The organism is Klebsiella sp. JN_Kp122 (assembly GCF_040062085.1).
Classification (GTDB): Bacteria; Pseudomonadota; Gammaproteobacteria; order Enterobacterales; family Enterobacteriaceae; genus Klebsiella; species Klebsiella aerogenes.
In genome coordinates, this window is the sequence record NZ_JBEAHW010000030.1 from 1 (window position 1) to 40,861 (window position 40,861).

The 40,861-nt window shown below is 56.5% G+C and carries 43 protein-coding genes; 13 read left to right on the forward strand and 30 right to left on the reverse strand.

Going from position 1 to position 40,861, the window contains the following annotated elements; all coding sequences use genetic code 11:
• Nucleotides 1-98 precede the first annotated feature (98 nt).
• Nucleotides 99-470, reverse strand: a complete 372-nt coding sequence (locus ABLU78_RS13130; protein ID WP_015704186.1) for a helix-turn-helix domain-containing protein — start codon at nucleotides 468-470, stop codon at nucleotides 99-101.
• A gap of 89 nt (nucleotides 471-559) precedes the next feature.
• Between ABLU78_RS13130 and ABLU78_RS13135 the strand changes: the two genes are divergently transcribed.
• The 4 genes from ABLU78_RS13135 (at nucleotide 560) to ytfE (ending at nucleotide 4,112) form a co-directional block, all read left to right on the forward strand.
• Nucleotides 560-1,408, forward strand: coding sequence for an SDR family oxidoreductase (locus tag ABLU78_RS13135; RefSeq protein WP_015704185.1), 849 nt, complete (start codon nucleotides 560-562; stop codon nucleotides 1,406-1,408).
• A gap of 80 nt (nucleotides 1,409-1,488) precedes the next feature.
• Nucleotides 1,489-2,313, forward strand: a complete 825-nt coding sequence (locus tag ABLU78_RS13140) for an AraC family transcriptional regulator (protein WP_015368600.1) — start codon at nucleotides 1,489-1,491, stop codon at nucleotides 2,311-2,313.
• Nucleotides 2,314-2,389: 76 nt separating this feature from the next.
• Nucleotides 2,390-3,364: a DMT family transporter gene (locus tag ABLU78_RS13145; protein ID WP_047079376.1), complete on the forward strand. Its 975-nt coding sequence runs from the start codon at nucleotides 2,390-2,392 to the stop codon at nucleotides 3,362-3,364.
• Nucleotides 3,365-3,446: 82 nt separating this feature from the next.
• A complete protein-coding gene (gene ytfE, locus ABLU78_RS13150) occupies nucleotides 3,447-4,112 on the forward strand; it encodes an iron-sulfur cluster repair protein YtfE (RefSeq protein ID WP_015704183.1) in 666 nt (221 codons plus the stop codon).
• A 64-nt stretch (nucleotides 4,113-4,176) separates the two neighbouring features.
• Here the strand turns inward: ytfE and cycA are convergent, their stop codons facing one another.
• Both cycA and fklB read right to left on the reverse strand, forming a co-directional pair.
• Nucleotides 4,177-5,580, reverse strand: a complete 1,404-nt coding sequence (gene cycA / locus ABLU78_RS13155; protein WP_015368603.1) for a D-serine/D-alanine/glycine transporter — start codon at nucleotides 5,578-5,580, stop codon at nucleotides 4,177-4,179.
• A gap of 307 nt (nucleotides 5,581-5,887) precedes the next feature.
• A complete protein-coding gene (gene fklB / locus ABLU78_RS13160; protein WP_002886687.1) occupies nucleotides 5,888-6,508 on the reverse strand; it encodes an FKBP-type peptidyl-prolyl cis-trans isomerase in 621 nt (206 codons plus the stop codon).
• A 209-nt stretch (nucleotides 6,509-6,717) separates the two neighbouring features.
• On the opposite strand from fklB, the gene ABLU78_RS13165 reads away from it, so the two are divergent.
• Entirely contained in the window at nucleotides 6,718-7,389 is a 672-nt protein-coding gene (locus tag ABLU78_RS13165; protein ID WP_048229719.1) for a LysM-like peptidoglycan-binding domain-containing protein, read from the forward strand.
• A gap of 32 nt (nucleotides 7,390-7,421) precedes the next feature.
• On the opposite strand, the gene ABLU78_RS13170 is transcribed toward ABLU78_RS13165, so the two are convergent.
• From ABLU78_RS13170 to rpsF, 5 genes are all read right to left on the reverse strand, one after another.
• Nucleotides 7,422-8,357 carry a DMT family transporter gene (locus ABLU78_RS13170; protein WP_048229720.1) on the reverse strand — a complete coding sequence of 312 codons (936 nt, stop codon included), beginning with the start codon at nucleotides 8,355-8,357 and terminating at the stop codon, nucleotides 7,422-7,424.
• Between the two features lie 145 nt (nucleotides 8,358-8,502).
• A complete protein-coding gene (gene rplI, locus ABLU78_RS13175) occupies nucleotides 8,503-8,952 on the reverse strand; it encodes a 50S ribosomal protein L9 (protein ID WP_015368607.1) in 450 nt (149 codons plus the stop codon).
• A gap of 41 nt (nucleotides 8,953-8,993) precedes the next feature.
• Entirely contained in the window at nucleotides 8,994-9,221 is a 228-nt protein-coding gene (gene rpsR / locus ABLU78_RS13180) for a 30S ribosomal protein S18 (RefSeq protein WP_000135199.1), read from the reverse strand.
• A 4-nt stretch (nucleotides 9,222-9,225) separates the two neighbouring features.
• Nucleotides 9,226-9,540: a primosomal replication protein N gene (gene priB, locus ABLU78_RS13185; RefSeq protein WP_015704181.1), complete on the reverse strand. Its 315-nt coding sequence runs from the start codon at nucleotides 9,538-9,540 to the stop codon at nucleotides 9,226-9,228.
• 5 nt (nucleotides 9,541-9,545) lie between these two features.
• Complete coding sequence (gene rpsF, locus ABLU78_RS13190) at nucleotides 9,546-9,941, reverse strand: 30S ribosomal protein S6 (protein WP_004098001.1); 396 nt, start codon at nucleotides 9,939-9,941, stop codon at nucleotides 9,546-9,548.
• A gap of 339 nt (nucleotides 9,942-10,280) precedes the next feature.
• Here rpsF and ABLU78_RS13195 point away from each other — a divergent pair, with 339 nt between their 5' ends.
• Together ABLU78_RS13195 and ABLU78_RS13200 are read left to right on the forward strand one after the other, a co-directional pair.
• Nucleotides 10,281-10,556 carry a DUF1471 domain-containing protein gene (locus tag ABLU78_RS13195; RefSeq protein ID WP_020079809.1) on the forward strand — a complete coding sequence of 92 codons (276 nt, stop codon included), beginning with the start codon at nucleotides 10,281-10,283 and terminating at the stop codon, nucleotides 10,554-10,556.
• 147 nt (nucleotides 10,557-10,703) lie between these two features.
• Nucleotides 10,704-11,897: an MFS transporter gene (locus ABLU78_RS13200; RefSeq protein WP_048229722.1), complete on the forward strand. Its 1,194-nt coding sequence runs from the start codon at nucleotides 10,704-10,706 to the stop codon at nucleotides 11,895-11,897.
• A 61-nt stretch (nucleotides 11,898-11,958) separates the two neighbouring features.
• Here ABLU78_RS13200 and ABLU78_RS13205 read toward each other — a convergent pair whose 3' ends face one another.
• From ABLU78_RS13205 to ulaA, 6 genes are read right to left on the reverse strand one after another with little or no spacing between them, the layout of a single operon-like run.
• A complete protein-coding gene (locus tag ABLU78_RS13205) occupies nucleotides 11,959-12,645 on the reverse strand; it encodes an L-ribulose-5-phosphate 4-epimerase (protein WP_032713526.1) in 687 nt (228 codons plus the stop codon).
• Nucleotides 12,645-13,499: an L-ribulose-5-phosphate 3-epimerase gene (locus ABLU78_RS13210; RefSeq protein WP_032713524.1), complete on the reverse strand. Its 855-nt coding sequence runs from the start codon at nucleotides 13,497-13,499 to the stop codon at nucleotides 12,645-12,647. The genes ABLU78_RS13205 and ABLU78_RS13210 overlap by 1 nt, the downstream gene beginning before the upstream one ends.
• 9 nt (nucleotides 13,500-13,508) lie before the next feature.
• Nucleotides 13,509-14,162 (reverse strand): 3-keto-L-gulonate-6-phosphate decarboxylase UlaD, encoded by a 654-nt coding sequence (ulaD, locus tag ABLU78_RS13215; protein ID WP_080968072.1) that lies wholly within the window; start codon nucleotides 14,160-14,162, stop codon nucleotides 13,509-13,511.
• Nucleotides 14,163-14,177: 15 nt separating this feature from the next.
• Nucleotides 14,178-14,645 carry a PTS ascorbate transporter subunit IIA gene (gene ulaC / locus ABLU78_RS13220; RefSeq protein WP_048229723.1) on the reverse strand — a complete coding sequence of 156 codons (468 nt, stop codon included), beginning with the start codon at nucleotides 14,643-14,645 and terminating at the stop codon, nucleotides 14,178-14,180.
• Between the two features lie 9 nt (nucleotides 14,646-14,654).
• Complete coding sequence (gene ulaB, locus ABLU78_RS13225; RefSeq protein WP_001577590.1) at nucleotides 14,655-14,960, reverse strand: PTS ascorbate transporter subunit IIB; 306 nt, start codon at nucleotides 14,958-14,960, stop codon at nucleotides 14,655-14,657.
• A gap of 12 nt (nucleotides 14,961-14,972) precedes the next feature.
• Complete coding sequence (ulaA, locus tag ABLU78_RS13230) at nucleotides 14,973-16,373, reverse strand: PTS ascorbate transporter subunit IIC (protein WP_015368616.1); 1,401 nt, start codon at nucleotides 16,371-16,373, stop codon at nucleotides 14,973-14,975.
• Between the two features lie 364 nt (nucleotides 16,374-16,737).
• On the opposite strand from ulaA, the gene ulaG reads away from it, so the two are divergent.
• On the forward strand, nucleotides 16,738-17,802 hold the full coding sequence (gene ulaG, locus ABLU78_RS13235) for an L-ascorbate 6-phosphate lactonase (RefSeq protein WP_348820599.1): 1,065 nt from the start codon (nucleotides 16,738-16,740) through the stop codon (nucleotides 17,800-17,802).
• Between the two features lie 103 nt (nucleotides 17,803-17,905).
• Nucleotides 17,906-18,661: an HTH-type transcriptional regulator UlaR gene (gene ulaR / locus ABLU78_RS13240; RefSeq protein WP_015368619.1), complete on the forward strand. Its 756-nt coding sequence runs from the start codon at nucleotides 17,906-17,908 to the stop codon at nucleotides 18,659-18,661.
• Here the strand turns inward: ulaR and yjfP are convergent.
• Entirely contained in the window at nucleotides 18,658-19,374 is a 717-nt protein-coding gene (gene yjfP / locus ABLU78_RS13245; RefSeq protein ID WP_015368620.1) for an esterase, read from the reverse strand. The genes ulaR and yjfP overlap by 4 nt on opposite strands.
• 209 nt (nucleotides 19,375-19,583) lie before the next feature.
• Between yjfP and bsmA the strand changes: the two genes are divergently transcribed.
• Both bsmA and yjfN read left to right on the forward strand, forming a co-directional pair.
• Entirely contained in the window at nucleotides 19,584-19,892 is a 309-nt protein-coding gene (gene bsmA, locus ABLU78_RS13250) for a biofilm peroxide resistance protein BsmA (protein WP_015368621.1), read from the forward strand.
• A gap of 139 nt (nucleotides 19,893-20,031) precedes the next feature.
• Nucleotides 20,032-20,307, forward strand: coding sequence for a DUF1471 family protease activator YjfN (gene yjfN / locus ABLU78_RS13255; protein ID WP_020079815.1), 276 nt, complete (start codon nucleotides 20,032-20,034; stop codon nucleotides 20,305-20,307).
• On the opposite strand, the gene ABLU78_RS13260 is transcribed toward yjfN, so the two are convergent.
• Nucleotides 20,298-21,935 carry an isovaleryl-CoA dehydrogenase gene (locus ABLU78_RS13260; protein WP_048229725.1) on the reverse strand — a complete coding sequence of 546 codons (1,638 nt, stop codon included), beginning with the start codon at nucleotides 21,933-21,935 and terminating at the stop codon, nucleotides 20,298-20,300. The two genes, yjfN and ABLU78_RS13260, sit on opposite strands and share 10 nt — an antisense overlap.
• A 179-nt stretch (nucleotides 21,936-22,114) precedes the next feature.
• On the opposite strand from ABLU78_RS13260, the gene ABLU78_RS13265 reads away from it, so the two are divergent.
• Nucleotides 22,115-23,410, forward strand: a complete 1,296-nt coding sequence (locus tag ABLU78_RS13265; protein WP_015704175.1) for an MFS transporter — start codon at nucleotides 22,115-22,117, stop codon at nucleotides 23,408-23,410.
• Nucleotides 23,411-23,430: 20 nt separating this feature from the next.
• Here the strand turns inward: ABLU78_RS13265 and rlmB are convergent, their stop codons facing one another.
• The 14 genes from rlmB to nnr form a co-directional block, all read right to left on the reverse strand.
• Complete coding sequence (rlmB, locus tag ABLU78_RS13270) at nucleotides 23,431-24,162, reverse strand: 23S rRNA (guanosine(2251)-2'-O)-methyltransferase RlmB (RefSeq protein ID WP_015704174.1); 732 nt, start codon at nucleotides 24,160-24,162, stop codon at nucleotides 23,431-23,433.
• 76 nt (nucleotides 24,163-24,238) lie between these two features.
• Nucleotides 24,239-26,680 carry a ribonuclease R gene (gene rnr / locus ABLU78_RS13275; RefSeq protein ID WP_015368626.1) on the reverse strand — a complete coding sequence of 814 codons (2,442 nt, stop codon included), beginning with the start codon at nucleotides 26,678-26,680 and terminating at the stop codon, nucleotides 24,239-24,241.
• A 91-nt stretch (nucleotides 26,681-26,771) separates the two neighbouring features.
• Complete coding sequence (gene nsrR, locus ABLU78_RS13280) at nucleotides 26,772-27,206, reverse strand: nitric oxide-sensing transcriptional repressor NsrR (RefSeq protein WP_015368627.1); 435 nt, start codon at nucleotides 27,204-27,206, stop codon at nucleotides 26,772-26,774.
• Between the two features lie 150 nt (nucleotides 27,207-27,356).
• Nucleotides 27,357-28,655 carry an adenylosuccinate synthase gene (locus tag ABLU78_RS13285; protein ID WP_002885665.1) on the reverse strand — a complete coding sequence of 433 codons (1,299 nt, stop codon included), beginning with the start codon at nucleotides 28,653-28,655 and terminating at the stop codon, nucleotides 27,357-27,359.
• A gap of 103 nt (nucleotides 28,656-28,758) precedes the next feature.
• Nucleotides 28,759-28,956, reverse strand: coding sequence for a DUF2065 domain-containing protein (locus ABLU78_RS13290; protein ID WP_015368629.1), 198 nt, complete (start codon nucleotides 28,954-28,956; stop codon nucleotides 28,759-28,761).
• Between the two features lie 198 nt (nucleotides 28,957-29,154).
• A complete protein-coding gene (hflC, locus tag ABLU78_RS13295; RefSeq protein ID WP_015368630.1) occupies nucleotides 29,155-30,159 on the reverse strand; it encodes a protease modulator HflC in 1,005 nt (334 codons plus the stop codon).
• 2 nt (nucleotides 30,160-30,161) lie between these two features.
• The gene (hflK, locus tag ABLU78_RS13300; RefSeq protein ID WP_015368631.1) at nucleotides 30,162-31,424 is read right to left on the reverse strand and encodes an FtsH protease activity modulator HflK; all 1,263 of its coding nucleotides are present in this window, start codon (nucleotides 31,422-31,424) and stop codon (nucleotides 30,162-30,164) included.
• Between the two features lie 58 nt (nucleotides 31,425-31,482).
• A complete protein-coding gene (hflX, locus tag ABLU78_RS13305) occupies nucleotides 31,483-32,763 on the reverse strand; it encodes a ribosome rescue GTPase HflX (protein ID WP_015368632.1) in 1,281 nt (426 codons plus the stop codon).
• A gap of 75 nt (nucleotides 32,764-32,838) precedes the next feature.
• Nucleotides 32,839-33,147: an RNA chaperone Hfq gene (hfq, locus tag ABLU78_RS13310; RefSeq protein ID WP_015368633.1), complete on the reverse strand. Its 309-nt coding sequence runs from the start codon at nucleotides 33,145-33,147 to the stop codon at nucleotides 32,839-32,841.
• A 92-nt stretch (nucleotides 33,148-33,239) separates the two neighbouring features.
• Nucleotides 33,240-34,190 (reverse strand): tRNA (adenosine(37)-N6)-dimethylallyltransferase MiaA, encoded by a 951-nt coding sequence (gene miaA / locus ABLU78_RS13315; protein ID WP_015704169.1) that lies wholly within the window; start codon nucleotides 34,188-34,190, stop codon nucleotides 33,240-33,242.
• Complete coding sequence (gene mutL, locus ABLU78_RS13320; protein WP_047076919.1) at nucleotides 34,183-36,045, reverse strand: DNA mismatch repair endonuclease MutL; 1,863 nt, start codon at nucleotides 36,043-36,045, stop codon at nucleotides 34,183-34,185. The genes miaA and mutL overlap by 8 nt, the downstream gene beginning before the upstream one ends.
• Nucleotides 36,046-36,055: 10 nt before the next feature.
• A complete protein-coding gene (amiB, locus tag ABLU78_RS13325; protein ID WP_015368636.1) occupies nucleotides 36,056-37,405 on the reverse strand; it encodes an N-acetylmuramoyl-L-alanine amidase AmiB in 1,350 nt (449 codons plus the stop codon).
• Nucleotides 37,406-37,421: 16 nt separating this feature from the next.
• The gene (gene tsaE, locus ABLU78_RS13330; RefSeq protein WP_015704166.1) at nucleotides 37,422-37,883 is read right to left on the reverse strand and encodes a tRNA (adenosine(37)-N6)-threonylcarbamoyltransferase complex ATPase subunit type 1 TsaE; all 462 of its coding nucleotides are present in this window, start codon (nucleotides 37,881-37,883) and stop codon (nucleotides 37,422-37,424) included.
• Nucleotides 37,876-39,387, reverse strand: a complete 1,512-nt coding sequence (nnr, locus tag ABLU78_RS13335) for a bifunctional ADP-dependent NAD(P)H-hydrate dehydratase/NAD(P)H-hydrate epimerase (protein ID WP_026612424.1) — start codon at nucleotides 39,385-39,387, stop codon at nucleotides 37,876-37,878. The genes tsaE and nnr overlap by 8 nt, the downstream gene beginning before the upstream one ends.
• Before the next feature lie 13 nt (nucleotides 39,388-39,400).
• Here nnr and queG point away from each other — a divergent pair, with 13 nt between their 5' ends.
• Nucleotides 39,401-40,540 (forward strand): tRNA epoxyqueuosine(34) reductase QueG, encoded by a 1,140-nt coding sequence (queG, locus tag ABLU78_RS13340; RefSeq protein WP_015704164.1) that lies wholly within the window; start codon nucleotides 39,401-39,403, stop codon nucleotides 40,538-40,540.
• Nucleotides 40,541-40,861 lie beyond the last annotated feature (321 nt).

A 40,861-nucleotide genomic window follows, 5' to 3' on the forward strand; every position in this document is an offset into this window, starting at 1 on the left:
CCGGTGGCGCTGCGCTTACCGGGGCTACAAAGCGGAGCTGGCCGGTAGCCCGGATAAGGCGCCAGCCGCTATCCGGGGTTACAGGGAGTGATACATTTTCACTCCCCGTGGTTAGCCAGCACCGCGGGGAGATTCAGCTCGATCCAGTCCGCCAGCGCCGCCACCTTCTCGCTCACCTGCAGGCCGAGCGGCGTCAGGCTATATTCAACATGCGGCGGCACCACCGGATATGAAACACGGTCGATAAAGCCATCCTGTTCCAGCGCCTGTAAGGACTGCGCCAGCATCTTTTCGCTGACGCCGCCCATTTTGCGCCGCAGATCGCTAAAGCGGTGGGTCCCCTCGCGTAGCGCCACCAGAATCAACACGCCCCAGCGGCTGGTCACGTGTTTTAGCACATCACGCGACGGGCACTGTTCAGCAAACAGATTCCCGTTGCGCAGTTTGTCGCTCAGCGTCGGTTCGGCCATTTTATACTTACCTTTTTGTACGTACTTACTAAAAGTTAGTTAAGGTGTTAGCTTACCACAACTGCCAATGAACACGAAGGAGAAGACCTATGATCGCGATTACCGGCGCCACCGGCCAGCTTGGCCAGCACGTACTGCATGATCTGTTAAAAACCGTCCCCGCCAGCCAGATTGTGGCGATTGTCCGCAACCCGGCGAAAGCGCAAGCGCTCAGCCAGCAGGGCGTCACTGTGCGGCAGGCCGAGTACGGCGATGAAGCCGCCCTTACCGCCGCGTTGCAAGGGGTTGATAAACTGCTATTAATCTCCTCCAGCGAAGTCGGCCAGCGCGCCGTCCAGCACCGTAACGTCATTAACGCCGCCAAAGCCGCTGGGGTGAAATTTATCGCCTATACCAGCCTGCTGCATGCCGATACCTCACCGCTGGGCCTGGCCGGTGAACATATCGAAACCGAACAAATGCTGGCTGATTCCGGTATTCCTTACGCGCTGCTGCGTAACGGCTGGTATACCGAAAACTATCTGGCCAGCGCGCCGCCGGCGCTGGAACACGGCGTGTTTATCGGCGCCGCCGGGGAGGGTAAAATCGCCTCCGCCACCCGTGCCGATTATGCCGCCGCCGCCGCTCACGTTATTGCCGGTGAGGGTCATGCCGGGAAAGTTTACGAACTGGCGGGGGACAACGCCTGGACCCTGAGCGAACTGGCTGCAGAGCTGAGCAAGCAAAGCGGGAAAAATGTGGTTTATCAAAACCTCAGCGAAGCCGATTTCGCCGCCGCGCTGAAAAACGTCGGCCTGCCGGCCGGGCTTGCCGATATGCTGGCGGATTCCGATACCGGCGCGTCGAAAGGCGGACTGTTTGACGACAGCCGCACTCTGAGCAAACTGATTGGCCGCCCGACCACGTCGCTTGCCGATAGCGTAAAAGGCATCATTTAACCGCTCCCTGTCAGTTTTTGCGGTTGCGTCCCGGCGCTTCATCTCTAATATTGAAGGGATGAATCGTCGGGAGACACGGCATGCAGGGCGTACCACCACAATTTAGCGATGAAAAAGACCGCGCGCGCTTTCGCCATCTCGAACAACTTCCCGGCGTTGAGCTCTATCACGCCCATATTTCCCGTTATGCCTTTGAACCGCATACCCACGAAGCCTTCGGCATCGGCGTGATTGAACAAGGCGCCGAACGCTTTCGCTATCGTGGCAGCCAGCACGTCGCTTCAGCCAATTCCATCGTCACCATGAATCCGGATGAGCTCCATACCGGCGAGGCGGAAACCGCCGAAGGCTGGCGCTACCGGATGATTTATCTGGAGCCGGATCGGCTGGAAGCCTTCACCGGCGTTCGCCACTGGTGGTTCAGTGAGGTCGTGCGCCAGGAGCCGCAGCGTGCCCGGCAAATCGGCCAACTGATTTACGGCCTGTGGCACGCAGACGATCCGCTGGCGCAGCAGGGGATACTGCTCGACCTGGTTGATACCTTCCGCCCGCTGGCTCACCATGCGCCAATGGCGCCGGAAGCGGCGCACCGCTTCGATCGGGTACGCGACTACCTGCACGATAACTATATGCGCGCCGTCAGCCTTGATGAACTGGCGCAGGTGGCAGCGCTCAGCCCCTATCACTTCCAGCGCCAGTTTAAAGCCCACTTTCACGTTACCCCGCACCAGATGCTGATGGCGATTCGCCTGTGGCGCGCCAAGGCGTTTCTGACCCACGGCATGCCTGCCGCCGAAGTGGCCATTGCCGCCGGGTTAACCGACCAGTCACATTTAACCCGCGCCTTCACCCGTCGCTACGGCATCACACCGGTGCGTTACCAAAAGCAGGTCGCCGGGCGCTAAAGCGCAATCTCATACAATATTCTTTCCCTCGTACCCTCCTACACTTGGCGCAAGCAAACTGAAGATGGATGTCATCATGATTAGCGGCGTGTTGTATGCCCTGCTGGCGGGGTTAATGTGGGGGCTGATTTTCGTTGGCCCGTTGCTGGTGCCGGAATATCCGGCGGTGCTGCAGTCGATGGGGCGCTATCTGGCGCTGGGACTTATCGCCCTGCCGCTGGCGTGGCTCGGCCGCGCGCGTCTGCGGCAGCTGAACGGCAAGGATTGGTGGACCGCGCTGGCGCTGACCATGATGGGGAACCTGATCTATTACTTCTGTCTGGCCAGCGCCATTCAGCGCACCGGCGCGCCGGTATCGACAATGATTATCGGCACCCTGCCGGTAGTACTGCCGGTGTGCGCCAACCTGCTGTATAGCCAGCGCGATGGCAAGCTGCCGTGGCGGCGGCTATTTCCGGCGCTAATCTGTATTGCGCTGGGGCTGGTATGCGTCAACGTGGCGGAGCTGCAGCACGGGCTTCCTGATTTCAGCCCGTGGCGCTATGGTTCGGGCATTGTTCTCGCGCTGATCGCCGTCGTCTGCTGGGCGTGGTATGCCCTGCGCAACGCCCGCTGGTTGCGTGAAAACCCGGATAAGCCGCCGATGATGTGGGCCACCGCGCAGGCGTTGGTCACCCTGCCGGTCTCGCTGGTCGGTTATATCGCCGCCTGCGGGTGGCTACAGGGCCAGCATAGCGACTTCCCGCTCCCCTTCGGCCCGCGCCCGGCTGTATTCATCGCGCTGATGCTGGCGATTGCCGTACTCTGCTCGTGGGTGGGCGCGCTGTGCTGGAACGTCGCCAGCCAGCGTCTGCCGACGGTGATCCTCGGGCCGCTGATCGTCTTCGAGACGCTGGCTGGTCTGCTGTACACCTTCCTGCTACGCCAGAGCCTGCCGCCGCTGCTGACGCTGAGCGGGATCCTGCTGCTGGTGCTCGGCGTGGTGTCGGCGGTTCGCGCCCGCCCGGAAAAACCGGTTCTGCAGGAACTGCGCGTCGAGCCAAAAAAATAGCCTGGTATCCTAAAGGGGTATTCCCATGGATTAAAGATGCATTTAATATGCATCTTATATTCTTGATGACGAGGTAATTGCTATGGCTTTCCGTGACCAACCTTTAGGCGAGCTGGCGCTGAGCATCCCGCGCGCCTCCGCGCTGTTCCGTAAATACGATATGGATTACTGCTGCGGCGGCAAACAAACCCTGGATCGCGCGGCGGCGCGCAAAGCACTGGACGTCGCGGCGATTGAAGCCGAGCTGACAAAACTGGCCGAGCAGCCGATCGAGCGCGACTGGCGCGCCGCGCCGTTCACCGACATCATCGACCACATCATCGTTCGCTATCATGATCGTCACCGCGAACAGCTGCCGGAACTGATTCTGCAGGCAACCAAGGTTGAACGCGTCCACGCCGATAAGCCGAACGTGCCAAAAGGACTAACCAAATATCTGACCATGCTGCACCAGGAACTCTCCAGCCACATGATGAAAGAGGAGCAGATCCTGTTCCCGATGATCAAGCAGGGGATGGGAACCCAGGCCGGTGGTCCTATCAGCGTGATGGAAAGCGAGCACGACGAAGCGGGCGAACTGTTGGAAGTCATCAAGCACATCACCCATAACGTGACACCGCCGCCGGAAGCCTGCACCACCTGGAAAGCGATGTACAACGGCATTAACGAGATGATTGACGACCTGATGGAGCACATCAGTCTGGAAAATAACGTGCTGTTCCCGCGTGCCCTCGCCGGAAAACCATAAAAAAAGGCGCCCGCAGGCGCCCTCTCGACATTGTCAGTTTATTGGCCACTCCGGGTGGCCTTTTTTATTTCGCCAGACGTTTTTTACCGGCAAACAGCCAGCCCGCGCCCAGCAGAACAAACCACAGCGGGGTAACCATCAGCGCTTCGCGAGTATCATCTTCCAGCGTCAACAGCACCAGTACGAAGACGAAGAAGGCCATGCACACCCAGCACATCACTTTACCCAGCGGCATCTTATAGATGGACTTCTCGTGCAGCTGCGGACGCTTTTTACGATAGACCAGGTAAGAGCAGAGGATAATGGTCCAGACGAACATGAACAGAATCGCCGACACCGTGGTGATCATGGTGAACGCGGCAATCACGCTCGGGTTGACCATCAGCATCACCACGCCGCCCAGCAGGCACATGCAGGAGAAGGTTAAGCCCTTCGCCGGTACCGCGCGTTTAGACAGCTTGGCGAACATTTTCGGCGCCTGGCCTTCCTGCGCCAGACCGAACAGCATACGGCTGGTAGAGAACACTCCGCTGTTAGCGGAAGAGGCGGCGGAAGTCAGTACCACGAAGTTGATCAGGCTGGCGGCAGCCGGCAGGCCGACCAGAACAAACAGCTCAACGAACGGGCTCTTGCTCGGCACGACGGAGCTCCACGGCGTCACCGACATAATCACAATCAGCGCGAAGACGTAGAACATAATGATACGCAGCGGGATGGAGTTGATCGCCCGCGGCAGCGATTTTTCCGGGTCTTTGGTTTCCGCCGCGGTGGTACCCACCAGCTCAATCCCCACGAAGGCGAATACCGCTATCTGGAAGCCGGCAAAGAAACCGCTGAGGCCTTTCGGGAACCAGCCGCCGTCATTCCACAGATGCGCGAATGAAGCTTCAACGCCGGTCGGCGATTTAAAGTGCATCATCACCATCACCAGGCCGACCACGATCAGCGCCACGATGGCGACGATTTTGATCATCGCGAACCAGAACTCCATTTCGCCAAACATCTTCACGGTAGCGAGGTTCAGGCCCAGCAGCAGCAGGATAACCGCTAACGAAGCGACCCAGTCAGAAAGCCCGGGGAACCAGAACTGCGCGTAGGCGGTGATGGCGACAACGTCCGCCATCCCGGTGACCACCCAACAGAACCAGTAGGTCCAGCCGGTAAAATACCCCGCCCACGGCCCTAACAGGTCGGAGGCGAAGTCACTGAATGATTTATATTCGAGGTTCGACAGCAGTAATTCGCCCATGGCACGCATGACGAAAAACAGCATAAAACCGATGATCATATAAACAAAAATAATGGATGGCCCGGCGAGACTGATGGTCTTGCCAGACCCCATAAACAGCCCGGTGCCGATCGCCCCGCCGATAGCAATAAGCTGAATATGCCGGTTAGTGAGATTTCGCCGTAGCGATTGTTCAGTCGTCTCCTGCTCGTCGGCAACGACTTTGACCTGATCTACCATGTGATTTTCTTCCTGTTGTACCTGTCTGTGTTGTTCAGGCTCTGTTGGCCTGTCATTTGTCGCAACCCTGGCAAGAGGGTTTATCGATATTAGGTAAGAATCGGAGGGATGAATACTATGATTTAGATATAATGTTAATTTTATGTTTAAAGTGAGTGTTATATCACCAATGTAACGCGAAACAGCTCACAAAAATACACTCAACGAACTTATATGCAATACAAAATTCCAATAAATTTATAACTTAAGGATTTTACACTGCTTTTATTGGCTCCCTCCCCCTGACAGGAGAGGAAGCCCCTGGTGCTTAAATAATGTCCAGCAGCTCAACTTCAAAGATGAGGGTGCTGAATGGCGGGATAGAAGCACCCGCGCCGCGCTCGCCATAAGCCAGGTTGTGCGGAATAGTCAGTTCCCATTTGGAACCTACCGGCATCAGGGTCAGCGCTTCGATCCAGCCGCCGATCACGCCGGTCACCGGGAATTCAGCCGGTTCGCCGCGGGCCACGGAGCTATCGAACACGGTACCGTCGATAAGTTTGCCGGTGTAGTGAACGCGTACGCGGTCGGTGCGCGCCGGGATCGGGCCTTCGCCCTGCGTCAGGACGCGGAACTGCAGGCCGGATTCAGTGCTGTTCACGCCTTCTTTTTCACGGTTTTCATCGAGGTATTTCTGGCCATCAGCGGCCATCGCCTGGAAGCGCTCGCGACGCACGGCGTCAGCGCGTTCATGGATTTCACGCAGCGCGCGGTGTACGGCTTCAACCGGCACCTGCGGCTGATTACCTTCCAGCGCATCGGCAATGCCGGCAACCAGCGCTTCCGGCAGCAGCCCCTGCAGGCCGGATTCGCTCAGTTGTTGTCCAACCTGCAAGCCGATACCGTAACTTGCCTGCGCTTCGATAGTGTCAAAAGTCGGGGTTGCCATCTTTGTTCCTTTTTTGGGTGATAAACATCTTGAGAAAAGCGTTCGAAAGCATAACAGCCATAGAGGAATGGGTAAAACTTTGTCGGCGGATGATGACAAATCTCAGCGAAACAGAAACAATAGGCGATATCAGGTTAACCTCTACCTTCAGGACGTTAGCCGTCTATACTCATAAGCAGGATAAAAATATGCGGAGCAGGAGGAAAGCCATGCCCGGGCGCTTTGAATTGACATCTACCCTGGCGAAGATCTGGCACGCCCCGGATCAACTTCGTCTCATGGATCCGCTACCGCCCATGCATCGCCGCGGCATCATCGCCGGCTTCCTGCTGGTCATTATTGGTTTCCTGCTCCCCTCCGGCGATAACAGCTCGCCGACCCAGGCCAGCCGCGAAGCTAATCTCGATCTGCAGTCCCAGTCTCAGCCGCAAGGTTCGGGCAATCAGGCTGTGCCGCTTCCGCCAATTACCAATACGCCGACGGTCAGCGATGCCGACCAGGTTGCGCCTGTGGCGCCTGAAGCCATTCAGGATGAACAGCCTGACCAGCCGCAAACGTCTTCCTCTTCTCAGCCGTATCAACAACCGGCGCAGCAGCAGTCTGCTCCGGGCATCGAACAGCAGTGGCGCACCTACCGGATTGAATCCGGCAAAACGCTGGCGCAGCTGTTCCGCGACCACGGACTGCCAGCCACTGACGTCTATGCCATGGCGCAGGTCGAAGGCGCCGGCAAACCATTAAGCACCTTGCAAAGTGGACAAACGGTGCAAATTCGCCAGAACGCCAACGGCGTCGTCACCGGCCTCACTATCGATACCGGCAACGGCCAGCAGGTGCTGTTCACCCGCCAGTCGAACGGCAGCTTCGTGCGCGCGCGATAAACACTTCGCTTAGGTCGGGTCGAACACCCGGCCTAACGCGCCTGGTTTTTGTTCACCCAGCGGATCCCTACGCATACCAACACCAGTGCGATCGCGTACTTCCACTCAAAAATATTCTCGCCAAGAAAGATCGCCGACAGCACCGTCCCGGCCACCGGGATAACAAAGTTAAACGGCGCAATCATACTGACGCGGTTGTGCTTGAGCAGCACGCTCCATAGTGCGAAAGCTATCGACGACAGCAGAGTTAAATAGCCAAGGATCATCGCTGCGGTCAGGCTGTGCATCCGTAGCTCCCCGCCGGTCAAATACCCGCCCGCCACCAGCACCAGGCCGCCGAAGGCCAGTTGCCAGCCGGTCATCACCGTTGGGTCGACGGTTTGCGAGATGCGTTTGCCGTAGAGCGTCGCCGCCGAGAGGATGAACGCCGCCAGCACGACAAATCCATCCCCCTGCCAGACAAAATTAAAATCGCCCAATGAGGTGTTGAAGTTCACCAACATCACGCCGACGAAGCCCAGCACACAGCCGATAGTTTTGTTATAGCTGAGCCGGTCATTCTGGTAGATAAAATGCGCCAGCAGAACGCTGAAGAACGTCCCGGTGGCATTCATAATCGATCCCTTCACTCCGGTGGTGAATGCCAGGCCAACGTAGAAGAAGGCGTACTGGATAGCGGTCTGCGTCAGCCCCAGCATCACCAGCTGCCCGCACTGGCGGCCATTGAGCCGGGCGATGGGTTTGCGCTGCGCGAGCGCAAACAGCAGCAACAATAAGCCCGCAAACAGGAAGCGATATCCGGCAAAAACAATTTTTGAGGGAACATCATCGGTGGCGATGTGCAGAAGCTCATAGCCGTTTTTAATCGCCGGATAAGAACTGCCCCACAGCAGACAGCATAGGGTCGCGCAGACATAAGCTACTTTTTTATTGGCAAAAATCGAGGGGGTCGGAAAGGAAGCGTCCATTAACTTTACCGGAAATAAAATCGTGTTTTATTTTATCATCCAGAAAGTGGAGAGAATAGCTACCATACCAGATAAAAATCAGGCTGGCGCTAAAAAGCAAAACGCCGGCACAAGGCCGGCGCATCGACGTGAGTTGAGTAAAAAATTACTCAGCTACAACGTTAACAACCAGTTTAGCGAAGACTTCGCTGTGAACCTGGAAGTCTACTTCGTGCTCACCGGTGGTGCGCAGAACGCCGTTCGGCAGGCGAACTTCGCTCTTCGCAACGGCAACGCCAGCTGCAGAAACAGCGTCAGCGATGTCGCGAGTACCGATGGAACCGAACAGTTTACCTTCGTCGCCAGATTTGGACGCGATGGTAACGGTGCCCAGTGCGTTGATTGCTTCAGCACGTGCGTTAGCAGCGGCCAGAACGTCAGCCAGTTTGGCTTCCAGTTCAGCGCGGCGCGCTTCGAAGAACTCAACGTTTTTCTTGGTAGCTGGAACAGCTTTACCCTGTGGTACCAGGAAGTTACGAGCATAGCCCGCTTTAACGTTTACCTGATCACCCAGGCTACCCAGGTTTGCTACTTTATCAAGCAGAATAACTTGCATTACCTTATCCTCTCAAAGTCGTATTAATGGACCGTGACCGATTACTGATGACGATCAGTGTACGGCAGCAGGGACAGGTAGCGTGCGCGTTTGATAGCGCGAGCCAGCTGACGCTGATATTTTGCACGGGTACCGGTGATACGGCTTGGGACAATCTTACCGCTTTCGGTGATGTAGTTTTTCAGCGTAGCGATATCTTTATAGTCGATCTCTTGAACGCCTTCCGCGGTGAAACGGCAGAACTTGCGACGACGGAAATAACGTGCCATATGGCTAGTCTCCAGAATCTATCAATTCAATCTGCTCGGCATGCAGAACCATTTTACTCAAGCCGTTCTTTGCCTTATGGCAACTAATGAACCCTTGAACGGTGACTGCGCTACCGACCGTTATACTGTGAGTAATGGCCTGGTTCTCGTGTCCGCTAATAATAACGGGCATTTGGCACCACGCCTGCCGGTGAAAACCGGCTTCCTCCTGCACAGAACGATGCTCAAGCACGAACTGGCAATGAGGAATTCCTGACGGACTGACCTTTCGAAGGGGCATCCTGCACACGGTGCCGGACAACACCAGACGGTTGGTCATCAGGATTACTCTTCAGAATCCCCAGCTTCAGAATCATCTGCGGTTTCGTTAGCGAAATCTTCACGACGCTCACGGCGCTCGTCTTTCGCTTTAACCATCGGAGATGCTTCGGTAACAGCGTGCTTAGTACGCATTACCATGCTGCGGATAACGGCGTCGTTGAAGCGGAAGTTAGTTTCCAGCTCATCGATCGCTTCCTGCGGCGCTTCAACGTTCAGCAGAACGTAGTGAGCTTTGTGCAGTTTGTTGATCGGATAAGCCAGCTGACGGCGGCCCCAGTCTTCCAGACGGTGGATCGTACCTTCTGCTGCAGTGATTGCACCAGTGTAACGTTCGATCATGCCCGGAACCTGTTCGCTCTGGTCAGGATGGACCATAAAAACGATTTCGTAATGACGCATCGAATTGCTCCTTACGGATTATTCAGCCTCCTGTCTGGGTCAGCCGCGGCCCATGGAGGCAAGGAACGTGTTAAAGGGCGGCTGAAAAATTGACGCGTCATTCTAATTGCGCCCCCCCAGGAACACAAGCGCATTTGCACAAATAATTCGCACTAAGCGCCAAGCTGGGCTAAGTGGGTGATTTAAAATTAACCAATAACGAACGCGGCATTTTTTTGAACAACTGCATCAGAAAAGGTCGCTATCAGGCGACGCGCCAGCGATTACAATTTAATCAATGGCCAGACACCAGCAAGAGGAGTCCAGCGTTTTACCCGTACTGTCAGTAAGGAGCGTTCTATGAAAAGCATTATCATCGCCGTTATGGCTGCGCTACTCCTTAGCGCCAACGCGCTGGCAGCCATCAAAATCGATGGGCGTCAGGCTCGCAACATGGACGATGTGCAGAGTCTGGGCGTAATTTATATCAACCATAATATGGCTAGCGAGCAAGAGGCCGACCAGGCCCTGAACCAGGAAAGCGATGCCCTGGGAGCGAAGTACTTCCAGCCAATCCTGATTCACGAACCGCAGAGCAATGGCCTTATTCATGCCAGCGCCGCTATTTACCGCTAACCCAGGTCGATGCTTCGCCTCTCCTCACGAGGGGCGAAGCGATAGCCGATGTAAACGCAATTGAGAATTATTTTCCAAACTGACTTACCAGCGTCATCGCAACCTGATTTAATCATCAATTCACCGTTTGTTAATCAGGAGTGATTGATGGTCCCGCGTTTCGCGACGTTAGGTCGCATCCCGAAAGGAGTTTGGGTGCTCGGCGGCGTCAGCCTGCTAATGGATGTCTCCTCCGAGATGATCCACAGCCTGCTCCCGCTGTTTATGGCCACCACGCTCGGCGCCAGCGTCATTATTATCGGTCTTATCGAAGGGCTAGCCGAAGCCACCGCCTTAATTCTCAAAGTCTTCTCCGGCGTCATTAGCGACTACGTTGGCAAACGCAAAGGGCTGGCGCTGCTTGGCTACGGGCTGGGGGCGCTGAGTAAACCGCTGTTTGCCATCGCGCCGAGCGCCGGGGTGGTATTTAGCGCCCGCATGATCGACCGCGTCGGAAAAGGTATCCGCGGAGCGCCGCGCGATGCGCTGGTCGCCGACGTAACACCGCCGGAGATCCGTGGCGCTGCCTACGGGTTACGCCAGGCGCTGGATACCGTCGGCGCCTTTCTCGGCCCGCTGCTGGCGGTGCTGCTGATGTTCATCTGGGCCAACGATTTTCACGCTATCTTCTGGGTGGCGGTCATTCCCGCCGTACTATCCATTGCTCTACTGGGCTTTGGCCTGCAGGAGCCGAAATCCGCCATCGCGCACAAACGTAGCAATCCGCTGAAGCGCGAAAACCTGAAAAAGCTCTCTGCCGCTTACTGGTGGGTGGTGGCGATCGGCAGTATCTTCACCCTCTCCCGCTTCAGCGAAGCTTTTTTGGTGCTGCGCGCCCAGCAGATGGAGATCCCGCTGTTTACTATTCCGCTGGTCATGGTCGCGATGAACCTGGTCTACAGCCTCACGGCTTACCCGTTCGGTAAGCTCTCTGACAGCATGAGCCACAGTAAACTGCTGCAATGGGGGCTGCTGGTGCTGATCCTCGCCGATATCGTGCTGGCGCTCAGCGGCCACTGGAGCACGCTGCTGATCGGCGTCGCGCTGTGGGGGATTCACATGGGGATGACTCAAGGCCTACTGGCGGCCATGGTTGCGCATACCGCGCCGCCGGAACTACGCGGTACGGCATTCGGCATGTTCAACCTGATGAGCGGGCTGGCGCTGCTGCTGGCCAGTACCGGTGCGGGGATACTCTGGGAAAGCTTCGGCGCCGCATCGACGTTTTACGCCGGCGCGGTTATCTGTCTGCTGACGCTCATCGGCATGCGCTGTATGCCATCGGCCTATCGTCAGGGTTAAAAACGGCTCCGGGGCCAGACCAGTTGCTTCACCCTGAGGTGAAAGCCCCGGAGCGCGTAGCTTACTTCTGCCCGTAGTAGGCGTCAGGCCCGTGTTTACGCAGAAAATGTTTCTCCATTAGCCAGCTGTCGATGGGCTGTAGCTGCGGATTAATGCCGCGGGCGATCCACGCCATTCGCGCCACTTCTTCCATCACCACCGCATTGTGCACCGCCTCGTGGGCATCTTTCCCCCAGGAGAAAGGTCCGTGCTGATACACCACAATTCCCGGCGTATGTAACGGGTTGGCCTCGCCCAGCGTTTCGATAATCACCTTCCCGGTGTTCAGCTCATAGGCCTCTTCCACCTCCTGTGCGCTGAGCGCCCGGGTGCAGGGGATATCACCGAAGAAGTAGTCCGCGTGGGTGGTGCCGAGCGCCGGGATTGCCAGCCCCGCCTGCGCCCAGGCGGTAGCGTGCGTCGAGTGGGTATGCACCACCCCGCCAAGGCCGGAATAACGGCGGTATAACGCAAGGTGGGTAGCGGTATCAGAAGAGGGACGCCAGCGCCCTTCCACCACGTTGCCCTGCAAATCGACCACCACCATATCATCGACGGCCATTGACTCGTAGGCTACGCCGCTGGGCTTAATCACCACCAGCCCACGTTGCCGGTCGATTGCGCTGACGTTGCCCCAGGTAAAGGTCACCAGCCCGTAGCGCGGCAGATCCATATTAGCTGCAAATACCTGCTGTTTAAGCTGCTGCATTATGCTGCCTCCGTCAGGCCTGCGCGGGCCATCCGCGCCTTCACCCAGTCACGGGCTTTCGCGACTTCCGCCGACGGGTCATCGGTGGTTTCGCTCCACATCTCAATCAGATACGGACCGCAGTAGCCTGTCTGCTTGAGCGTTTCGAAGCAACGTTCAAAATCGACGACCCCTTCACCAAACGGCACGTTTTTAAAGACGCCGGGCTTCGTATCTTTGACATGTACCGCCACGATATGCCCCATGCCGGCCTGCAATTCCATCTGTACGTCGTTATCCCACGCCGACAGATTGCCAATATCCGGATAAAGCTGGAACCACGGATTATTCAGGTAGTGGGCATAACCCAGCGCCTTACTGATCGAGTTCATCAGCGGATAGTCCATGATTTCCATCGCCAGCGTGACCTGAGCCCGGCTGGCCATTTCGACGCTCTCTTTCAGGCCTTCACGAAAACGGCGGCGCGTTTCATCATTCGCCTGCTGATAATAAACATCGTAGCCCGCCAGTTGGATCACCCGAATCCCCACATCCTGCGCCAGCTGAATGGCTTTACGCATGATGTCCAGCCCCTGCTTGCGCACCGCGTCATCTTCGCTGCCGAGCGGAAAACGACGATGGGCGCTAAGGCACATCGATGGTACCCGGACGCCGGTTTCGGCTACCGCCTTGACCAGCGCGAGGCGCTGCTCCTGGCTCCAGTCCAGCCGGGCGAGACGGGCATCGGTTTCATCAAGCGACATTTCAACAAAATCAAAACCCAGCGCTTTCGCCAGCTGTAACCGCTCCAGCCAGCACTCCCCGGCGGGGAGCGCTTTTTCATAGATACCGAGCGGAATTTGTTTCGACAACATAACCGCTCCTTAACCCCACAGCTGGGCGATAGAGCGTTTAAACTGGTGAGCCGCTTCCACCGGCGAGGCGGCATCGCGGATGCTGCGCCCGGCAATAAAGACGTGAATAGGGATACCGGCGAACAGCGGCAGGTCTTCCAGCGCCAGTCCGCCGGTCACGGTGACTTTGAAGCCCATATCGGAAAGGCGCTTAATCGCGCTGATATCCACCTCGCTCCACGCCACGCCCGCGGCCTGCGCGTCGCGGCTGCGGTGATAGACCACCTGCTGAATACCCGCATCACGCCACGCCTGCGCCTGCTCCCAGGTCCAGAAGCCGGTCAGTTCAATTTGTACGTCGCCATTGAACTCTTTGGCGACATCCAGCGCCCCTTTGGCGGTGTTGATATCGGCGCAGCAGATCACGGTCACCCAGTCGGCGTTGGCTTCAAAGCACATCCGCGACAGGATTTTACCGGCATCGGCGATTTTGGCATCCGCCAGCACGATTTTATGCGGATACAGCGCTTTCAGATCGCGCACCGCGCGCACCCCTTCACCGACGCAGAGAATAGTGCCGACTTCAATGATATCCACCTCTTCGGCGATCAGCCGGGTGGTCTCATAGGCGTGAGACAGGGTTTGGTTATCCAGCGCAACCTGCAACATTGGTAACTGAGACATCGTATCAACTCCCTCTTAAACAGCCGCCGCAGTGGCGTTTTCAATTAAATCCAGCACTTCCTGCTCGGTGCGGCAGGCGCGTAAACGGTCGAAATTGGCTTCGTCATTAAACAGGTTAACGATCTGCATGATGCCCACCTCCTGGTGGGTGGTGGCGTCAACTGCCGCCATGGTGATCAGAATGTCGACCGGGTCGTTATCTTCGTGATTGAAAATTAGCGGTTTTTTGAGCGTCACCAGCGCAAAGCCGGTTTTCTTAACGCCCTCTTCCGGACGGCCGTGCGGCATCGCCAGCCCCGGCGCGATAACAAAATAGGGGCCATGCTGAGCGACGCCATCGAGGATCGCCTGGTAGTAACGCGGTTCCACTACGTCGGCGGCCACCAGCAGATCGACGCCGATTTTCACCGCCTCCTGCCAGCTTTCCGCCTCCGCCTGCAGGCGTATGGAGTGGTTCTGCGCCAGAGAATCATGAAGTTTCATGGCGGCTCCTTATTTCACATCCTGCGGGAAGTGGGCTTTGATCACTTCAAGCAGTTTTGGGCCGAAATCCGCAGGCGACAGCATATTGCGCACGCCAACCACGTATTTATTGCCAGTGACGGTGATTTCGCCGGCGATGTGGGTCGAGGCAATGATGATGTCCGCGCCGTTTAGTTCGCTTTTATACTCACCTACCGCGCAGCTGTTCACCGTGTGGTCGATGTTTGATTGCGTCAGGAACTGGTCCACCTTCATTTTCATGATCATGGAACTACCTTGCCCGTTGCCACACACAGCCAGAATACGTACGGTCATAATCAGAACTCCTTATTGAGCAGAGGCTTCTGCCAGTTGTTTTTCCGCGTCTTCCTCGGCGCGCAGCGCGCGGCCGGCGAAGAACATATAAGCCAGTGAAATCAGAATAATGACGGCCATAAACGCCAGCCCTATCGAGGCGAAGCCCTGCATCATCGGCGGCGCCAGGATTGACCAATCCGCCATGCCCATCCAGGCGCTCATTCCGGTCAACTTCACCGCCCACACGCAGCCGAAGATTTCAATCATGCCCATCACCAGACAGATTTTGAGCGCCGCGCGCCAGCCGCCGAAGTGGTTAGCAAAGACGCCAATCGTCGCGTTAGAGAAGAACATTGGGATAAAGCCCGGGATGATCAGGATGGAGGAACCAACGCCGACGAGAATACCCACGGCAATCAGTTGGCCGATGGTGCCCCACATAAAGCCCCAGACCACGGCATTCGGCGCGAAGCTATAGATAGCGGCGCAGTCGATCGCCAGCACAGCGCCGGGGATCAGGCGCTGAGAGATGCCGTTAAAGGCTTCGGACAGCTCGGCGACGAACATACGCACGCCCTGGGTAATGATGAAAATAGCCACAGCGAAGGAGAAACCGGTCTGCAGGATATAGACCGTCCAGTGGGTTTTGCCCGCCATCGCCTGTACAACGTCGATGCCAAAGGAGAGCAGAATGGCGCCAAAGAAAATGGTCATCACAATCGCGGTAGAGACGATGTTGTCGTGGAAGATATTGAGCCAACCGGGCAGTTTGAGGTCTTCGACGCTCTCCTCTTTTTTCCCCAGATACGGCGCCACTTTATAGGCAATCCACGAGGCAAACTGCTGTTGGTGCCCGATAGAGAAGCCGCAACCGTCGGTAACCAGTTGAGTCGGCTTGAACATCATGTTGGAGGTGATCCCCCAGTACAGGGAGACCAGTACCGCGGTACAGATAATGGTCGTCCACATGGAGTAGCCGAAAATGAAGAAAGAGACCGCAATCAGCCCCGCCTGCTGAAACATGATATGGCCAGTCAGCATAATGGTGCGGATGCCGGTAATGCGGCGCAGCAGGACGTAACAGATATTTAGCGCCAGCGCCAACAGCACCGCATACCCCACCCAGCTATAGGCTTCACCCATCCGGTCGATGGTCGCCATCATTGAGGCGTAGGTGTCGGAAATCGCGCCATTGATGCCATAAACCTCTGACATTTTCGCCACCACCGGCTTAAAGGTGCTGGTAAGAATGCCGGAGCCGGCTTGTAACAGCATGAAACCAATGATGGTTTTGATCGTGCCTTTGATAATCACGCTGACGCTTTTACGCAACAAGATATAGCCAAGGCAGGTCACGATACCCAGCAGCAGCGGGGCATTAGTCATTACCTGATTAAAGAAGACGGTAAAGATGTTGTAGAGGATCTCCATAACACACTCCAGAAGAGGAAGGCTTTGAACGCGCATGACGCTCAGCAGTTGTCGTCGCCCTCACTCTAATAATCAAAAACAATCACAACAAGATTGAATTTGATTAAATGTGACGCATCACGCAAATAATCACATTTTTTATGTGTGTATTTTCCATTACGTCATATCACAACCAAACAAACCACTAATATCAATAATATACATACATCCATGATATTAAATTCAGGGCTTATCAGCACGTTAGCGCAACGATATCAGCGCTTTTTATCGAAAATAGCCGATTGCATTCCTGAAAAAACAGTGACAATATCAATCAAAATAAATCACCAATTGATTACTTTTGAAATAAAAGAGGAAGAGATAGATGAGTAAAGTGCAAACCATCACCCGTGAATCCTGGATTTTGAGCACTTTCCCGGAATGGGGCAGCTGGCTGAATGAAGAGATCGAACAAGAGCAGGTTGCGCCGGGCACCTTTGCCATGTGGTGGCTGGGATGCACCGGTATTTGGCTTAAATCGGAAGGCGGCGCTAATATTTGCGTCGATTTCTGGTGCGGCACCGGTAAGCAGAGCCACGGTAATCCGCTGATGAAAACCGGCCACCAGATGCAGCGCATGGCCGGGGTGAAAAAACTGCAACCGAACCTGCGCACTACGCCATTCGTGCTCGATCCTTTCGCCATCCGTCAAATTGACGCCGTGCTGGCGACGCACGATCACAACGATCATATCGACGTTAACGTTGCCGCCGCGGTGATGCAAAACTGCGCCGCCGATGTGCCGTTTATCGGGCCGAAAACCTGCGTTGACCTGTGGATTGGTTGGGGCGTGCCGGCAGAACGCTGCATCGTCATGAAACCGGGCGATGTGGTGAAGATCAAAGATATTGAGATCCACGCGCTCGACGCATTCGATCGTACTGCTCTCATTACCCTGCCAGCCGATCAAAAAGCCGCCGGCGTGCTGCCGGACGGCATGGACCAACGCGCGGTCAACTATCTGTTCAAAACGCCGGGCGGCAACCTGTACCATAGCGGCGACTCCCACTACTCCAACTACTACGCGAAGCACGGCAACGAGCATCAGATTGACGTCGCCCTCGGTTCCTACGGGGAAAACCCGCGCGGCATCACCGACAAAATGACCAGCGCCGATATCCTGCGCATGGCGGAATCGCTGAATACCAAAGTGGTTATCCCGTTCCATCACGATATCTGGTCCAACTTCCAGGCCGACCCGCAAGAGATCCGCGTACTGTGGGAGATGAAAAAAGATCGTCTGAAATACGGCTTCAAGCCGTTTATCTGGCAGGTCGGCGGTAAATTTACCTGGCCGCTGGATAAAGACAATTTCGAGTACCACTACCCACGCGGGTTCGGCGACTGCTTTACCATTGAGCCGGACCTGCCGTTCAAATCCTTCTTGTAACCGTATTCCGGCGGGCGCGCTCGCCGGAATTCCCTTTCCGCATTAGTATTTAGCGTTGATTTCAAATATCATCTTTGCTTGTCACTTTTAATCGGATTCGCTCATGACTGAAGCGCAAAGACATCAAATTTTACTGGATTTGCTGGCGCAAACGGGATTCGTCACCGTTGAACAGGTAATTTCCCGTCTCGGCATCTCTCCGGCGACAGCAAGACGCGATATTAATAAGCTGGATGAAAACGGTAAGCTGAAAAAAGTTCGTAACGGCGCGGAAGCCATCAGCGAACAGCGCCCACGTTGGTCGCCAATGAACATTCATCAGGCGCAAAACCATGATGAGAAAGTGCGGATTGCCCGCGCCGCCTCGCAGCTGGTGTCGCCGGGCGAAAGCATTGTTATCAACTGCGGCTCCACCGCCTTCCTGCTCGGCCGCGAACTATGCGGCAAACCGGTGCAGATCATCACCAACTACCTGCCGCTGGCCAACTATCTGATTGACCAGGAGCATGACAGCGTGATCATTATGGGGGGGCAATATAACCACAGCCACTTCATCACCCTCAGCCCGCAGGGTAGCGAAAACAGCCTGTATGCCGGCCACTGGATGTTCACCAGCGGCAAAGGGTTAACCGCCGAGGGATTGTACAAAACCGATATGTTGACTGCGATGGCCGAGCAGAAAATGCTTAACGTCGTCGGCAAGCTGGCGGTACTGGTCGATAGCAGCAAAGTCGGCGAACGTGCCGGGATGCTATTCAGCCAGGCCAGCCAAATCGACCTGGTCATTACCGGTAAGCAGGCCGATGAAACGATCCTCAAGCAGCTTGAGGATCAGGGCGTGCAGGTTATTCGCGTTTAAAGATGCCGCAGAAAAAAGGCGGTGGTCGCGTCCAGCGCTTCCGGGGTAATGCGATGACGCACGCCCTTTTGCCAGTGACAGGTCAGGTTAGTTGCCAGGCCGCTCTGCGTTAACGCCTGCTGTAGGCGGAAAGTGTCGCCGGGCGGAACCACATCATCGGCATCGCCGTGCCACAGCAGCAACGGCTTATCAGCCACTGCCGCCAGCTGATGAGTGACGTCCCACTCCGCCAGGCTTGCCGTATCGAATTCGGGCGACGGAAACAACGTCTGTGCAAGGGTGCTGAAATAGCCCGAGCCCATCAGGCAGGCCACGCATTTAAGCTCAGGATGATGGGTCATGATGCCGAGCGCGGTCATGCCGCCCATTGATGCGCCGGCCACCGACAGCCGCTCGTCTTCCAGCCACCCCTCAGCGATAATCGCTTCCCGCAGTGCGGCAAACTCAACAAAGTTTTGTCGCAGGATCGGCCAAAAGCGCAGCATTCGCCCGGCATCATCGCCGTGAAAACGCGCGCCATGTTCGGCGGCATCCGGCATAATCACCCGGAAGCCGGCTTCGGCCAGCGCGACGGCAAAGTAGCTGTAGACCAGTTTGGAAGAGGTAAAACCGTGATAGAAGACGATAACCGGCAGCGGTTTCTCCGCCATCCCAGCCGGACAGGCGTGAATCACTTCACCGCCCGCCAGATTGCGCATTTCGAGTGTTATCATTTATCGTCTCCTTCTTTATAGTGGCATCACGCAATGCGCAAAAAGCAACCACCAAAATTCTGCTTTTGCCGTGAATTATAATGTTGAGAGCTCGGTTACGCTTTCATAACATTTTCATTCGAAAATCGCGCGATAGATAACAATTCGGGAACATTCCCCAGAAATGATGTTCAGGCTACCACTACACTATCACTATCAGGAAACGAGATATGGTCATGCGTAGGTTTACACCGTGGTTACTGGCTCTCGCCTTAAGCGGATGTAGTGTCCTGCAGGGTACGCCGGAGGCACCGCCGCCGGCAAGCGATCATCCGCAGGAGATTCGTCGCAATCAGACTGAGGGCCTGCAAAAGATAGGTACCGTCAGCGTGCTAATGTACGGTTCGCCGATGGATGTCGAGACCGCGTTGAAAGCCAAAGCAGAAGCCGCCAAAGCGGATTACTACGTCATCGTCATGATCGATGACACCATGGTTCCCGGCCAGTGGTATTCGCAAGCGATTCTGTATCATAAATAGCAGCGTGATGCGCTTTTAATCAGCTTTACACTGCTTTGCGTCCATTCACGTTCTCCTGCGCATAATAACGTTCGGCCAGCCTTTTGGCAGAACGTTAGCAAACGGACTGCCCTCGGGATTACGTGAAATGGAGCTGACGATGAAACGATCACTGACCTTACCCAGCCTGTTGCTGACCACCGCGACGGCCAATACTTCCGCTCAGTCAGCCGAATTCGCCAGTGCGGATTGCGTCACCGGCCTGAACGAAATTGGTCTGATTTCCGTCAATAATATCTCCGGCAGTCAGCAGGATGTCGAGCACGCCATTGCCGTAAAAGCCGATGAGCAGGGCGCTTCCTGGTATCGTATCGTTCAGATGTATGAAGAGCCGCAGCCGGATAGCTGGCGAGTGCAGGCCATTCTCTACGCCTGAGACGGCTGTCGTCCGCGCCCCATTGCTCGCAGCAGCGCATCGTCAAGCAGTTGAGCGTCCAGGCGGACACTTCCTCGCGGATCCAGCATCATTCGGCACCATGCCTGGGCCAGCGGCGGCGACGCAAAGCGCAGCATCTGCGCACCCGCCCCCAGGCAATACACCAGACGCGCTATTTCTCGTCCCTGCGCCTCAACAGGTCGCCGTAAGAGTTGCTGAAGCTGTCGCCACGCGCGGTCATAATGCCGGTTCTGCCCCTTAACCTCAGCACACTCCGCCGCCAGCATTTCTAGCGCCGCAGGCTGCTTGCTAAGTACCCGCATCACGTCGAGACACATAATATTGCCGGAGCCTTCCCAGATACTATTCACCGGCATCTCACGGTATAAGCGCGGGAGTTCGCTCTCTTCGCAATAACCGATACCGCCCAGCACTTCCATCGCCTCAGCGACAAACGGTATACCAGCGCGACAGATAGCAAACTTGGCGACCGGGGTAAATAAACGAGCCCATAGCACTTCATGCGCATCGTCGCGCCGATCCCAGGCGCGAGCCAGACGGAACAGAAAAGCGGTTTGTCCTTCAAGACGCAGCGCCATCTGGCCCAGCACCTGACGCATCATCGGCTGATCGGCCAGATTCTTGCCGAACGCCTGACGCTGCAGCGCATGATACAGCGCCACCGAGTAAGCGCGGCGCATCAGGGCATGGCTGCCGGCGGCGCAGTCGAAGCGGGTCAGCGCGCCCATCTTGAGAATTTGCCGCACGCCGTCGCCTTCTTCGCCTATCAGCCACCCGCAGGCGTCAAAGAATTCGGCTTCGCTACTGGCGTTAGAGCGGTTGCCTAATTTATCTTTCAGCCTCTCCAGGCGAACGCCATTGCGTTGGCCATCGGGTAAAAAGCGCGGCACAAAGAAGCAGGAGAGCCCACCCGACGCCTGAGCCAGCACCAGATGCGCGTCGCTCTGCGGCACCGAGAAGAACCATTTATGCCCCACCAGCCGATAGAATCCTTCCGCCGTTTTTTCCGCCCGGCTGGTATTACTGAGCACATCGGAACCGCCCTGTTTTTCGGTCATTCCCATACCAATCAGCAACCCACGCTTCTGATCGCCGGGCGCCAGATGCGGGTCATAGCGGTCGCTGAGCAACGGCGGCAGCCAGTCGCTAAAGACGGTGGGCAGCGCGCGCTGTAGCAGCGGCGTTGCGGCGAAGGTCATGGTTATCGGGCATAACGTTCCCGCCTCCACCTGGGCATGCAGCATAAAGCGGGCAGTACGGGCAACAAACGAACCCGCGCGGGCATCCTCCTGCCAGGCAAGATTATGCACCCGGTTGGCGCACAGTCCCTGCATTAGCAAATGCCAGGCGGGGTGAAACCGCACGTCATCCAATCGGGCGCCGGTGGCGTCGTAGCGTAGCAGTTCCGGCGGATTACTATTGGCCAGACGCCCCAACTCCAGCGATTCCGCCGTGCCTAACTGCTGGCCGATGCTGGCGAGCAGATCGCTATCCCAGCCGGCGCCTTCACGCGTCACTGCCTCACAAAGCGCGGTATCGGACAAAAACAGATTACTGTTACACAACGGCGTCGGTTGATTGAATACGGTATGCGTTTGCCAGTGCATGATGTCTCCCTCCGTCAATGGCTCTGACAGTAAGTATGGTCGGCCGCATAGACGCTCACAAAAAAACCGCTCCGCCTTCGTGAAGCCCATCACAGGCATAAGAATTTAAAATTTTCTCATTAAAAATGTATGGAATAATTTATTCATTCGTTACTGTTTTGTATCAGTCGGGGCTTCCTATGCACACCGCCAGCACAACATCGGCAGCGCAAAAACGCGCGCTGATCGCCGGTTCTATCGGTAACTTTATTGAATGGTACGAGTTCGCGGTCTATGGCTTTCTGGCGACCGTAATTGCGAAAAATTTTTTCCAAATGACTGGAGAAGCGCCGCTGACCGGGCTGATTCTGACTTACGCCTCTTTCGCGATAGCGTTCTTCTTTCGCCCGCTGGGCGCCATCGTTTTTGGCCGTCTCGGCGACCGCATCGGCCGCAAGCCGACGCTGATTATCGTGTTGGTACTGATGACGCTCGCCACCACGGCTATCGGACTGGTACCGGTTTACGCCAGCATCGGTATTGCCGCACCGCTCATTCTGACCGGATTACGTATTCTTCAGGGATTGTTTGCCGGCGGCGAGTACGGAGGTGCGGTATCGCTGATGACCGAGTTCGCCCCTAAAGGTAAGCGTGGGCTGTATGGCGCATGGCAATCTTTTACCGTCGCGCTGGGGCTGCTGGCAGGCGCAGGCGTGGTCGCGCTGATTTCCGCCGCGCTTAGCCCCGAATCGCTGCATGACTGGGGCTGGCGCATCCCCTTCTTTCTCGCCATACCGATGGGCATCGTCGCGCTGTGGCTACGCGTTAAAATGGAAGAGACGCCGGGCTTTTTACGCCAGCAGCAGGCTACACCGCCCGCGGAAACCCGCGCCAGTTTGCGCCAGACGCTCAAAGCGATTCTCACCGGCATTGGCCGGCTGATGGTATGGTCGGCGGCAGGTTATACCTACCTGGTGATCATGCCCTCATACCTTCAGTCCGCGCTGCACACCGGTTTTAATCAGGCACTGCTGATTGCGGTGATCTCCAATATTGGCTTCGCCATCACCATCTTGCCTGCCGGGATGCTCAGCGATAAGTGGGGACGTCGGCGGGTGATGGTCGCGGCTGCGGTATTGCTGCTGGTACTGGCGCTACCGCTGCTGAAAATATTGCAGGCGGAAAGCAGTACGCTGCTGGTGAAAGGTATCGTGGTGCTGATTGCGGGTGGCCTGGTGGGGATTCTGGCCGGGCCTGGGCCGGCGATGCTGGCGGAGATGTTCCCAACCAGAGTGCGTTATACCGGGCTGGGTTTAGCCTATTCGCTTTCGAATGCTGTCTTCTCCGGCTGTGCCGGGTTGATTATTACCGGCCTGATTAAACAGACCGGTAATCTGGATATTCCGGCGTACTACGTGATGGCGACGGCCGTCGTCAGTATTGCCGCGCTGATGACGCTCAATAAGAACGATCATTTGCGGGCGCTGGACGACTAACCTACCGCGCCCGCGGCGGCTTAGCTGCGCTGGCGCACCGCTTCAAACAGGCAAATACCGGTGGCGACGGAGACATTCAGCGAAGAGACGCTACCCGCCATCGGGATACTGATCAGTTCATCACAATGTTCGCGGGTCAGGCGACGCATACCTTCGCCTTCCGCGCCCATCACCAGCGCCATCGGGCCGGTCATTTTGCTCTGGAACAGCGTATGGTCGGCTTCGCCGGCGGTACCAACGATCCACACGTTTTCTTCCTGCAGCAGACGCATGGTCCGCGCCAGGTTAGTGACGCGGATCAGCGGCACGCTTTCCGCCGCGCCGCAGGCGACTTTCTTCGCCGTAGCGTTGAGCTGAGCGGAACGATCGCGCGGCACGATCACCGCATGCACGCCGGCGGCGTCGGCGCTACGCAGGCAGGCGCCGAGGTTGTGCGGATCGGTGACGCCGTCGAGGATCAGCAGGAACGGTTGATCGAACTGCGCCAGCAGATCCGGCAGATCGTTTTCCTGATACTGACGTCCCGGCTTCACGCGGGCAATGATGCCCTGATGCACCGCGCCTTCGCTTTTCTCATCGAGGAACTGGCGGCTGGCAACCTGAATCACCACGCCCTGCGCTTCAAGGGCATGAATCAGCGGCAGCAGACGCTTATCCTCACGGCCTTTCAGAATAAAAACTTCCTGAAAACGCTCAGGTGCGCGTTCCAGCAGTGCCTGCACCGCATGGATGCCGTAAATCATTTCACTCATTGATGTACTCGTTTTAGGTTCTGTTATCCGCCCCCTTCACCCCACCCCAGCAGGCTTCAGGGTGAAGGGACGTCAATCACTCGGCGTTCTTCTTTTTTGCCGCGCGCTTGGCTTTGGTTGCCGCGGCGATTTTTTGCGTTTTCGCCGACGGCTTTTTCGCTTTCTTCTCGCCTTTCGGTTTGGCTTTAGCTTTCTCTTTTTCCTTGCGGAAGGCGCTATCCGGCTCGAAGTTTACCTGCTTGCCAACCTGGCGACGACGGCCGCCGCCGTTTTTACCCGGCGCGCCCTTCTTCGCTTTTTCGCGTGCGGTTTTGCCGACATTACGCGGGCCGCGTTCACTGGAAATCAGGCTGAAATCAATCTTACGCTCATCCATATTGACCGCTTCGACGCGCACTTCCACGCGGTCGCCCAGGCGGTAAGTCTGGCCGCCGGACTCGCCAATCAGCCGCTGTCCAACCTGGTCGAAGCGATAGTAGTCATTATCCAGTGAGGAGACATGTACCAGACCATCGATAAACAGATCGTTCAGGCGGACGAAGAAGCCAAAGCCGGTGACGCTGGCGATCACGCCGGAGAAGGTGTTGCCCACCTGATCCTGCATGAAGTCGCACTTCAGCCAGTCTGACACTTCGCGCGTTGCTTCATCGGCGCGGCGCTCGGTCATCGAGCAGTGCTCGCCCAGCTGCAGCATCTCTTCCATGCTGTAGTGCCAGCCGCCGGTCTCGGTGCTATTGCCTTTATGTCCCTGCTCTTTCGCCAGTAAATACTTAATAGCGCGATGCAGCGACAGGTCAGGATAACGACGGATCGGCGAGGTGAAGTGGGCGTATGACTGCAACGCCAGGCCGAAGTGGCCGCGGTTTTCCGGATCGTAGACCGCCTGCTTCATGGAACGCAGCAGCATCGTCTGCAGCATTTCCGCATCCGGGCGATCGGCGATGGAAGTCAACAGCTCGGCGTAATCGCGCGGCTCCGGCTTGTTGCCGCCCGGTAGTTCCAGCCCCAGTTCCGCCAGCACGGTACGGAAGGCGGTAATCGCTTCGGTGCTTGGCTTATCGTGAATACGGAACAGCGCCGGCTCCTGCGCTTTCTCAACGAAACGCGCCGCGGAGATGTTCGCCAGGATCATGCACTCTTCAATCAGCTTGTGCGCATCGTTACGCTGAGTCTGTTCAATACGCTCGATACGACGCTCGGCGTTGAAGATGAATTTAGCTTCTTCACTTTCAAATGAGATACCGCCGCGCTCTTCACGGGCGCCATCCAGCACCTTATAGAGGTTATGCAGCTCTTCAATATGCTTCACCAGCGGCGCATAGTGCTCGCGTAGCTCCTGATCGCCCTGCAGCATATGCCACACCTTGGTATAGGTCAGGCGGGCGTGAGAGCTCATCACCGCTTCATAGAATTTAAAGCCGGTCAGGCGGCCTTTTGACGAGATCGTCATTTCGCAGACCATACACAGGCGATCGACCTGTGGGTTCAGCGAACACAGGCCGTTGGACAGCACCTCTGGCAGCATCGGTACGACCTGCGAAGGGAAGTAGACTGACGTCCCGCGGCTGCGCGCTTCGCCGTCCAGCGGCGTACCGGGGCGCACGTAGTAGCTCACGTCGGCGATAGCCACCCACAGTCGCCAGCCGCCACCGCGTTTTTTCTCGCAATACACCGCGTCATCGAAGTCGCGGGCATCTTCGCCGTCAATAGTGACCAGCGGCAGAGAGCGCAAATCGACGCGCCCGGCTTTCGCCTCTTCTGGCACTTGCTCTTTGAGGCCGGAGACCTGTTTTTCCACCGCCGGCGGCCAGACGTAAGGGATCTCATGGGTACGCAGCGCCATATCAACGGCCATGCCGGTGCCCATGTTGTCGCCCAGCACTTCAACTATTTTGCCGACCGCTTTGGTACGGCGGGTTGGACGCTGGGTCAGCTCGACCACCACCACGTAGCCCATACGCGCGCCCATGATCTCTTCAGGCGGGATCAGGATATCGAAGCTAAGACGGCTGTCATCCGGCACCACGAAGCCTACACCGGCATCGGTGAAATAACGGCCGACGATCTGGCTGGTTTTCGGCACCAGCACGCGAACGATGCGCGCTTCGCGACGCCCCTTACGATCGGCGCCCAACGGCTGGGCCAGCACCTGATCGCCATGGATACACATTTTCATCTGCTCAGATGAAAGATACAGGTCGTCTTTACGCCCTTCGACGCGTAAAAAGCCGTAGCCGTCGCGGTGGCCAATAACGACGCCTTTGACTAAATCGAGACGTTCCGGCAGCGCATAGCACTGACGGCGAGTAAACACCAACTGGCCATCGCGTTCCATTGCACGCAGGCGACGACGCAGCGCTTCGGTTTGTTCTTCGCCCTCGATATTTAACTCAATCGCCAGCTCATCACGGCTGGCCGGTTTTTCGCGTTTGGTTAAATGTTCGAGGATAAATTCCCGGCTCGGGATTGGATTCGCGTACTTCTCAGCTTCGCGTTCCTGGAATGGATCTTGTGACATATCGGTTCCTCCGTTGTCATCTCCGATGAAAGTCTCTGGGTGGCGCACGCCGCCGCTTTGTGAGTTCTCTTTACGCTGCGGCGCGAATCACTCAGCGCTTTTCTTCCACCAGTAATAATTTATATAGCGGTTGATTCTTTTCAACCAAATCGGCCAGCGTGTAGTTATCCAGTTCCTTCAGGAAACTTTGCGCAGCTTCGGCAAGTGCCTGTTTCAGGCGGCAAGCGGGAGTAATGTGGCAAAATTCGCTGCTGCAATTCACCAGCGATAGCGGCTCAAGATCGCGCACAACATCACCCACGCGAATCATTTTAGCTGGCTTGCCAAGGCGAATCCCCCCATTCTTTCCCCGCACGGCCGTCACGTAGCCAGCACGGCTTAACTGATTGATTATTTTGACCATATGATTACGGGAAACGCCATAGACATCCGTCACCTCGGAAATACTGGTCATTCGGTCATCCGGCAACGACGCCATATAAATCAGCGCACGTAATCCATAATCGGTGAAACTCGTTAACTGCACATCAACCTCAGAGTAAGGGGAAAGCGGTGAATCCGCGGGTATTAACTCTATTGATGATAAACCAGCCAGCGCTCAGGCCGCTAATTTATTTGAAATGGGGCGGGCGAACTGCAAAAACAAGGGCGCCCGAACGGCGCCCCTGGATGATGATTACGCGTCGAACGGGTCGCGCAGAATCATAGTCTCAGTACGGTCAGGACCGGTAGAGATGATATCAACCGGCACGCCGGTCAACTCTTCAATACGCTGGATGTAGTTCAGCGCTGCCTGCGGCAGACCGCTGCGCTCTTTCACGCCGAAGGTGGTTTCGGACCAACCCGGCATGGTTTCGTAGATAGGCTCGATACCTTCCCAGTTGTCGGCAGCCAGCGGAGTGGTGGTCACTTCACGGCCGTCCGGCATACGGTAGCCGACGCAGATTTTCACTTCTTTCAGGCCGTCCAGGACGTCCAGTTTGGTCAGGCAGAAGCCGGACAGAGAGTTAATCTGCACCGCGCGGCGTACCGCGACAGCGTCCAGCCAGCCGGTACGACGACGACGGCCGGTAGTGGCGCCGAATTCGTTACCCTGCTTGCACAGGAACTCGCCGGTTTCATCAAACAGCTCGGTCGGGAACGGACCCGCGCCTACACGAGTAGAGTAAGCTTTGATGATACCCAGAACGTAATCCACATAACGCGGGCCCAGGCCGGAGCCGGTCGCCACGCCACCAGCAGTGGTGTTGGAGGAAGTTACATACGGATAGGTACCGTGGTCGATATCCAGCAGCGTGCCCTGCGCGCCTTCGAACATCACGAAGTCGCCGCGCTGACGCGCCTGATCCAGCAGATCGGAGACGTCAACGACCATGCTGGTCAGGATGTCGGCAATCGCCATCACATCGTCCAGCACTTTTTGATAGTCGACCGCTTCTGCTTTATAGAAGTTCACCAACTGGAAGTTGTGATATTCCATCACTTCTTTCAGTTTGTCAGCGAAGGTGGCTTTATCAAACAGGTCGCCAACGCGCAGGCCGCGACGGGCGACTTTATCTTCGTAAGCCGGGCCGATACCGCGACCGGTTGTACCGATAGCTTTCGCACCGCGTGCTTTCTCACGCGCAACATCCAGCGCAACGTGATAGTCGAGAATAAGCGGACAGGCTTCGGACAGCAGCAGACGCTCACGAACAGGGATACCACGGTCTTCCAGACCTTTCATCTCTTTCATCAGCGCAGCCGGAGACAGCACAACACCGTTACCGATGATGCTGGTTACATTCTCACGGAGAATACCTGATGGAATAAGATGGAGGACGGTTTTTTCACCGTTGATTACGAGAGTATGGCCTGCGTTATGGCCACCCTGGTAGCGCACAACATATTTAGCCCGTTCAGTCAGGAGATCGACGATCTTCCCTTTACCTTCGTCACCCCATTGGGTGCCCAGTACGACGACGTTGTTACCCATTTTTTCAAAATCACCGTTTGCTTAAAAATGGATTCTACCATCGCTTTTTCAGAGTTACAGCACTTTTTGCACTCAAAATGAGGGTAATACGATTGTTTTTTGATCAGCCAATCGATTTCCTCAACATGTAGTAGATGACGATACCAGCTACCACAAGACCGCCGCCAAAGCGACGCAATAAATTATCCGGCAGTTGGCTCATGGTCGCTACCATCTTGCGCCAGGCGCGGGGATAAAGCAGTGGGCCAAGACCTTCGAGAACTAAAACCAGCGCCAGTGCCAGCCAAATTGTTGCATTCATTATTGATGACCCTTATAGAAAAACAAAACCGCCGCCAGTTTGGCGCCGGTGAGTATTACCGCAAAACCCTTTTCTTTCTTCACATTCTCCGGCATTTCACAGGCAATATGAAACCACTAGCTGAGAGAAAAATCACAATCTATGGCATGAAAAAAGGCGCCTCTTGCAAGGCGCCTTCTGATTTCACACTGACCCGGCTTATTTACGCACAGAATCCGGTGACTTCATGTAACGGAAGAAATCGCTATCCGGGCTGAGGACCATCACGTCCTGGTTGCTCTGGAAGCTCTTCTCATAGGCGCGCAGGCTACGGATAAAGGCATAGAAGCCCGGATCCTGACTGAATGCATCGGCAAACAGTTTTGCCGACTCGGCATCGCCTTCACCGCGCAGAATACGCCCTTGACGCTCGGCTTCCGCCAGGGTCTTGGTCACTTCATAGTCCGCGGTCGCGCGCAGTTTTTCCGCTTCTTCCTGACCTTGTGAACGATGACGACGAGCAACCGCTTCACGCTCGGCGCGCATACGGTTGTAGATCGCCTCAGACACTTCAGCCGGCAGGTTGATCTGCTTGATACGTACGTCAACGACTTCAATACCCAGCGCCGCCATACTGTTCGGGTTGATTACCTGAACCTTACCGTTAGTTTCAGCTTCTACCCGTTCTGCCGCTTTAGCGATAGCGTCATCGGCTGCCGGCGTCGAGACTTCATCTTCTGTACCTGCAGAACCGGAGTTCAGCGCATCACGCACTTCCAGGGTCAAACGACCGCGGGAATCAGTCACGATGTCTTTCACGTCCAGACGACCAATCTCAGAGCGCAGACGGTCAGAGAACTTACGCTTCAGCAGAACTTCGGCCTGGGAGACGTCGCCGCCGCCGGTCGCCAGATAGTAACGACTGAAGTCACTGATGCGCCACTTGATATAGGAGTCGACGATCAGGTCTTTCTTCTCTTTAGTAACAAAGCGGTCAGCCTGGTTGTCCATGGTCTGGATACGCGCATCCAGCATTTTCACGGATTCAATAAACGGGATCTTGAAGTGCAGACCCGGCGCATACACCAGCGGCTTGTTCTCATCGTCGCGCAGAACTTTGCCAAAGCGCAGCGTAATGCCACGCTCGCCTTCTTTCACCACGAAGACAGACATGTAGAGCACTACCAGCACGACGACAATGATCGCGATAACAGATTTACGCATCGTTATTCCCCCTGACGCTGGTAGTCGTTACGCTGCGCGTTGGCGCGGCGTTGGTCCATAATGGTACCCCCGGTTGAACTCGAGGTTGATGAGGTGCTGGCGCTGCTTGAGCTGGACGCAGGCGGCAGGCGCAGCAGATCGCTTGCGCCACTGCTATCGCTCTTTGCCGGCGCACCAGTGGCGCCTTTCAGCATCTGATCCAACGGCAGAACCATCAGGTTGCCGCCCTTGCTGTCATTAACCAGCACTTTGCGGGTATGGCTCAGCACTTTTTCCATGGTTTCGATATACAGACGCTCGCGGGTAATTTCCGGCGCGGCTTTATATTCCGGCAGGATCTTCGCAAAGCGAGCGACTTCACCCTGTGCTTCCAGTACGGTCTGGGTTTTATACGCACGCGCCTCTTCGAGGATACGCTGCGCCTGACCGTTCGCACGCGGCTGAACTTCGTTGGTATAAGCTTCCGCTTCGCGGATGTACTGCTGCTCGTTCTCACGCGCGGCAATGGCATCATCAAACGCGGCCTTCACCTCTTCCGGCGGACGCGCCGTCTGGAAGTTGACGTCCAGCAGGGTAATACCCATGTTGTACGGACGAATGGTCTCTTCCAGCTCGCGCTGGGTATCGCTACGGATAACGGTACGACCTTCGGTCAGGATACGGTCCATGGTGTACTTACCGATGACGCCGCGCAGGGCGCTGTCGGTGGCCTGACGCAGACTATCGTCGGCGCTGGTCACGCTAAACAGGTAGCGCTCCGGATCGGTCACCCGGTACTGTACGTTCATCTCAACGCGCACGACGTTCTCATCGGAAGTCAGCATCACACCAGATGCGGCCAGCTCACGAACCGACTCGACGTTCACCGCTTGCACATTATCGACAAAGGTTGGCTTCCAGTTCAGACCTGGCTCAACCAGATGGCTGAACTTGCCAAAGCGTGTCACCACACCACGTTCCGCTTCCTTGATGGTATAGAAACCGCTGGCTGCCCAGATAATCACCGCCGCTGCAGCAACGATGCCGACAATGCGCCCGCCCATCGGGCCGCGCGGCCCCTGCGTCACATTACCGCCACCCTGGCCGCCTTTACCGCCGCCGAGACCGCCAAGTTTTTTGCTTAACTTGCGGAAGATATCATCCAGATCGGGCGGCCCCTGATCGCGACCGCCTTTGTTGCCATTTCCCTCAGAGTTGCCGCCATTCTTGCTGCTTCCCCACGGGTCGCGGTCCTGTCCGTTATTACCGGGCTGATTCCACGCCATGTATATGCTCCATATTTGTTTTTGATATCCCCACAGGGGTTAATATCTTCAGGCCAGGTCAAACCACGTAGTCGACCAACGCAGGCTCTTGTTTGCAGAGGCGACGCCAGTCCACGATGGGCATGCGCACTTGCAGGCTTACGCTGCCGTCATCCTCCATCCACTCTTTTTCTATCGCCTGAAGCTGATAGAACCGGCTTCTCAGACGACCTTCCTGCGGCGGTAAACGCAGCGTATGCTGAGCCACTTCGCCGGAAAGACGTTCTGTTAACGCCTGAAAAAGCAGTGGTACGCCAACTCCGGTCTGGGCGGAGAGCCAGACCCGAATCGGTTTATTCTCTTCATCCCGATCGATGCGCGGTTCAAAATCGTCAAGCACATCGATTTTGTTCATCACCAGCAATGACGGGATTTCATCGGCCTCGATTTCAGCAAGGACCGTATTTACTGCATCAATATTTTCCTGCACGCGGACATCCGCCGCGTCGATAACGTGCAGCAGCAGCGTCGCCTGACGCGTCTCCTGCAGCGTCGCTTTAAACGCCGCCACCAAATCGTGCGGCAGATGACGAATAAAGCCTACGGTGTCAGCCAGTACCGTTTCGCCGACGTCGGTGACGTTAATACGGCGCAGCGTTGGGTCCAGGGTGGCGAACAGTTGGTCCGCGGCATAGACTTCCGCTTCGGTTATCTGGTTGAACAGCGTTGATTTTCCGGCGTTGGTATATCCCACCAGCGAGACGGTAGGGATATCGGCCTTAGCGCGTGACCGCCGACCTTGCTCGCGCTGCTTTTCTACTTTTTCCAGTCGCGACAGGATCTGCATAATACGGTTACGCAGCAATCGACGGTCGGTTTCGAGCTGGGTTTCACCCGGTCCGCGCAAACCAATCCCGCCCTTCTGCCTTTCAAGGTGGGTCCAGCCGCGTACCAGACGGGTGGCCAGATGGCGCAGCTGCGCCAGCTCAACCTGCAGTTTCCCTTCGTGGGTACGCGCTCGCTGGGCAAAAATATCTAAAATCAGACCGGTGCGATCGATAACCCGGCATTCGCAAAGCTGCTCCAGGTTACGTTCCTGGGCCGGACTCAAGGCATGATCGAACAGCACGACCGAGGCGCCGGTCGCTTTTACGGCTTCCGCAATTTCAACAGCCTTACCTTCACCAACAAAATACTTCGGGTGCGGTGCTTTACGGCTACCGGTAATCACCTGCATTGCTTCGACACCGGCGGAAGAAACCAGGGATTCAAACTCCTGGAGATCCTCCATATCTTTGTCTTGCGAAAAATAGATGTGTACCAGTACCGCCTGCTCACCGGCATCATAACGGTCAAACAAGCGTAAACCCCTTATAAAATACCAGCGGGGAACGCAGAAAACCTGGCTCCCCGACGTGGAAAAACAGCATTAGCCTTATTCGGCGTCGTCGCTGTCTTGCTGCGGCGCAGAAGAACCTTGCGCGCTACCACCGTGGTGATAGTTGTTTGCACCGCCGCCAGCATTATTGCTGTGGTGAGACACCGGACGGGACGGAACAACAGTAGAAATTGCGTGCTTATAGACCATCTGGCTGACCGTGTTCTTCAACAGGATCACGAACTGATCGAAAGACTCAATTTGCCCTTGCAGCTTAATACCATTCACCAAATAAATAGAAACCGGAACACGTTCCCGACGCAAAGCGTTCAGGAACGGATCTTGTAAAGATTGCCCCTTAGCCATTCTCTCTTTTCCTTATATGTATGCTTGTTTTGTACTCAGAACCTTACGATTCTTAAAAAAAATTACGCACGATACCATTCAATTGTACACGTTCAGTTCTGGCTAGCACCAACAACCTGTAATACTTTGTTGAGCGCTTGTTCAGGTTGCTCACTGTCTAACCAGTGAACATCTTCCCAACCACGCAGCCAGGTGACCTGACGTTTAGCTAACTGTCTCGTCGCGCAAACACCTCGATAAACCATTTCATCATACGGGACCTCGCCTTCAAGGTATGACCACATCTGGCGGTATCCGACACAACGAATGGAAGGCATATCCGTATGCAAATCTCCACGGGCAAATAGCGCCCGCACTTCTGCTTCAAAACCTGAAGCCAACATCTGATGAAAACGCTGCTCAATGCGTTGATGTAGCAGTTCACGGCTCGCCGGGGCGATGGCGAACTGATGCACCTGATACGGCAGAGCCTCTCCTGACGTTTGCGTCAGTTCCGTTAAAGTTTTACCCGAAATGAAAAAAACTTCCAGTGCTCGGGAAAGTCTTTGCGGATCATTTGGATGAATACGCGCGGCGGCCACGGGATCGATGTCCTGTAACTGCCGGTGCAATGCGTGCCACCCCTGCTCTGCTGCCTGTTGCTCAATTCTGGCCCTGACTGCGGGATCCGCCGAAGGCAGCGGCGATAACCCTTCCAACAACGCTTTGAAGTACAACATTGTTCCGCCGACCAGCAGCGGGATGCGCCCGGCGGCGACGATATCCGCCATTTCCGCCAACGCATCGCGGCGAAAATCCGCCGCCGAGTACGACTCTGCCGGATCAAGGATATCCAGCAACCGATGCGGCGCAGCGCTAAGCTCCGCGGCATCGGGTTTGGCCGTGCCGATATCCATTCCTCGATAGATGAGGGCGGAATCGACGCTAATCAACTCTACGGGCAAAACTTTACGCAAGGCGATAGCTAATGCGGTTTTACCGGAGGCCGTCGGCCCCATTAAAAAAATTGCCTTAGGCAGGCTCGCCTCAGTTACATCACTCATCTTTCAGGGCTGTCATCGCCGAATGTAAATCAACAGGTTGTAACAGACCACCCGGCGGCGCTTTAATCAGCTGCGGACATAAACGCTCAACGTCCGCCAGCACGGAAATCGCCTGCGCCATACTCCACTGCGCGTGCTCGCTCGTCAGATTACGCGCCGTCCACTGGGCAATGTCGCCGACGTCGAATGCCGTTAGCTGCGCCAGGTAGCCTATCAGTTCAGGAATCAAGATTTGTAAATTTTGTTGTCTTAAGGGTAAAGGCACCGCGCGAACCGTCACGTGCTGAGCATCTGCTTGTAAATCGATACCCAATTGCGCCAGCGCCGGCTGCGCCTTTTCCAGCGCCTTACGTTCTGCTTCACTCACTTTAAGACGCAGCGGGATCAGCAGCGGCTGCGCGCAAACCGCTTCCGCGCCCGGCGTTAGCTGCGCCTGACGCAGCCAGCGCTCCGCCACCGGCAGCGCCAGCAACGCCAATGTGCCGCCGCGCTCGAGCAGCGCGCAATCGCTACCGATAATAGTCAGCACCCGGCCAAAGCTTTGGCTATGGGCTGCCAGGCTTTCCGCAGGCGCCGGCGCAACGGGTGGCTTTTCCGCCGCCGGGGTTTGCAGCAGTTGACGGTAAAGCGCCCCCTGCTGTTTTTGATAGCCCGGCTGCGCGTGGGGCCAGTTGGCGCCGCCTGCGCTATAGCCGCCGCCGGCGGCAGGTTCCCGCGGCGCGCGGGTATCATAACCCGCCGCCGGTTCCCGGGCAGGCGATGGGCGAGCGAAATGGTTAGCGCCCGCCGCTACGCGATTTTCCGGCACCGGCCGCGACGCGGGCGCTTCGTCTTCTTCCGCCAACGGCGCATCCAGTTGCTGCTGCAGCACGCTCAGTACGCCTTGATAGATAAAATCATGCACCAGCCGCGATTGATGGAAACGTACTTCGTGCTTCGCCGGATGCACGTTGACATCAACCTGATGCGGGTCAATCTCCAGATACAGCACAAACGCCGGCTGCTGGTCAGCGCCCAGCTTGTCTTCACAGGCCTGGCGAATGGCATGGTTGATCAGCCGGTCGCGCATCATACGCCCGTTGACGTAGCAGTACTGGATTTCCGCTAATGCCGGATTGGTATGCAACGGATCGGCAACCCAGCCGCGCAGCGTCAGATCGCCATGCTGCCACTCAATGGCCAACGCGTGTTCCAGAAACGCCGCGCCGCAAATCGAGCCGAGGCGGCGTTCACGCTGGCCGCCTTCCGCCACTGCGCGATACTGGCGCATCATTTTGCCGTTATGGCTGAGATTAATCGTTACATCGAAACGCGCCAGCGCGATGCGGCGGACGATTTCATCAATATGATTAAACTCGGTTTTTTCGGTACGCATGAACTTGCGCCGCGCGGGGGTGTTGTAAAACAGATCCAGGACTTCCAGCGTGGTGCCTATCGGATGCGCCGCCGGTTTCACCGTCACTGCCTGGTCGCGCCCTTCAGCATAAGCCTGCCATGCCTCGTGCTGCTCCGCGGTACGCGAAGTCAGCGTCAGGCGGGCGACGGAACTGATACTGGCCAACGCTTCGCCGCGAAAGCCAAGGCTGATGATCGCCTCAAGGTCATCCAGCGAGGCGATTTTACTGGTGGCGTGCCGAGCCAGCGCCAGCGCCAGCTCATCTTTTTTGATCCCACAGCCGTTATCGCGAATACGGATAAGCTTCGCGCCCCCGCGTTCGATATCAATGTCGATACGGGTTGCGCCGGCATCAAGGCTGTTCTCAACCAGCTCCTTCACTACCGACGCCGGACGTTCCACCACCTCGCCAGCGGCAATCTGGTTGGCGAGCTGCGGCGGTAGAACCTGAATCGGCATGACCTTCTCCTTAGTTAATCAACGTCCCGCCAGGCGAACTGGCGCTGGCGGTTTGCGCGGCCGTGCCGCGCGGCGCTGATTGCAGCGGGTGCTGCATATAATAGTTACGCAGCCCTTTATAAATCGCCTCTGCAATCTGCTGTTGGTAATCATCGCTACCCAGCAGGCGCTCTTCGCCGTTATTACTGATAAAGCCGGTTTCGACGAGGATCGACGGAATATCCGGCGAGCGCAGAACGCCAAGGCTGGCATGCTCCGGGCGGCGTTTATGGAGATTACCGACCCGCTGCAGCTGGCTTAGTACATCCGTCGCCACATCATAACCGACGCGCTGGGAATGGCCGAACTGTAAATCCAGCACCGCCTGGCTCAGATAAGGATCCGACTGACTATTTGCCAGCACGTCGCCCGCACCGCCCAAAAGTTCGGATTGTTTCTCATGCTGTTCTAGCCAGCCGGCCATTTCGCTATTCGCGCGGCGGTTAGAGAGCACCCACACCGATGCGCCGGTCGCGTCGCGGTTCGGGGCCGCATCGGCATGGATAGAGACAAGGAAATTGGCGTTTTGTTTGCGCGCCACGTCCGAACGCCCCATAACCGAGATGAAGTAATCACCGTTGCGGGTGAGCACCGGTTTAAACTGCGGATCGTCGTTGAGCAACGCCCGGAGTTTATGGGCGATAGCAATCGTGACGTTTTTCTCTTTGGTGCCTCCCGGTCCGATGGCGCCAGGATCCTGGCCGCCGTGACCGGCATCAATGGCGATAATAATTTTATCGTCAGAAGAGACGGTACGCGCCGCCGGACGGCTGATGGTCTGGTTGTTGGTCATCGCCGGCTGACTGCTGGTCACCACCGTGGTTCTGTCGCTGCCAGAGTTTTTAAACGGATTGCGCGGCGGCGTGCTCGGACGCGACGCCACTACCGGCGCTTCGACCCGTTTCGCTATCACTGGCGGAGGAGGTGGCGGCGGCACATCGGCGTTAATGGTAAAGACGACGGTATAGTTGGCGCCATTTTGCTGCTTCACCGCCCGCGTTTTACCATCTTCCGTCAGATCGACCAGTAGACGCAGCGATTGCGTATCCTGAGGCGAGCCGGAACGAATGCTCTTGACCAGATTATTACCGCTAAACTGCAGCGGCAGCCCCTGAAGTACGCCGGTTTGTTTGATATCCAACGCCACCGCCCGCTTACCTTGCGGGGTGAAAGAATATTCAGGATCGCCGACAAAACTTAGCGTGATGCGGGCCTGCCGATCGCCGTTTGAGACCTGGATATCGGATAAACTTGCCGCGGATGCCTGAGTGCCGAGCAGCATCAGAGCGGCGGCCAGCCAACTGGTTATACGATACTTCATCCCGTCATCCTTTAGGCTAAATGGCTAAACGCGCCAATAAAGACTCACCCAATGAAGAGACCGCCGTTACGCGCGCCTCACGCCCTTGCGCCTGATAATCCAGGTGAATTTCGACATCCGGGTCAGGCAGTACACCCGCGCCTTGTTGCGGCCATTCTACCAGGCAGATGGCATCGTTAGCGAAGTAATCGCGGATCCCCATAAATTCGAGCTCCTCAGGATCCGCCAGCCGGTAGAGGTCGAAGTGATACACCATCAGATTGTCGAGGGTGTAAGGCTCCACCAGCGTATACGTTGGGCTTTTGACATTGCCGCGGTGGCCAAGGGCCTGCAGAAAACCGCGGCTGAAGGTGGTTTTACCCGCGCCTAAATCGCCATACAGATAGATAACCGTCGCGCCGCTACAGGCCTGCGCTACGCGGTTGCCAAGGTCTAATGTCGCCTGCTCGTCGGGTAAAGGAATCACACGGTTAATCATGGTCTAGGTCAATCACATCCGGGTTAACAACACGCCTCAGCGTGCAAAAAAGATCGGTCGCCAGCATCCCGCGGGCGCCATCTCTGGCGGCCAGCCGGTCTGCGGCTTCGCCGTGCGCCACGCAGCCTGCGCAAGCGGCATCATATGGGGTCAGCCCCTGTCCCAACAGCGCGGCGATAATGCCGGTGAGCACATCGCCCATCCCGCCGCTGGCCATTCCGGGATTACCGGCATCAATGATACCGATTTCCCCCGCGTTATTCGCCACGACGGTTCCTGCGCCTTTTAGCACCACCACGCCGCCATACCGTTTTACCAGACGTTGTACAGAATGTAAGCGATCGCTTTCAACTTCTGCCACGCTGATATTCAATAAACGGGCGGCTTCGCCAGGATGCGGGGTTAACACGCGATTGTGACGTTTATCGGGATTGATTGCCAGCAGGTTCAACGCGTCGGCATCCCAGACCATCGGTTTGCGAAAATTCTCTACCTGCCGCAGCGCCGCTTTACCCCATTCGCTTTGCCCAAGACCGGGACCAATCGCCACGACATCCGCCCACTCCAGGCTCTCAGCAAGAGAGTCACCGTTCAGCTCATGGACCATCAATTCCGGTCTGGCAGTCACAATGCCCGCGATATTTTCCGCCCTGGTCAGCACGCGTACTAAACCCGCGCCGGCACGCAGCGCGGCCTCACCTGCCATACGAATGGCGCCAGCGGTGCCGCGATCGCCGCCGATAATCACCAGCCGACCATGCGAGCCTTTATGCGACGTCGGGCGACGCGGCGGCAACCAGCCTGCCAGCTGCGCTGCGGAAAAACGGCGAATAGCGGTGTTTTGCCCGGCAAGCCAGCGCTCCAGCCCGAGCGCATGATGATGTAAGCGCCCGACGACGTCGCGGGCGTTGCCGGTCAGTAGTCCGGGTTTTAGCGCGATAAACGTCAGGGTATGGGCGGCGTGGATTACCGCGCCAGGCGTCGCGCCGGTTTGCGCGTTCAGCCCGGAGGGGATATCAAGCGCAATAACCGGCGCGGGATAGGCATTCGCCAGTTCAATCAGCCCGGCGACGTTAGCGCGCGGCGCGCTATGCAGGCCGGTGCCGAGCAGCCCGTCAATAATCAATGAGATATCATCCGGCCAGGCGCTATCGGCGGCGTGGATGACGCCGCCGGCATTGAGCCACTCTTCCCGCGCGGCCTGCGCCTCTTCCGGCAGCGGCTTATCGCTTTCCAACGCCAGTAGCGTTACCGCGATGCCCTGCGCCTGCGCCAGTCGCGCGACGACATAGCCGTCGCCGCCGTTATTGCCGTGGCCGCAAAGAATCAACCAGTGCTGGCTGGCGGGATAAAGGCTTCGGGCCAGTTGAAACGCCGCCTCGCCGGCACGCCGCATCAATTCAAAAAGCGTCAGCCCGAGACTATCCGCCGCCTCTCTTTCCGCCTGGCGCAGCGTCTCCGCTGGCCATACGATGTGTGGTATACTGTCAGGGTTTTTCGTCATTGTATGGTCCATCATGTCACAGCCCCTCGATCTCAATCAGTTAGCGCAGCAAATCAAACAATGGGGCACCGAGCTTGGCTTCCAGCAGGTCGGTATTACCGATACCGATCTCAGCGCCAGCGAACCTAAACTACAGGCATGGCTGGATAAACAATACCATGGCGAAATGGAATGGATGGCTCGCCACGGCATGATGCGCGCCCGGCCGCATGAACTGCTGCCCGGTACGCTACGCGTGATTAGCGTGCGCATGAACTACCTGCCCGCCAATGCTGCTTTCGCCAGCACTCTGAAAGATCCCACGCTGGGTTACGTCAGCCGTTATGCCCTGGGGCGTGATTATCATAAGCTGCTACGTAACCGCCTGAAAAAACTCGGCGAGATGATTCAGGAACAGTGTGCTTCGCTCAATTTTAGACCGTTTGTCGATTCCGCGCCTATCCTGGAGCGGCCCATCGCTGAAAAAGCGGGGCTTGGCTGGACAGGTAAGCACTCACTTATCTTAAGCCGCGACGCCGGATCGTTTTTCTTCCTGGGCGAGTTGCTTATCGATCTGCCACTGCCGATAGACCAGCCGGTTGCCGAAGAGTGCGGGCGTTGTGTCGCCTGTATGACTATCTGCCCCACCGGCGCCATCGTCGAGCCCTATACCGTCGACGCGCGGCGCTGCATCTCCTATCTGACCATCGAGCTGGAAGGCGCCATCCCGGAAGAATTTCGTCCGCTTATCGGCAACCGTATTTACGGCTGCGATGATTGCCAGTTGATATGTCCGTGGAACCGTTTTTCGCAGCTCACCGATGAAGAGGACTTCAGCCCGCGTAAAGCGCTACATGCGCCGCAGCTGATTGAGCTGTTCGCCTGGAGCGAAGCCTGGTTCCTGAAAGTCACTGAGGGATCGGCGATACGCCGTATCGGTCACTTACGCTGGTTACGCAATATCGCCGTCGCGCTCGGTAATGCCCCGTGGAATGAAGCCAATCTGGTCGCGCTGGAAAGTCGCCGAGGTGAGCACCCACTTCTCGATGAACACATTGAATGGGCGGTTGCGCAGCAGATCGAAAAGCGAAACGCCAACGTTGTCGAAGTGCAGTTGCCGCAGAAATTACGCCTGGTCAGGGTGGTCGAGAAAGGATTACCGCGCGACGCCTGATTCATTCACAGGCTGTGAATAAAAACAAAAACACATTGCGTTTCAACGGGCAGACGTACGTCAAGTGATCGAATTAACAGTTTGAAATGAAATTTAAATGTTAAATTTCAATCAGATACAATAATACTATTTACAAAGTGAAGCATTTATCGCGCCGTCAGCCAAACGACAGCCTGTGGATAACTCTGTTTACAGTATTTTTAGATAGGCAATGAAAATCATCCCCGGCGCGATTTTGCACTGTGGATAAACTGGATAAAGGAAGAAATTTGGAGCGGGAAACGAGACTCGAACTCGCGACCCCGACCTTGGCAAGGTCGT

What these genes read in the sequence shown, in the direction of transcription:
- rlmB (WP_015704174.1), bottom strand. Translation starts at nt 24,162, where the DNA reads ATGAGTGAAATGATTTACGGCATCCATGCGGTGCAGGCACTGCTGGAA.
- rpsF (WP_004098001.1), bottom strand. Translation starts at nt 9,941, where the DNA reads ATGCGTCATTACGAAATCGTTTTTATGGTCCATCCTGACCAGAGCGAA.
- queG (WP_015704164.1), top strand. Translation starts at nt 39,401, where the DNA reads ATGTCACAGCCCCTCGATCTCAATCAGTTAGCGCAGCAAATCAAACAA.
- ulaB (WP_001577590.1), bottom strand. Translation starts at nt 14,960, where the DNA reads ATGACCGTACGTATTCTGGCTGTGTGTGGCAACGGGCAAGGTAGTTCC.
- yjfN (WP_020079815.1), top strand. Translation starts at nt 20,032, where the DNA reads ATGAAACGATCACTGACCTTACCCAGCCTGTTGCTGACCACCGCGACG.
- ulaD (WP_080968072.1), bottom strand. Translation starts at nt 14,162, where the DNA reads ATGTCTCAGTTACCAATGTTGCAGGTTGCGCTGGATAACCAAACCCTG.
- yjfP (WP_015368620.1), bottom strand. Translation starts at nt 19,374, where the DNA reads ATGATAACACTCGAAATGCGCAATCTGGCGGGCGGTGAAGTGATTCAC.
- hfq (WP_015368633.1), bottom strand. Translation starts at nt 33,147, where the DNA reads ATGGCTAAGGGGCAATCTTTACAAGATCCGTTCCTGAACGCTTTGCGT.
- priB (WP_015704181.1), bottom strand. Translation starts at nt 9,540, where the DNA reads ATGACCAACCGTCTGGTGTTGTCCGGCACCGTGTGCAGGATGCCCCTT.
- mutL (WP_047076919.1), bottom strand. Translation starts at nt 36,045, where the DNA reads ATGCCGATTCAGGTTCTACCGCCGCAGCTCGCCAACCAGATTGCCGCT.
- ulaG (WP_348820599.1), top strand. Translation starts at nt 16,738, where the DNA reads ATGAGTAAAGTGCAAACCATCACCCGTGAATCCTGGATTTTGAGCACT.
- ABLU78_RS13165 (WP_048229719.1), top strand. Translation starts at nt 6,718, where the DNA reads ATGCCCGGGCGCTTTGAATTGACATCTACCCTGGCGAAGATCTGGCAC.
- ABLU78_RS13260 (WP_048229725.1), bottom strand. Translation starts at nt 21,935, where the DNA reads ATGCACTGGCAAACGCATACCGTATTCAATCAACCGACGCCGTTGTGT.
- hflK (WP_015368631.1), bottom strand. Translation starts at nt 31,424, where the DNA reads ATGGCGTGGAATCAGCCCGGTAATAACGGACAGGACCGCGACCCGTGG.
- hflC (WP_015368630.1), bottom strand. Translation starts at nt 30,159, where the DNA reads ATGCGTAAATCTGTTATCGCGATCATTGTCGTCGTGCTGGTAGTGCTC.
- ABLU78_RS13285 (WP_002885665.1), bottom strand. Translation starts at nt 28,655, where the DNA reads ATGGGTAACAACGTCGTCGTACTGGGCACCCAATGGGGTGACGAAGGT.
- rplI (WP_015368607.1), bottom strand. Translation starts at nt 8,952, where the DNA reads ATGCAAGTTATTCTGCTTGATAAAGTAGCAAACCTGGGTAGCCTGGGT.
- bsmA (WP_015368621.1), top strand. Translation starts at nt 19,584, where the DNA reads ATGGTCATGCGTAGGTTTACACCGTGGTTACTGGCTCTCGCCTTAAGC.
- ABLU78_RS13140 (WP_015368600.1), top strand. Translation starts at nt 1,489, where the DNA reads ATGCAGGGCGTACCACCACAATTTAGCGATGAAAAAGACCGCGCGCGC.
- ABLU78_RS13145 (WP_047079376.1), top strand. Translation starts at nt 2,390, where the DNA reads ATGATTAGCGGCGTGTTGTATGCCCTGCTGGCGGGGTTAATGTGGGGG.
- rpsR (WP_000135199.1), bottom strand. Translation starts at nt 9,221, where the DNA reads ATGGCACGTTATTTCCGTCGTCGCAAGTTCTGCCGTTTCACCGCGGAA.
- ABLU78_RS13205 (WP_032713526.1), bottom strand. Translation starts at nt 12,645, where the DNA reads ATGCAGCAGCTTAAACAGCAGGTATTTGCAGCTAATATGGATCTGCCG.
- ytfE (WP_015704183.1), top strand. Translation starts at nt 3,447, where the DNA reads ATGGCTTTCCGTGACCAACCTTTAGGCGAGCTGGCGCTGAGCATCCCG.
- ABLU78_RS13170 (WP_048229720.1), bottom strand. Translation starts at nt 8,357, where the DNA reads ATGGACGCTTCCTTTCCGACCCCCTCGATTTTTGCCAATAAAAAAGTA.
- fklB (WP_002886687.1), bottom strand. Translation starts at nt 6,508, where the DNA reads ATGGCAACCCCGACTTTTGACACTATCGAAGCGCAGGCAAGTTACGGT.
- ABLU78_RS13210 (WP_032713524.1), bottom strand. Translation starts at nt 13,499, where the DNA reads ATGTTGTCGAAACAAATTCCGCTCGGTATCTATGAAAAAGCGCTCCCC.
- cycA (WP_015368603.1), bottom strand. Translation starts at nt 5,580, where the DNA reads ATGGTAGATCAGGTCAAAGTCGTTGCCGACGAGCAGGAGACGACTGAA.
- ABLU78_RS13200 (WP_048229722.1), top strand. Translation starts at nt 10,704, where the DNA reads ATGGTCCCGCGTTTCGCGACGTTAGGTCGCATCCCGAAAGGAGTTTGG.
- ulaC (WP_048229723.1), bottom strand. Translation starts at nt 14,645, where the DNA reads ATGAAACTTCATGATTCTCTGGCGCAGAACCACTCCATACGCCTGCAG.
- ABLU78_RS13135 (WP_015704185.1), top strand. Translation starts at nt 560, where the DNA reads ATGATCGCGATTACCGGCGCCACCGGCCAGCTTGGCCAGCACGTACTG.
- ulaA (WP_015368616.1), bottom strand. Translation starts at nt 16,373, where the DNA reads ATGGAGATCCTCTACAACATCTTTACCGTCTTCTTTAATCAGGTAATG.
- rnr (WP_015368626.1), bottom strand. Translation starts at nt 26,680, where the DNA reads ATGTCACAAGATCCATTCCAGGAACGCGAAGCTGAGAAGTACGCGAAT.
- ABLU78_RS13195 (WP_020079809.1), top strand. Translation starts at nt 10,281, where the DNA reads ATGAAAAGCATTATCATCGCCGTTATGGCTGCGCTACTCCTTAGCGCC.
- tsaE (WP_015704166.1), bottom strand. Translation starts at nt 37,883, where the DNA reads ATGATTAACCGTGTGATTCCTTTACCCGACGAGCAGGCGACATTAGAC.
- miaA (WP_015704169.1), bottom strand. Translation starts at nt 34,190, where the DNA reads ATGAGTGATGTAACTGAGGCGAGCCTGCCTAAGGCAATTTTTTTAATG.
- ABLU78_RS13290 (WP_015368629.1), bottom strand. Translation starts at nt 28,956, where the DNA reads ATGAATGCAACAATTTGGCTGGCACTGGCGCTGGTTTTAGTTCTCGAA.
- amiB (WP_015368636.1), bottom strand. Translation starts at nt 37,405, where the DNA reads ATGAAGTATCGTATAACCAGTTGGCTGGCCGCCGCTCTGATGCTGCTC.
- ABLU78_RS13130 (WP_015704186.1), bottom strand. Translation starts at nt 470, where the DNA reads ATGGCCGAACCGACGCTGAGCGACAAACTGCGCAACGGGAATCTGTTT.
- nnr (WP_026612424.1), bottom strand. Translation starts at nt 39,387, where the DNA reads ATGACGAAAAACCCTGACAGTATACCACACATCGTATGGCCAGCGGAG.
- ulaR (WP_015368619.1), top strand. Translation starts at nt 17,906, where the DNA reads ATGACTGAAGCGCAAAGACATCAAATTTTACTGGATTTGCTGGCGCAA.
- ABLU78_RS13265 (WP_015704175.1), top strand. Translation starts at nt 22,115, where the DNA reads ATGCACACCGCCAGCACAACATCGGCAGCGCAAAAACGCGCGCTGATC.